General features: G+C 49.8%; 52 protein-coding genes (2 of these 52 only partly in view). 21 read left to right on the top strand and 31 right to left on the bottom strand.

Features of this window, described 5'->3' with window-relative positions:
* Together eat and FH974_RS22955 are read right to left on the bottom strand one after the other, a co-directional pair.
* A protein-coding gene (gene eat / locus FH974_RS22960) for an ethanolamine permease (RefSeq protein WP_047886119.1) crosses the window boundary here: on the bottom strand, positions 1-999 show its 5' portion. Its footprint begins 435 nt before the window's first position; the window shows 999 of its 1434 coding nt (coding positions 1-999); its start codon is at positions 997-999; the stop codon falls past the left edge of the window.
* A 171-nt stretch (positions 1000-1170) separates the two neighbouring features.
* On the bottom strand, positions 1171-2127 hold the full coding sequence (locus FH974_RS22955; protein ID WP_047886386.1) for a LysR family transcriptional regulator: 957 nt from the start codon (positions 2125-2127) through the stop codon (positions 1171-1173).
* A gap of 352 nt (positions 2128-2479) precedes the next feature.
* Here FH974_RS22955 and FH974_RS22950 point away from each other — a divergent pair, with 352 nt between their 5' ends.
* Complete coding sequence (locus FH974_RS22950) at positions 2480-4642, top strand: DUF6351 family protein (protein WP_047886118.1); 2163 nt, start codon at positions 2480-2482, stop codon at positions 4640-4642.
* Between the two features lie 149 nt (positions 4643-4791).
* The gene (locus FH974_RS22945) at positions 4792-5217 is read left to right on the top strand and encodes an organic hydroperoxide resistance protein (RefSeq protein ID WP_047886117.1); all 426 of its coding nucleotides are present in this window, start codon (positions 4792-4794) and stop codon (positions 5215-5217) included.
* A gap of 110 nt (positions 5218-5327) precedes the next feature.
* On the opposite strand, the gene FH974_RS22940 is transcribed toward FH974_RS22945, so the two are convergent.
* Entirely contained in the window at positions 5328-6581 is a 1254-nt protein-coding gene (locus tag FH974_RS22940) for a YeeE/YedE family protein (RefSeq protein WP_047886116.1), read from the bottom strand.
* A 552-nt stretch (positions 6582-7133) separates the two neighbouring features.
* Positions 7134-8015: a LysR family transcriptional regulator gene (locus FH974_RS22935; protein WP_047886115.1), complete on the bottom strand. Its 882-nt coding sequence runs from the start codon at positions 8013-8015 to the stop codon at positions 7134-7136.
* A gap of 101 nt (positions 8016-8116) precedes the next feature.
* Between FH974_RS22935 and FH974_RS22930 the strand changes: the two genes are divergently transcribed.
* The gene (locus FH974_RS22930) at positions 8117-9130 is read left to right on the top strand and encodes an NADH:flavin oxidoreductase (protein WP_047886114.1); all 1014 of its coding nucleotides are present in this window, start codon (positions 8117-8119) and stop codon (positions 9128-9130) included.
* 98 nt (positions 9131-9228) lie between these two features.
* Here FH974_RS22930 and FH974_RS22925 read toward each other — a convergent pair whose 3' ends face one another.
* Positions 9229-10011 carry a TerC family protein gene (locus FH974_RS22925; protein WP_047886113.1) on the bottom strand — a complete coding sequence of 261 codons (783 nt, stop codon included), beginning with the start codon at positions 10009-10011 and terminating at the stop codon, positions 9229-9231.
* A gap of 934 nt (positions 10012-10945) precedes the next feature.
* On the opposite strand from FH974_RS22925, the gene FH974_RS22920 reads away from it, so the two are divergent.
* Positions 10946-12505 (top strand): EAL domain-containing protein, encoded by a 1560-nt coding sequence (locus FH974_RS22920; protein WP_170108376.1) that lies wholly within the window; start codon positions 10946-10948, stop codon positions 12503-12505.
* Between the two features lie 40 nt (positions 12506-12545).
* Here the strand turns inward: FH974_RS22920 and FH974_RS22915 are convergent, their stop codons facing one another.
* The 5 genes from FH974_RS22915 to ugpB form a co-directional block, all read right to left on the bottom strand.
* Positions 12546-13421 carry an HAD family hydrolase gene (locus FH974_RS22915; RefSeq protein ID WP_047886112.1) on the bottom strand — a complete coding sequence of 292 codons (876 nt, stop codon included), beginning with the start codon at positions 13419-13421 and terminating at the stop codon, positions 12546-12548.
* The gene (locus FH974_RS22910) at positions 13414-14562 is read right to left on the bottom strand and encodes a sn-glycerol-3-phosphate import ATP-binding protein UgpC (RefSeq protein WP_047886111.1); all 1149 of its coding nucleotides are present in this window, start codon (positions 14560-14562) and stop codon (positions 13414-13416) included. Before FH974_RS22910 ends, FH974_RS22915 begins: the two co-directional genes overlap by 8 nt.
* Positions 14563-15411 carry a sn-glycerol-3-phosphate ABC transporter permease UgpE gene (gene ugpE, locus FH974_RS22905; protein ID WP_207103789.1) on the bottom strand — a complete coding sequence of 283 codons (849 nt, stop codon included), beginning with the start codon at positions 15409-15411 and terminating at the stop codon, positions 14563-14565.
* Positions 15411-16292 (bottom strand): sn-glycerol-3-phosphate ABC transporter permease UgpA, encoded by an 882-nt coding sequence (gene ugpA, locus FH974_RS22900; protein WP_207103788.1) that lies wholly within the window; start codon positions 16290-16292, stop codon positions 15411-15413. Before ugpA ends, ugpE begins: the two co-directional genes overlap by 1 nt.
* A gap of 242 nt (positions 16293-16534) precedes the next feature.
* Positions 16535-17839, bottom strand: coding sequence for a sn-glycerol-3-phosphate ABC transporter substrate-binding protein UgpB (gene ugpB, locus FH974_RS22895; protein ID WP_047886383.1), 1305 nt, complete (start codon positions 17837-17839; stop codon positions 16535-16537).
* A 183-nt stretch (positions 17840-18022) separates the two neighbouring features.
* On the opposite strand from ugpB, the gene FH974_RS26385 reads away from it, so the two are divergent.
* From FH974_RS26385 to FH974_RS22885, 3 genes are all read left to right on the top strand, one after another.
* On the top strand, positions 18023-18157 hold the full coding sequence (locus tag FH974_RS26385) for a hypothetical protein (RefSeq protein WP_273859842.1): 135 nt from the start codon (positions 18023-18025) through the stop codon (positions 18155-18157).
* 16 nt (positions 18158-18173) lie between these two features.
* Positions 18174-19010, top strand: coding sequence for a DeoR/GlpR family DNA-binding transcription regulator (locus FH974_RS22890; RefSeq protein ID WP_047886109.1), 837 nt, complete (start codon positions 18174-18176; stop codon positions 19008-19010).
* A gap of 322 nt (positions 19011-19332) precedes the next feature.
* Complete coding sequence (locus FH974_RS22885) at positions 19333-19806, top strand: peroxiredoxin (protein WP_047886108.1); 474 nt, start codon at positions 19333-19335, stop codon at positions 19804-19806.
* Between the two features lie 140 nt (positions 19807-19946).
* On the opposite strand, the gene FH974_RS22880 is transcribed toward FH974_RS22885, so the two are convergent.
* Positions 19947-20909, bottom strand: a complete 963-nt coding sequence (locus FH974_RS22880) for a LysR family transcriptional regulator (protein ID WP_047886107.1) — start codon at positions 20907-20909, stop codon at positions 19947-19949.
* A gap of 230 nt (positions 20910-21139) precedes the next feature.
* Between FH974_RS22880 and FH974_RS22875 the strand changes: the two genes are divergently transcribed.
* On the top strand, positions 21140-22240 hold the full coding sequence (locus tag FH974_RS22875) for an alkene reductase (RefSeq protein ID WP_047886106.1): 1101 nt from the start codon (positions 21140-21142) through the stop codon (positions 22238-22240).
* A gap of 124 nt (positions 22241-22364) precedes the next feature.
* On the opposite strand, the gene FH974_RS26485 is transcribed toward FH974_RS22875, so the two are convergent.
* From FH974_RS26485 to FH974_RS22860, 3 genes are all read right to left on the bottom strand, one after another.
* The gene (locus FH974_RS26485; RefSeq protein ID WP_047886105.1) at positions 22365-22616 is read right to left on the bottom strand and encodes a DUF2474 domain-containing protein; all 252 of its coding nucleotides are present in this window, start codon (positions 22614-22616) and stop codon (positions 22365-22367) included.
* Between the two features lie 181 nt (positions 22617-22797).
* On the bottom strand, positions 22798-23805 hold the full coding sequence (gene cydB / locus FH974_RS22865) for a cytochrome d ubiquinol oxidase subunit II (RefSeq protein ID WP_047886104.1): 1008 nt from the start codon (positions 23803-23805) through the stop codon (positions 22798-22800).
* A 29-nt stretch (positions 23806-23834) separates the two neighbouring features.
* Positions 23835-25235, bottom strand: coding sequence for a cytochrome ubiquinol oxidase subunit I (locus FH974_RS22860; RefSeq protein ID WP_047886103.1), 1401 nt, complete (start codon positions 25233-25235; stop codon positions 23835-23837).
* Positions 25236-25497: 262 nt separating this feature from the next.
* Here FH974_RS22860 and FH974_RS22855 point away from each other — a divergent pair, with 262 nt between their 5' ends.
* Complete coding sequence (locus FH974_RS22855) at positions 25498-26910, top strand: aminotransferase-like domain-containing protein (protein WP_047886102.1); 1413 nt, start codon at positions 25498-25500, stop codon at positions 26908-26910.
* Between the two features lie 54 nt (positions 26911-26964).
* Here FH974_RS22855 and FH974_RS22850 read toward each other — a convergent pair whose 3' ends face one another.
* The 3 genes from FH974_RS22850 to FH974_RS22840 form a co-directional block, all read right to left on the bottom strand.
* Complete coding sequence (locus FH974_RS22850; protein ID WP_047886101.1) at positions 26965-27516, bottom strand: hypothetical protein; 552 nt, start codon at positions 27514-27516, stop codon at positions 26965-26967.
* Between the two features lie 154 nt (positions 27517-27670).
* Positions 27671-28144: a hypothetical protein gene (locus FH974_RS22845; RefSeq protein WP_047886100.1), complete on the bottom strand. Its 474-nt coding sequence runs from the start codon at positions 28142-28144 to the stop codon at positions 27671-27673.
* A 17-nt stretch (positions 28145-28161) separates the two neighbouring features.
* Entirely contained in the window at positions 28162-31776 is a 3615-nt protein-coding gene (locus FH974_RS22840; RefSeq protein WP_047886099.1) for a VWA domain-containing protein, read from the bottom strand.
* Positions 31777-32249: 473 nt separating this feature from the next.
* Between FH974_RS22840 and FH974_RS22835 the strand changes: the two genes are divergently transcribed.
* Complete coding sequence (locus FH974_RS22835; RefSeq protein WP_047886098.1) at positions 32250-33152, top strand: GNAT family N-acetyltransferase; 903 nt, start codon at positions 32250-32252, stop codon at positions 33150-33152.
* A gap of 103 nt (positions 33153-33255) precedes the next feature.
* On the opposite strand, the gene FH974_RS22830 is transcribed toward FH974_RS22835, so the two are convergent.
* From FH974_RS22830 to FH974_RS22800, 7 genes are read right to left on the bottom strand one after another with little or no spacing between them, the layout of a single operon-like run.
* On the bottom strand, positions 33256-33609 hold the full coding sequence (locus tag FH974_RS22830) for a RidA family protein (protein WP_047886097.1): 354 nt from the start codon (positions 33607-33609) through the stop codon (positions 33256-33258).
* Positions 33566-35029, bottom strand: coding sequence for an NAD(P)/FAD-dependent oxidoreductase (locus tag FH974_RS22825; RefSeq protein WP_047886096.1), 1464 nt, complete (start codon positions 35027-35029; stop codon positions 33566-33568). Before FH974_RS22825 ends, FH974_RS22830 begins: the two co-directional genes overlap by 44 nt.
* A gap of 17 nt (positions 35030-35046) precedes the next feature.
* A complete protein-coding gene (locus FH974_RS22820; RefSeq protein ID WP_047886095.1) occupies positions 35047-35346 on the bottom strand; it encodes a (2Fe-2S)-binding protein in 300 nt (99 codons plus the stop codon).
* The gene (locus FH974_RS22815; RefSeq protein WP_207103787.1) at positions 35315-36427 is read right to left on the bottom strand and encodes an NAD(P)/FAD-dependent oxidoreductase; all 1113 of its coding nucleotides are present in this window, start codon (positions 36425-36427) and stop codon (positions 35315-35317) included. Before FH974_RS22815 ends, FH974_RS22820 begins: the two co-directional genes overlap by 32 nt.
* A 58-nt stretch (positions 36428-36485) precedes the next feature.
* Positions 36486-37511 carry a TRAP transporter substrate-binding protein DctP gene (gene dctP / locus FH974_RS22810; RefSeq protein ID WP_107193886.1) on the bottom strand — a complete coding sequence of 342 codons (1026 nt, stop codon included), beginning with the start codon at positions 37509-37511 and terminating at the stop codon, positions 36486-36488.
* Positions 37512-37528: 17 nt separating this feature from the next.
* Positions 37529-38827: a TRAP transporter large permease gene (locus FH974_RS22805; RefSeq protein ID WP_047886093.1), complete on the bottom strand. Its 1299-nt coding sequence runs from the start codon at positions 38825-38827 to the stop codon at positions 37529-37531.
* Between the two features lie 2 nt (positions 38828-38829).
* Positions 38830-39312, bottom strand: coding sequence for a TRAP transporter small permease (locus FH974_RS22800; RefSeq protein WP_047886092.1), 483 nt, complete (start codon positions 39310-39312; stop codon positions 38830-38832).
* 114 nt (positions 39313-39426) lie between these two features.
* Between FH974_RS22800 and FH974_RS22795 the strand changes: the two genes are divergently transcribed.
* Entirely contained in the window at positions 39427-40368 is a 942-nt protein-coding gene (locus FH974_RS22795; protein ID WP_047886091.1) for a LysR family transcriptional regulator, read from the top strand.
* A gap of 88 nt (positions 40369-40456) precedes the next feature.
* Here FH974_RS22795 and FH974_RS22790 read toward each other — a convergent pair whose 3' ends face one another.
* Positions 40457-40948 carry a MarR family winged helix-turn-helix transcriptional regulator gene (locus FH974_RS22790; RefSeq protein ID WP_047886090.1) on the bottom strand — a complete coding sequence of 164 codons (492 nt, stop codon included), beginning with the start codon at positions 40946-40948 and terminating at the stop codon, positions 40457-40459.
* A gap of 356 nt (positions 40949-41304) precedes the next feature.
* Here FH974_RS22790 and FH974_RS22785 point away from each other — a divergent pair, with 356 nt between their 5' ends.
* The 5 genes from FH974_RS22785 (at position 41305) to FH974_RS22765 (ending at position 46338) form a co-directional block, all read left to right on the top strand.
* Positions 41305-41817 carry a DMT family transporter gene (locus FH974_RS22785; protein ID WP_047886089.1) on the top strand — a complete coding sequence of 171 codons (513 nt, stop codon included), beginning with the start codon at positions 41305-41307 and terminating at the stop codon, positions 41815-41817.
* A 5-nt stretch (positions 41818-41822) separates the two neighbouring features.
* Positions 41823-42251 carry a DMT family transporter gene (locus FH974_RS22780; protein WP_047886088.1) on the top strand — a complete coding sequence of 143 codons (429 nt, stop codon included), beginning with the start codon at positions 41823-41825 and terminating at the stop codon, positions 42249-42251.
* A gap of 219 nt (positions 42252-42470) precedes the next feature.
* A complete protein-coding gene (locus FH974_RS22775) occupies positions 42471-42908 on the top strand; it encodes a VOC family protein (RefSeq protein ID WP_207104255.1) in 438 nt (145 codons plus the stop codon).
* A 574-nt stretch (positions 42909-43482) separates the two neighbouring features.
* Positions 43483-44421, top strand: coding sequence for a TAXI family TRAP transporter solute-binding subunit (locus tag FH974_RS22770; RefSeq protein WP_047886087.1), 939 nt, complete (start codon positions 43483-43485; stop codon positions 44419-44421).
* A 15-nt stretch (positions 44422-44436) separates the two neighbouring features.
* On the top strand, positions 44437-46338 hold the full coding sequence (locus FH974_RS22765) for a TRAP transporter permease (protein ID WP_047886086.1): 1902 nt from the start codon (positions 44437-44439) through the stop codon (positions 46336-46338).
* 95 nt (positions 46339-46433) lie between these two features.
* On the opposite strand, the gene FH974_RS22760 is transcribed toward FH974_RS22765, so the two are convergent.
* The gene (locus FH974_RS22760; protein WP_047886085.1) at positions 46434-47339 is read right to left on the bottom strand and encodes a LysR family transcriptional regulator; all 906 of its coding nucleotides are present in this window, start codon (positions 47337-47339) and stop codon (positions 46434-46436) included.
* 295 nt (positions 47340-47634) lie between these two features.
* Here FH974_RS22760 and leuE point away from each other — a divergent pair, with 295 nt between their 5' ends.
* Positions 47635-48276: a leucine efflux protein LeuE gene (gene leuE / locus FH974_RS22755; RefSeq protein ID WP_047886084.1), complete on the top strand. Its 642-nt coding sequence runs from the start codon at positions 47635-47637 to the stop codon at positions 48274-48276.
* Between the two features lie 327 nt (positions 48277-48603).
* Positions 48604-49701 carry a YdcF family protein gene (locus FH974_RS22750; protein ID WP_047886083.1) on the top strand — a complete coding sequence of 366 codons (1098 nt, stop codon included), beginning with the start codon at positions 48604-48606 and terminating at the stop codon, positions 49699-49701.
* 168 nt (positions 49702-49869) lie between these two features.
* Here the strand turns inward: FH974_RS22750 and FH974_RS22745 are convergent, their stop codons facing one another.
* The 3 genes from FH974_RS22745 to FH974_RS22735 form a co-directional block, all read right to left on the bottom strand.
* Positions 49870-51165: an alpha/beta fold hydrolase gene (locus FH974_RS22745; RefSeq protein WP_207103786.1), complete on the bottom strand. Its 1296-nt coding sequence runs from the start codon at positions 51163-51165 to the stop codon at positions 49870-49872.
* 59 nt (positions 51166-51224) lie between these two features.
* Complete coding sequence (locus FH974_RS22740) at positions 51225-52862, bottom strand: hypothetical protein (RefSeq protein WP_207103785.1); 1638 nt, start codon at positions 52860-52862, stop codon at positions 51225-51227.
* A 259-nt stretch (positions 52863-53121) separates the two neighbouring features.
* Complete coding sequence (locus FH974_RS22735) at positions 53122-54045, bottom strand: M14 family metallopeptidase (RefSeq protein WP_047886080.1); 924 nt, start codon at positions 54043-54045, stop codon at positions 53122-53124.
* 258 nt (positions 54046-54303) lie between these two features.
* Between FH974_RS22735 and FH974_RS22730 the strand changes: the two genes are divergently transcribed.
* On the top strand, positions 54304-54708 hold the full coding sequence (locus tag FH974_RS22730; protein WP_047886079.1) for an NUDIX hydrolase: 405 nt from the start codon (positions 54304-54306) through the stop codon (positions 54706-54708).
* A gap of 7 nt (positions 54709-54715) precedes the next feature.
* On the opposite strand, the gene FH974_RS22725 is transcribed toward FH974_RS22730, so the two are convergent.
* Positions 54716-55318, bottom strand: a complete 603-nt coding sequence (locus FH974_RS22725) for a GNAT family N-acetyltransferase (protein WP_047886078.1) — start codon at positions 55316-55318, stop codon at positions 54716-54718.
* Positions 55319-55497: 179 nt separating this feature from the next.
* Positions 55498-55932 carry a MarR family winged helix-turn-helix transcriptional regulator gene (locus FH974_RS22720; RefSeq protein WP_047886077.1) on the bottom strand — a complete coding sequence of 145 codons (435 nt, stop codon included), beginning with the start codon at positions 55930-55932 and terminating at the stop codon, positions 55498-55500.
* A gap of 483 nt (positions 55933-56415) precedes the next feature.
* Here FH974_RS22720 and FH974_RS22715 point away from each other — a divergent pair, with 483 nt between their 5' ends.
* Both FH974_RS22715 and FH974_RS22710 read left to right on the top strand, forming a co-directional pair.
* Positions 56416-57234 carry a siderophore-interacting protein gene (locus FH974_RS22715; RefSeq protein WP_053061887.1) on the top strand — a complete coding sequence of 273 codons (819 nt, stop codon included), beginning with the start codon at positions 56416-56418 and terminating at the stop codon, positions 57232-57234.
* A gap of 265 nt (positions 57235-57499) precedes the next feature.
* On the top strand, positions 57500-57671 hold the 5' end (the start) of the coding sequence (locus FH974_RS22710; protein ID WP_047886076.1) for an NAD-dependent succinate-semialdehyde dehydrogenase. Its footprint extends 1277 nt past the window's final position; 172 of the gene's 1449 nt are visible here — the first part of the coding sequence; its start codon is at positions 57500-57502; the stop codon falls past the right edge of the window.

Below are 57671 nucleotides of genomic sequence, written 5' to 3'. Positions count from 1 at the left end.
GCCAGCGCGAGACAAGGCAAACACCTGGCGGGAATAGGCGTAAATAATGGAGAAGAAACTGGCAATTAAACCAAACAGGCCGACGATGTTGACGAACTTGGCGGCCAGTGAATCGGTGCCGTGAACAGCCAGCAGAGCCCCAACCAAAGGTGCGCTGTGTGATTTCATGGCTTCAGCACCGGCACCACCCGGTACCAGGAACAAGACCAGCGCAGCGAACACCAGCAGTACCAGCATGGAGGCGATAATACCGCGTGGCATGTCTTTCGCCGGGTTGGTCGCTTCTTCTGCGGCAAGGGGAACCCCTTCGACCGCCAGGAATAGCCACATGGCAAATGGCAATGCCGCCCAGATGCCGACATAGCCTTCCGGCAGGAAGCTGCTCGCCCCTGCTGCTTCCGGGTTTGCTGCGATAGTGAAAAGGTTATTAACATCAAAATGAGGCAGCATACCCACAGCAAAAACAATCACTGCAACGACAGCAAGCGCGGTGATCACCATCATAATGCGCAAGGCTTCTCCGGCTCCCCAGAGGTGGATGCCGACGAACACGCAGTAGAAAGCGGCATAAACGACAGGGCCGTCGATACCAATTAGCTCGTTAACGTACCCACCGATGAAAATCGCGATAGCCGCAGGGGCGATGGCATATTCCAGCAAGATCGCGGTGCCGGTCAGAAAGCCGCCCAGCGGACCTAAAGCGCGGCGGGCGAAGCTGTAACCACCACCGGCCGTCGGAATGGAGGAGGACAGTTCGGCCAGGCTCAGTACCAGGCAGATGTACATCAGGCCCATGATCAGGGTCGCAATGAACATGCCCCCGAAGCCGGCTTGTTCAAGGCCAAAGTTCCACCCGGCGAAGTCTCCGGAGATCACATATGACACGCCCAGGCTGGCTAATAAAATCCAGCCTGCGACCCCTTTCTTCAGTTGACGCTTACTCAGGTAATCGTCAGAAACGGCATTACTCTTGACTGCTTGATGGTTGCTGTCAGACATAACATTTCCTTATGAACGGGTTGATAAAGTCATTCGTACTTTTTGTTACATGTTATTAACATAGTGGCGATTTTTATCAGTCCGCAACAAGAATCAGTTCCGCTAACAGTAGAGTATAAGTTTCTCTAATAGTACGGCGTGGACGGCTTCTCCCACGCAAACTTGTTGGGTTTAGCCGACGTGTAAGTCTTTTTCGAGCCAGGGCAGTTCACGCAGCACATTCGGCAGGAATTTGTCATGCATAACTTGGCGACTGTCAGCGGCCAGAATCTGTGGCAGATTACCCAGCTCGTTATGACGGCTGACCAGAGTCAGATTTCGTTGTAAGGGTTCATCTGAGGGCAAAGGCAGGCAGGTGAGTTGATCGCGGAATAAGCCGCTCTGAAACAGGCAGAGCGGGGTAGTGATAGTCCAGCCCAGACCGGCAGCGACACTAGAAAGGAGTGCGAAGGTATTGTCCAGCTGCATGCGGATTGGTGCCGACACGCCTTGCCTGCGCAGGTACCGTTCGATGGTTGTTCCAATCAGGGAATCACTGGTGTAACGGACAAAGTCGAGTTCACGGATCAGTTGCTGGAAAGAGGCAAACCGGCGGGTTTCTCGGCGGGGGATAACCAGAATAAAGGGTTCCCGTAAAATCCGGTGGCGGCTGAGAAATTCGTTATCCTCCAGCGCATCATCAGAAATAATGATATCGACATTCCGGGACAATAAGGCCTGAGCGTGCATGTGAGAGCGTCCGGTGCTGATTGTCCAGCTTTCGGTGTGGCGCTTAATCACATCCACCAACGGGGCGCCCAGCGAGGTGGCCAGCGAATCGACCATAGCGATCCGAAGCAGATGCAATTTCTGAAAGTCACCTTTGGACATTACATGGTGGGTTTTTTCTGCCTGAGAGAGTAAATGGCAGGATTGATCATAAAAGTAGCGACCGGCTACGGTTAGCTCAATCGGGCGCACGGTGCGATCCAGCAATTCGACATTCAGGTTGCTCTCTAAAGTCGAGATAGTTTGTGATACGGAAGACTGAGTCAGCCGTAGCTGGTTGGCAGCCAGGGTCATGTTGCCGGTCTGGGCGGTGGTGACAAAAACCTCAAGGGCGCGAAGATCAAATCCGAATATTTTCAATGTTTCCTTCCTGTGGATGTAACGGTTCATTCCCTGAACCTGACTTAACGAGTGTGCTCACTGCCTTGCATCCTGCAAACAACCGGCACATATCAAAAATAAGAGTAATGCCAATATCTCCGGGCTGCAATTGATGATCTATTCAATAAACTCTTTCCGTTCATAGGGTTAGTTTCTGGCATCTTGCCTGACTGAATAACTGGACGTTATAAATCGTCGAATTGTTATTTCCTCCTGATAAAAAACCAGTTCTCTCTGTTTATTCAGTCATATCTGCGTGCTCAAGTCTTAGGAATATGAATGCCCAGTTTCGCTACACTCTTTGATAAGGTGTCGAAATAGGCATGTTCTTATGAAGAGAATCATTATTGTACTGGCTTGTCTGTTAGCCGCGATCATTGTTGTTGGGCAAATGTCCGGACAAGACAACCTGATTGCCCGGCAGGTGAAAGCCATCGCTACGCCGGAAAAAAGCTATCTGCTTGATGTGAAACACCATATCAGTGAAACGCCAAGACCGGCCGAAACCTATCCATTCCCTATTAAAATCGGTGAGGTTGGCCCTGTTACGTCGCTGTATTCCGGGCCCAATCAGTACCCCTTTTTCTGCATGACGCTGGACTCCGGGATGGGACAGCCGCTGGTGGATAATCAGAAAGGGCTGGGTGTCCCGGTGTATGACAGTCAGGATGGCACTAAGCTGGTGGGCTACTCGAAAGATTGTGCGGCCAAAACTCAGCTGCTTTACTTTCTGGTTGATGCGGATAACGACATTCAACCCATGACGGAAGAAGAGCTCAGACAAGCGCCGATCGCCGATGATGCGTTGTTGGTACGGGTAGAGCAGGGCACTATCAATCGCTATGTCTACGCAATTGCAATGCCGATTTCACCGGAAGAAATTGGTGTGCAGAATGGTGCGTCATTGTGGAATAACCGGCTGATTTATCACTTCGAAGGGGGCTCGGGAATCGGTTTCCGGCAGGGGCGAATTAAGTTTCACCGTCTGGTGAACAAAGAGCTGGAGCAATTAAGAAAAGGGTACGCGGTTGTCAGCTCAAGCGGTAATAAAACCAGTTATGGCTATAACATGCTGCTGGCAGAAGATACGGCCAGACGGGTTAAAACCCAGTTCGTCACTCTGTTTGGCGAGCCATTGTATACCGTCGGTATTGGTGGGTCGGGAGGCGGACTGGCGCAGTACCTCATCGGGCAGAACAGCCAGGGTATTCTTGACGGTCTGATTCCGCTGTATTCGTACCCGGATATGGTCAGCGTTTCAATTTATGCGCTGGATTGCGATCTGCTGAATAACTATTTCACGTTCCGATCCTATAACAAAGATCACTGGCAGGACTGGCATCAGCGCCAGAATATTGAGGGGCTGCGGGCTATCAGCGGAGCCGAGCAGAAATATGGCTGGCTGTTGCCGGTCAATCAGCTGGCGCGCGGGGAATTACCAGAGTTTCCGAAAGGGAACAATGAGTGTATTAACGGTTATCTCGGGTTGAGCAGCTATATTCACAATCCGCGACAAGGTTTTATCAAGCCTTTCTTTCACCACTCTGTGGTCGGCAAGGTCAACTGGAGCTACTGGCAGGACATGGTGAACGTGTATGGCCAGGATGAGCACGGTTTCGGGCAAACCACCTGGGATAACGTTGGCGTGCAGTACGGGCTACAGGCGCTGCTCAGTCACCAGATTTCGCTGGATGATTTTATTGATCTCAACAAGCGGATCGGAGCCTGGAAAGCGCCTTCCCAGATGGAGCCGGAGCGCATGCTCAGCCTTGGCTCCAGTATTCCGCCTCTCTGGCTGTCAATCTGGGGAAACCAGAACATCACGAAGCTTGACGGGGCGCTGGCTAAACGTCAGGCGGGGTCTTTGGTCGCTATGAACAAAGCGTATGAATATGGTCAGGTATTTATTGGCCGCATTAATCTGCCGATTCTGGATGTCCGGCATTATCTGGAAGATGAACTCAATATGCATCATACATCCGCTTCGTTTGTCAGCCGGCTGCGTATACTCAACGACCAGAAAACCTATCGTAATCATGTGATCTGGATTGCCGATAAACATTACAACCCGACAGAAAAAGCGTATGAGGTGATGGATCAATGGCTGACGAATATGCATAAGTTGCCGGAGAATCTGCCTTATGAAGACAGGGTCAGTATCGCCCGGCCCAATGTTGCCCAGGATACCTGTTTTGATCAGGAGGGGAACATCATGGCTGCCGGAAACGGCGTCTTTGATGGGGAATGGAATCAGAAGGAAAAAGGAAGCTGCACACAACATTATCCTATGTACAGCAACAGCCGGATAAAGGCCGGTGCGCCGTGGGAAGGAAGCATTTTTAAGTGTTATACCATTCCGGTTGACGTTGCGGCAGCGCAGGGGATGTACGGCGACTGGGATGTTTCGGCAAAAATGGATGAACTGCAACAAATCTTCCCAGACGGCGTGTGTGATTACCGACTTGGCGACATGGGCAGGCCAAAGGCGTTGTAACCGGCCAGTCATGCAGTCATGGCGTTATGCAGTCACGCAGTCATGCAAGGGAAGCGGGAAAATTGACCAGGAAATGGTTGCAGTGAGATTGTTGCCTATACTTGGAACCAGTTATCCCCGTTGGTTTCTTCGATCAAGGAGTGTGAAGCATGTCATTGGATAAAGTTCTGTACACCGCACAAGCGTCAGTCACTGGTGGCCGTGATGGCCATGCGACGTCCGCTGATAACAAGATTGATCTGCATTTATCCACCCCGAAGGAGTTGGGGGGCGCGGGTGGTGAGGGCACCAATCCTGAGCAGTTATTTGCGGCAGGTTACGCCGCCTGTTTTACCGGTGCGCTGAAGCTGGTAGCGGCTAATCAGAAAGTCAGTCTGCCAGCATCCACCTCCATTGAAGGGTTAGTGGGAATCGGCCCGATCCCTCAGGGGTTCTGTATTGAGGTGGAATTACGGGTCAATGTCCCCGGTATGGATAAAGCGTTGGTGCGGGAGTTGGTCGATAAGGCGCACATCGTTTGCCCATACTCAAATGCAACACGCAACAATGTCGATGTGCGTCTAACCGTGGTGTAGAAGCACCGATGGCGCTGTGCCAGAAAGCGATCATCATCATTGACGGATAAAGGCAGTTTTCACTGCCTTTTTCTTCTTTCTCGTCTTACTGCATTTTGCTGTTTCGCCAGTTATCGGATGACCACTCGGTGAAACGTGTTCCCCAGAATACCGCCAAGAATCAAAAACGGCAGGTACACCCAGCCAGAGAGTGAGAAGTTCGCGATCGGTGTAAACAAAGCACCGACATTACAGCCGTTGGCAAGGCGAGTGCCCAGTCCCATCAGTAGACCGCCCAGCGCGAACAGGGCAAATTGTTTCGCAGAATGGTTGAGCTGGAACGAGAAAGAGAAATTGCCCAGAAACAGCACCGCGATTAAAGTGCCCAGCATAATGGCCAGGTTCTGAACAGAAATACTGTGGCTGAAAAAAGGCGTGGTAAACATCTCAGCTGGGCGGTGGGTAAAGTCGGCGATTGTCTCTGCGCTCACTCCCAGTGCCATCAAGCCTTTACCAAACCAGATTCCAAAGGGGGTAGAGGCTCCCCAACCGGCCCCGGTCGAAACCATCATGATGCCGAAGATCAGCGCAATCACCAGTGCTGCGGTTTTCATTTCCCAGATGTTGCCGAACCAGCGGCGATATGTCTCTGCGCTAAACAGCGAAAAATGCTGGGGTTTATCGTTGTTGGCCAGGTTTTGGCGGGCAATTTCGCCGTCAACACCCAGGAAGGTACCGTTAGCATGGCGGTAGTTCTGGTACATTTTCGCTAAGTAACCAACGACAGAGGCCAGAACAATGGTGGTTATCACTGACATGAAGTAGCCGTTTAACGGTCCCCAGGTGAACAGATCCGGCATATATACCCCTTTCCCGGCAAAGCTAGGTGTCGAGATGGCCGTTGTGGTGATCCACGACTGAGTCGCTTGCAACGGAAAGCCCAGAAACACCCCGGCAGCGAAAAAGATCAGGGTGGTTAACGCCCTTGGCACATCGCTCACCATCTCAACCATCACACCGGTTGCACAGCAGCTCGAGAAGCTCATACCGGCACCAAACATGACGCCACCCAGCATCAGCCCCAGGTTGATAGGGTTCACCCATAAATCGTAATCCGCGACGTTTGCATTGAACAACAAACCGGCATTGATAATTGCAGTGACGACGAACATGAACATCAGGGTTTGCAGGAGTTGTGTCGAGCCACGTCGGTAAGCGCGGTTCACACTGCCGGCAAAGCCAATGGAACCTTTGGTTAACGCAAATCCAAGACTCAGACCGAACAACAGACGTAAAAACAGCGATGTATTTTCAAGGAAAACCGCGCCAAGGGTGAGCGAACTGAGGGTGATGAGACTGGCAAGCAGTGCCTGTTTTTTGTTCATAGTGATAACCAAAAATAACTAAAGCGATTAACGAGCGGGTACGCTAGTGAGTAGGTGTGAGTGAAGGAGAGGATTATTCTCTTTGTTTAGGTATAAATCCAGCTATTGATATAACCATTTATTATATGACCATGCATAGCGTTATATTGCTGGCGTGACACTCTTAACGGTTATTGCAAATAGGCTTTTTGATGGCTTGGGTTGAGGGAAGGATCCGTTGAGTGGCCTAAGTCTCACCACTATTCTGAATACGCATGTTTTATGATCTGGTACACGCCTTCTAGTTCTAAATGGGTATTGCATGTGGTGGCATAGGAAAGATACTCTTTTTACCGTTAACGTTATGAAAAAATAGATAAATATTGTTTAGTCAATCAATGCGATTGAGCTGGCCTTTTTCAAAGGCCGTGATTTAAAACAGCACTCAGCAACATGCCGTGTTCTACCTGACCTAACCTAGCCTTTGCTCGATGTATCACTGGAAGACAATATGAGCAGCCCCTGCAAAGGGGTTTCTTTTTAGTACAGACAGGTTATATCCATGCTGCCTTCTTAATCCTCTTCCTGAAAGAGCTGGTGAATCCAGTGATACTGCACATTCTTCTGGCGGCACAACCAAATTGACTGTACGCAAGCGTACGGACAGCCTCGGGTCGTAATAATCGGGAGTTGTTCATGCTCCGCTAAATATTGCGGCATATATGCTAACCAGGGTTGAGTGTTCACCAGGGCGATCAGCGTCGATATATCATCCACTCTTGCGGTAATTTTGCGCTTAAATTCTGAATCAAACCACCCGTCTTCACTGCTGTTTTCGACAGTATGTCCGTACACCGGATGGGAAGGAACAATAAACGGATGGGTTAAGACTGTTTGGATATCAATCGGCTGAGAGTGAGTGGCAACATGAATGGCGAGAGGGTGATGTTTGCTGGCAACAATCACAAAGGGGACGTCACAGATTTTCTCGCTGTAGATGGAGGGTAGCACAACAGATTGGCCCGCCAGTGTTGTTGTCAGGGCAATGTCCACCTGATGTTTCAGTAAGGGTGACAGATCGGGCGCAATTTTTATGTCGAGGCTGTGATCGGCCTGATGTGTGCTTAACCGGTTTACCACTGTCGGCAGATAATGGGCGAGCACTCCCGCCGGCCCAGATACTCTGACGTGACAGCGCCTCGGGTTACCCAGTTCAAATTCGATTTTTTCATGGATTCCCAGTAGCTCGACAGCGCGTTCACGCAGTAACTTTCCGGCTGGGGTAAGTTGCCAGCCATGACCTGTGCGGTCAAACAGTTCATGTTGATAATAGTCTTCGATTCTTTTAATGGCTTTTGACAGTGTCCCCGGTTGCATGGAAAGCCGAACTGCGGCATTTCGTAAGCTGGCTTCTTTCGCGACTTCGACAAACAGGTGCAAGTCTTCAATTTTCATAATGATTCCAAAGTGGAAACACTTGTTGGTTTTGTGTTTCTTAATTGTAGTCAAAGGTCAATATACAATAAAAACCCAAAGACACAATCAGGGCAGCAGAAGTGAACCGATTTACGCCGTTAACAGTGTCAGGTAAGCACCTGAAAAACAGACTTGTCGTGCCTCCTATGGCATCGCAAACCGCCAATGTGGAAGGGTTGGCAACCGAGCAGACGCTTCGCCATTATGCGAATCTGGCCAAGGCAAATCCTGGCTTGTTGATGGTGGAATACTCGTTTGTGGACCTCTCAGGCCGCAGTGAAACCAATCAGCTTGGCGCACACAGTGATGCCTGCCTGCCAGGGCTGAGTGAGATTGCCAATGTTATTAAACAGCAGGGTACGCTGGTGGGGTTGCAGTTAACCCACTGTGGCGGGAAAGCACCCAGAGTCATTTGCAGCGATCTGATGGGGCCATCCGGCATCACAGTGCCTGCGTATGATCGGGTGCTGGAAAAGCCGAGAGCGATGACTCGTGAAGATGTGGAGCTGTGGAAAACGCGATTCATTGAGGCCGCAATACGTGCAGAAAAAGCGGGGTTTGATTTTGTCGAAATCCACTGTGCGCATGGTTACGGTCTGAATCAGTTTCTTTCGCCGATTACCAATCAACGTGAGGATGAGTACGGTGGTGACCAGCGCAATCGCTCCCGATTAATGGTGGAAATCATTCAGGGAATCACACAACACACTAACCTGACAATCATGGCGCGTATTCCGGGTCAGGATCTATACCCAGAAGGGCTCACCCCAAACCAGATGCTGGAAACTTGCCGTTATTTCATTGAAGCCGGGCTCGATGTACTGGATGTGTCTTCAGGTATTGGCGGCTGGAACCGACCTAAACAACGTCGAGGACAGGGGTATCTGGTTGAAGAGTCAGCATACATCAAAGCGGCTGACTTGGGAGTGCCTGTGATTGGTGTGGGTGGTATCGAAGAGGGCGATTTCATTGATCACGCGATTGAACAACAATGGCTCGACTTAGCCGCCGTCGGGCGGGCGATTCTTCATGACCCTGAAGGTTTTGCCTGGCAGCAAATGAAGCAACCTAGTCGGGAGCTTGAGCCGTCATAAAGCTGTGCTGCTGACGTCATCAGTGAATTGACGAAGTTTATACCCATTAAAAAAGGTCTGGTTTCAAACCAGACCTTTCTCTTATGCCCCGTGTCCGCTTACGATTGATTAAGCAAGCGGTTCTGGCTGATTTCTGGCAAAACAACGTGCTGGCTCATTGCTTTAGCATGTTGCAGCTGTTTTTTTCTCAGCTGGATATGACACAGTTCCATCACCATACCAAACGCCATGGCAAAGTAGACATAGCCTTTGTTGATATGAAGATTAAAGCCTTCCGCCATTAACAAGCCACCCAGCAATACCAGGAACATCAGTGCCAGTGTTTTAAACCCAGGGTACTCGTTGACAACCTTATTCACCTTTTCAACGATCAAGACCATTACTATCGCGGAGGAAACAATGGCTGCCACCATGATAGGAACTTCTTTGGTCAGACCGACGGCGGTAATCACCGAGTCCATCGAGAACACTGCATCAATGGCGAGGATCTGGAGCAGAACCACCACGATACCGGTTCGCGCATGAGTTGAATGGTGAGTTTCGACTTGTGTCAGCCATGACCACAGCTCTTTACCACTTTTTGCCAGCAGGAAAGCACCACCACCAATCATGATTAAAGCACGACCGGTTAGTGAGAGATCACCGACTGTCAGGAGTGGTTGAGTTAACGACATGACCCAGCTGATCGAAAAGACCAGACCAATTCGTGCCGCCACGGCCAGGGCAATACCCAGGTTACGTGCCATCTTTCGTTGATGGAGTGGCAAACGCTCACACAAAACGGAAATAAAAACAACGTTATCTACGCCGAGCACAAGTTCAAGAGCAAATAAAGTTGCGAACACCACCCAGGTTTCGGGTTGCATGAAGAGTTCTAACATGTTGTTGCCTCCAGGAAAGTGGAAGCAGGGGAGTAACACGATCGACTAAGGGGATCGTCCATGGAGTTTTAATACCTCTGTTGCTTAGGAAGCATGAGTAAATCACCACACCGAATTTTTAGCAAGAGAAATAATTGTGTCAAATTGTAACCGTAATAATCGTAGGAAAGACAAATCTCAGACTCCAGATTGCATTGAAAACTATTTATTTGTTAACCAGATCAGTAAATAACAATAAGCTGGACAATAGAGCCTCAATAACTCATGGCACTGAATAGCAGATGAAAAATCTCATAGCCAATAAGAAAACAGATAGCTAATGGAAAAACAGTACACGGTTAATAGATTGTGAACTGAAAATAACAGTAAACAGGTAGTTGAGCTTGATCATTTTGTTATATTTCAGAATTTTCCGTATATGTGAATGCCATTTCGAAATGAGCCTGAGCGGGCGGTGAAAGCAAGTTTATCTATCCCCCAATGAAATATTCGGGTGGCAGCGGATCGCAATAACTCGAGGGTATCCATTGGAATCAGAGTGATGCAGAAGTGATAACGTTGAGATGTACATCTGCATATATCAAATTAAAAGCAACATTTATTATATATCCCTCTGATCTAATAGAGTTGTTTAAAGTGGCTAATGTAAAACACGTAATGCTAATTGTGGCTGTTTTGGGGAGTGAAAGATATTTAGCAATTAAATGCCACTGTTAATCGGTGTTCATATTCGGCGTAAGTTTCTTTTCGTTTCATTTAAAACAATGAACCTCGACGTATTCCAATTTGGTATATGTGGTTATGATTCGAACCTCTATCACTATTTCTATTACAAATGAAAACGCTTTGTCAGCCGCTGATTAAAAACAGATGTGCACGTGTAGGCTGTGCACTGCTTATCGGGTTACTGTGTTTCTCGCTGGGTATTTTTCAATTGCTTCGACAGGCTGAAAGAGTTGTTCGGCAGCAAGTGCATGTCGATCTGTCACTTGCTACCTACGTGTTTGATAAAACTATCGCCAATGCTGAATTTGCCGCGGAAAGCGCGGCACCTCTTCTAGGAGCAGAATGTAGTCGGGCACTTCCGATATTGCGAAACCTGGTTGCCACGGTGCCTGATGTCAGAACGATCAATCTGGTTACAGACGGCCAGCAGATGTGTAGTTCATTGTATGAAGGGGGAGATACGGCACTCGCGACTGGCACCAATAATACTGTCGAAGTCACTAGCGCTCAGTTTACTGAGCACACACTGCAATTATTACCTGTGAATTCAGGCATTCCTAACGCATCTGTTCTGGGTTACCGTCATCGCTTGACCGAAGGTGAAGTGCTGATTGGCATAAGCATTTATTACATTGAAAACATACTTCGCTATACCAGCAGCCGGGATATTCTGATGAGCTTTGAAGTGGGTGGACAATGGCTGACTGAGTCAGGCGAGATTACTCGGGGGGGCGCGATTCAAGCATCAGATACACTGGCGTCTGAAACGTACGAGTACAAGGTAAATGCTTACATCCCTGATAATTATATTCTTGGTTATGCTCTGGGGAATTACCGCCTCAGTGCCTTTTGGTATCTGGTGGTGAGCGCGGTTTTTTCTTTCCTGGCTTATTGGCGTCTGAGCCAGTCGACCTCTCCGGTGGCTGAACTTCGCAGGGGGTTGGAGAAAAAGGAGTTTGTTCCTTTTTTACAGCCCATCTTTTCACCGCAAGGGACATTGATTGGCGGCGAGGTGCTGGCGCGCTGGAACCACCCGGAACTCGGAGCAATCAGGCCGGATAACTTTATTCCATTGGCGGAAGAAACCGGGTTAGTTAAGCCCATGACCCTGCAGCTGATGGATCAGGTTGAACGTGATTTTCTTGGCCTTGGCGAGCTGCTGCCATCAGGATTTCATATTGGCTTTAATATCTGTGCAGCCCATTGTGAAGATATGTCGTTTGTGCGGCGCTGTGAGCAATTTCTGAGCACATTCGCTGAGCGGCAGATTGAATTGGTTATTGAACTGACCGAACGTTCGGTTATTCAGGATGAAAAGCAAGCCAAGTTGTTTTTTCAGGCGCTCTCGGATTGCGATGTCAAAATTGCGGTCGATGATTTTGGCACCGGTTATTCCAGTCTGACAACACTGAAAAATTACCATGTCGATTTTCTGAAAGTGGATAAGAGCTTTGTCTCGTTGATTGGCAGTAACGCGATTACCCGGCATATTGTCGAGAATGTGCTGGACTTGGCATTGCGGATGAACCTGAAAGTGGTGGCTGAAGGTGTCGAAACGCAGGAACAGGCGGATTACCTTAGCCGAAAAGGGGTGGATTATCTGCAAGGCTTCCTGCTTGGAGCGCCAGTCAGTATCGATGAGTTCATTCGGCGTTATATCCTCTCTCAGGATACAGATATAGCCTCAACACAGACTGCCCAAATCCAAACCCGATTTAACTATGCAGAACAAAAAAGGCGGCCCGCCAGCATAAACTCCCTTTCATAGGTATTGGGCTGAGGCCGCCTTGTGCATAGACTTAGCGCTCTCATTTATCCGAGTTTTGCCGAGCCTGAAGCAAATAGTCGGCAAACTCGGCGAACCCTAATCCTCCGGGTTGGCGAGTGATATACGTCGGTTTGTGCGTCAGGTTGGGCAATGACTGACGAATATTGGCGACGCCTATGGTCAGTGGCAGCCATTCAAACATGGCTTCATCATTGAGTGAATCGCCGAGATAAACGAGCGGTGTGCTATTCGCTTTTAGAGGCGGCTGCGCCGCCGATAAGTCAGCCGATAAGCGATCTGATACAGTACTCGGCAATGCCACCGATAATGTCCCCAACAAGGCTTCGCTGCTTACCCGTTTACTGTGTTCGCCCACCCAGGCATTGATATGAATGGAGCTTTGGGTGGCATGCACGGTTTGGCCATTAACCCGCATCGCATGGATATTTTTCAGTATGTCAGCACAAATTGCCGGGTCGACCGCAGGCCGATCCTGACCGATATTCACAGCCACGTCGCAGAATCGCAGTGGCTGATCCGCTGCCAGTTCGATGTCCGGATACTGGTTCAGTAATTCCTGAATCTGCCTTTTTAGCGCATTCTGATTGGCTTGCATAATAGCCTGTGAGGAGGCAAAACGGGTGATGAACTGCCCGTCACGCTTAGACATCCAGAAAGCACCATTTTCGCCGATCACCGTATGAACAGGCCAAAGTTTGGCGATATGATCACACCATCCGGCACAGGCTCCGGTCACCGCAACGACATGGATACCAGCCTGCTGCAGTTGTTCAAGCGCTATCAGTGTTTGGGAAGGCAGGCGTCCTTCCCAGGTCAGTGTATCGTCGACGTCAGTGAATACCCACTTTATGTGCCGTGCTGTGTCGGACGGTAATGCCGTTAGCGGTTCAGGCATTCATCACCTCTTTGATGTCAGAGCAGGCCGGATCCCAGTGGATGCGTTGCTCAGTGTGTTTATCGAATACGTGCAGGTGTTTATGTGCAACCCCAACGCCAAACTTATCACCAATAACGACTTTTGTATGGCCTTCCACTCGCATAACCAGTTTTTGCGGGGTGTGGTCTGATTGATTTATCAGAGCAGGATTCTGGTTTCCGCTGTCAGTCACCTGGCAATAAAGGAGCAGGTCAGCACCAAGCGACTCAATCAACTCGACATCAACATGGAACCAAGGATGTTGCGGATTCATAACCAGGTGTTCAGGGCGCAGGCCGAGAGTCACGGCTCCTTGCGGTAGGGCACCTGTATCGATTGGCAAAATGGCACTGTCAGACAGCCGGATTCCTTGTGAGGTGATTTCCGCGTCAAGGATATTCATGGAGGGAGAGCCGATGAAAGTGGCCACAAACACTGATGCTGGATTATCGTAAAGGTCCAGTGGTGTGCCGACCTGCTCAACGTTCCCTTTGTTGAGTACCACCAATTTGTCGGCAAGGGTCATGGCTTCAACCTGATCGTGAGTGACATAGACCGACGTTGTTCCCAGACGACGTTGCAGCTTTTTGATTTCAAGGCGCATCTGTACCCGCAGCTTGGCATCAAGGTTGGATAAAGGCTCATCGAACAGGAACACCTTCGGCTCGCGGACAATGGCCCGACCCATGGCGACACGCTGACGTTGGCCGCCAGACAATTGCTTCGGTTTGCGATCCAACAGGTGAGACAGCTCCAGCATAGTCGCCGCCTCGGTGACCAGCCGCTTGATTTCCGCTTTGGGTGTTTTACGGTTTTTCAGGCCATAAGCCATGTTGTCGTACACCGACATGTGCGGATAAAGCGCATAGTTTTGAAAGACCATGGCGATGTCACGTTCGCCCGGTTCCAGATGGTTGACTTCCCGGCTGTCGATTTTCAGGCTGCCGTTGGTGATTTCCTCCAGCCCGGCAATCATCCGGAGCAGGGTGGATTTCCCGCAGCCGCTCGGGCCGACCAGCACGACCATCTCGCCGTCAGCGATAGTCAGGTTGAGTTGTTTGATCGCCTGATAGCCGTTCGGGTAACTTTTTGCGATGTCTGTGAGGGTTAACGTTGCCATTTATTTCTCCGAATCCACTAAACCTTTGACAAATGCCTTTTGCATCACGATGACCACAATGACCGGGGGCAGCATCGCAATCAGGGTCGTTGCCATAATCTTGTTCCATTCAATCACACCATCGACGACGCCTAGCATCTGTTTGATTCCCATGACGACGGTGTAGTAGTCGCTATCGGTGGTGATCAGCAGTGGCCAGAGATACTGGTTCCAGCCGTAAATGAAGGTGATCACAAACAGCGCGGCTATATTGGTGCGCGACAGCGGCAACAGAATGTCAAAAAAGAACTTAATGGGACCGGCGCCATCGATACGTGCCGCTTCGACCAGTTCGGCAGGCACAGTAAGGAAAAACTGACGGAACAGGAAAGTGGCGGTTGCACTGGCAATTAACGGGATGGTCAGGCCGTAAAACGAGTTCAGCATGTTGAGGTTAGCGATCACTTCAAAGGTTGGCATGATTCGTACCTCAACCGGCAGCATCAGCGTGAAGAAGATCATCCAGAATGCCAGCATACGACCGGGAAAGCGGAAAAATACCACAGCATATGCCGATAAAATGGAGATGCTCAGTTTGCCGACGGTAATGCAGAGTGCCATGATCAGGGAATTAACCAGCATCAGCGTAATAGGCAGTTCACTGTTGTTAAATGCACTTTCGTTGCGAAACAACTCACCAAAGACAGAAAAGCCCAGATCCCCGAACCAGAGGGGGGTGCCGGTAGCAAAAGCCGTGTTTTCGTGGGTGGTCGCCACCAGAGCCAGCCAAACCGGTAAGGCGATACTGACAATGCCAAGTATCAGTAACAGATGGCAGAAAAATGTAAACAGGGGTCTTCGCTCTACCATCAGTACGCTACCTTCTTCTCAACATATTTAAACTGGAACACAGTCAGCACGCCAACCAGTGCCATCAGGATGACCGATTGCGCCGCTGACGAGCCCAGATCCAAACCAATGAAGCCGTCGTTGTACACCTTGTACACCAGAGTGGAGGTGCTGTTACCCGGTCCGCCCTGCGTCATCCCGTGAATGATTGGGAAAGTATCGAAAAAGGCATAGACAAAGTTAACGACAAGCAGGAAAAAGCTGGTCGGGGAAATCAACGGAAAGCTGATAGTCCAGAAGCGCTTTAGCGGGCCACTGCCGTCAATCGCAGCGGCCTCAAGCAGGGATTTAGGCACTGATTGCAGCGCGGCAAGAAAGAACAGGAAGTTATAGCTGACCTGTTTCCAGGTCGCGGTGATGATCACCATCCACATGGCGTGAGTGCCGTTCAGGGTCGGATTCCAGTCGATACCTATAGCCTCAAGCATGGCGGTAATGATTCCGATGGTCGGATCAAACAGGAACAGCCACAGTGAGCTGGCAACCACGGGAGCAACCGCATAGGGCCAGATCAGAAAAGTACGATAGAGCATGGCTCCACGCACGATTTGCTCCGCAACGGCAGACAGGATCAGCGCAGCAACAAGGGCCAGCACCGCAACACTGATACTGAACTGAAGCGTGGTGAGCAGAGAGCCGAGATAATAGCTGTCGCTGAACAGCTTGATAAAATTCTCCAAGCCGACAAATTCGCGGCTCATCCCAAAGGCATCTTCTAATTGTGAAGATTGAAACACCGCTTGCCCGGCTGGCCAGATAAAGAACACCACAGTAATGATGAGCTGAGGCGTAATAAGCGCAACGGGCAGCCATTTGTGTTTAAAAATGACTTGTGAAGACATAACGGATACCAAAAAAGGTAAAATCAAAAACGTATGACCAGCTTTAGCTTCAGCCTTAGTCTTAGCTTCAGACGCAAGGGGCAGGGGCTGGTAAGAAGTGTTCCGGTGGCTGCTGGTCACTTGTTCATACAGCCAGCGGTTAGTAAAGCTGCCGATTCATAAAGCCAGCAGTCTTAGTCAGGCATCTGGAAACATTGCTGACCGCGATTGCAGCCAGCAATGTATCAGAGCCCGGGATTCACTTACTGGGTACGTTCGAAGCGACGAAGTTGCTCATCGCCCCGGCGGACGGCGTTGTTGAGTGCAGTTTTTGCCGATTGCTTGCCCGCCCAGACGGCTTCCAACTCTTCGTTGATAATGTCACGGGTTTGCAGGAAGTTACCGAAACGTAGCCCTTTTGAGTTGGCTGTCGGTGCAGAAGACGTCATCTGCAAGACCGCGGTGTCAGTCCCCGGGTTCGACTGATAAAAGCCTTGTTTCTGAGTCAGCTCATAAGCCTGTTTAGTGATAGGCAGGTAACCGGAGAACTGGTGCCAATCGGCCTGAACTTCAGGGCTCGACAGGTAAGAGAAAAACTTGGCAACGCCTTTATATTCGTCTTTCGTATGGCCCTGCAGTACCCACAGCGAAGCCCCGCCGATGATGGTATTTTGAGGTTTGTCGATAACGGTATCGTCGTAAGGTAACTGTGCAACGCCAACGTTGATGCCTTTCATGTTTTCTTTAATACCCGCCAGACCCGCTGATGAGCCCATGGTCATTGCACATTCTTGCGTGTAGAACAGTGGCATACCGTCCGACTGACGACCACCGTATTTAAAGATACCTTCTTTCGACCATTCTCCAATCTGGGCGATATGCTTGATGAATGGCTCAGAGTTGAAGGTAAACTCGGTGTCATTGCCTTTGAAGCCGTTGTTATTAGTGGCCAGTGGCAGGTTGTTGCGGGCTCCAAAGTTTTCAATCTGAGTCCAGGACTGCCAGGTGGTGGTAAAGCCACATTTCGCACCGGATTCAATCAGTTTGCGAGAAATGGCATCCATCTCTTTCCAGGTTGCCGGTGGCTGAGTGATACCGGCTTTCTGGAACATATCTTTGTTGTAATACAGTACCGGTGTTGAGCTGTTAAACGGCATCGACAGCATCTTGCCGTCATTGGTGGTGTAGTATCCGGTCACCGCAGCCAGGTAGTTATCCGGAGTGAAAGGTTCTTTGGTGTCTTCCATCAGCTGATAAACCGGGTAAATCGCTTTTTCGGCACCCATCATGGTGGCAGTACCTACTTCAAACACCTGGACAATAGCTGGTTGTTCTTTAGCGCGAAATGCGGCGATTGCACTGGTCATGGTCTCGGCGTAGCTGCCTTTGTAGACTGGCTTTATCACATAGTCAGACTGGCTGGCATTAAAGTCGGCTGCGATTGCATTGACTTTCTGCCCTAGCGCGCCGCCCATGGCGTGCCACCATTCAACTTCTGTTTTGGCCTGAACACTGGCGCTGGCCAGCGCAGCGGTGACCGCCAGTCCCACGAGGTGCTTCATAGACATTTTTTTCCCCGACATTGTGTATTCCCTTAACGTTTAGACGCTGATGAAAAGTGTGGAATGCGCTTCGTTCCTGAACCGGGCTGACGTACAGCCAGTCGTTTGAAAACAGGCGGGCAGAAGCACATTCCTGAAAATGTTCATATGAAACCTAAAGAACTCTGATGACGCTTCAATGACAGTAAAATGAACATATATGAACGTGTTATCGGTTCGTTTGATGCAATCCTGCTGTCACAAAACTCTGTCAGCCTGCCAGTCATTTTCTTCTGCATGCGATCGCTTCAGGCCATTCATCCTGAACGCATGGGGAGTGGGTAAGGACACAAGACACGAGATGGAACCATTGAATATTCGCCAACAGCACATTGTTGAGCTGCTGAATCAACAGGAATATTGCTCGATTGACGATCTGGCCTCAGCGTTTAGTGTGACGACGCAAACCATTCGGCGGGATATCAATGCGCTGTGCGATTTGGGGATGGCAAGGCGGCACCATGGAGGGGTTGGTTTGCCGGGTTCCCTGAGCAACCGCAGTTACGTGACCCGACAAGTAACGCATCAGGCGGAGAAGCAACGTATCGCTCAAGCGGTTGTGCGGGAAATTCCGGATGGCAGTACAATCTTTCTGGGGATTGGCACCACAATCGCGGCCATTGCTGAACATTTGGGGCATTTACAAAGTTTGCGGGTGATCACTAATAATTTTGAAGCCGCACAAATTCTGACCCGGTTTCCCCAGATCGAAACCTGGATGCCCGGCGGACGAATACGGTGCAATGACCGGGATATTGTCGGAGATACGGTCGCGTCGTTTTTCGGCCAGTTTTATGCCGATATCGGTATCATCGGTTGCGCCGCAGTGAGCCACATTTCGGCGTCAAAGTTGCTGGCCCCTGACCCGGCTAAAGCTTCAGGCTCAGAGACAGTTTTAGGCACAGCCAAATGTTTATGCACCGATAATTTGCCAGCGGGTGATGTCGAAATAGCTTCAGTCAGCACGGCGTTTGCTATGGAGTATGAGCTTCGAGAGGCAAAGGTTAGCCAGGCGATTCTATCGGGCTCACAGCAAACATGGCTGGTGGCCAACAGAACAAAATGGCAGCGTAAAGCAAACGCGATCATTGCACCACTGCACAGCTTTGATCGGGTTTTCAGTGGTGACCAGGATTAAGCGTCATCAACAAGATATGAAGAGCGGAATTTAAGATCAGGTAAAAGAATGACTGAAAACTGCATCAGAAATGCTGTGACAACTTGCCTTTGAAAAACTTATTGAGAGATATCAATGAGGGTGAAAAAGAGCCTGATAACGGGGTAATTTCGCCATCACGGGGCGATTTTTCTCTATCTTCACTGATTCGGTTATCTGAGAAGATGTGCAGAAAGCTTACACATGGTGTCGGGTTCGAATAAAAACCGTAATGTCTCTCAGTGTTTATCGTGTTAATTAAAGACTAGACTGTAGAAATGCTTATCCAATGAAGGAAATAACAATGATCGAGCAAGGCCAAAAACTACCGGCAGCGACCCTGAGCCAACTGACCAAAGACGGTATGGTCAACCACGAAGTTACCGAGCTGTTTGCCGGTAAGAAAGTGGTACTGTTTGCTGTACCAGGTGCATTCACACCAACGTGTTCAGAAGCGCATCTGCCGGGTTATGTCGTACTGGCTGACCAGCTTAAGGATAAAGGCGTGGATCTGATTGCCTGTGTTTCTGTCAACGATGCATTTGTGATGAAAGCATGGGGCGAAGCACAAAATGCCTCTGAAATCATGATGCTGGCTGACGGCGATGCCAGCTTCACCAAAGCTCTGGGCCTGGAGATGGATACTGAGTCATTTGGTGGTGTCCGTTCGCAGCGCTATGCGATGGTGATTGAAGACGGTGTGGTGACGCTGCTGAACGTTGAAGCGCCAAAAGAATTTGAAGCGAGCAAAGCAGAAACTATTCTGGCGAGCCTGTAATTCAGTATTTGCTTTTAAGCACCATTACGAAAAACGGAAGCCAAGGCTTCCGTTTTTTTATGTGCGCAATGCCTTCAACGCGTTTTTCGACTCGCTTAACGGTAAGCCCGACGACATTATTCCCAGCAAAGGAGTGAGCCTTATTGAGAGCGCTCTGCCGGAGAATATGACTGCAGCCATGACTCAAAAAACTCAGTGAATGCGCGTACTTGTCGGGGCTGAAATTTTCGGCTTGGAAAAATTGCCTGCAAGCCTATGCTGTCTGAATCTGTTTTTTCTAAATCTATTTTTTCTGAATCAATGTAGCTAAACCCTTTCACCTGGCCTTCGAACAGCAATTGCAGATTACCGACATTGATATCAGCCTGAACATCCACGAGTGATTTCAGTGCAATGCCACATCCTGCCAGCGCCCAAGCCCGGATCAATCCGCCATCACCGGAAACCATTGCCGGTGTCACTTTGAGTGACAACAATTGGTTATTATGACGGAAATACCATTCGTTAAGTAGCTCGCCGTGGCGCTCCATCACCAGACAGCGGTGTTCAAGGAGATCGTTAGGATGGATGGGCATACCATAGGCACGCAAATAGGCTGGTGACGCACACAGTACCCGTCGGTTGTCTGCCAGTGGTTTAGCAATCAGGTTACTGTCAGGCAGGTTGCCGTAGCGGATTGCCATATCTAACCCATCTTCCACCAGCTTTACCACCCCGTCAGTGAGATAGAGATGGGGAATCACCTGCGGGTGTTGAGCAACAAACGCGGCCAGTGCCGGTGCCACATATTGCAGTCCGAAATCTGAAGGGGCAGAGATCCGCAGTGTGCCGGATAATACCGCCTCTGTTTCTGACAGGCTGGCTTCTGTCGCGGCCACTTCATCCAAGACGCGCAGGCAGCCCTGATAAAAACGTTCTCCGGCATGGGTGAGGGTGATACTGCGTGTATTGCGATTGAGCAAGCGCGTCTGATAGCGCTGTTCAAGCCGGTTTATTCGGGCGGTCATACTGGCCGGGGACAAGCCGAGTTGCCGTCCGGCGGCGGCTAATCCGTTCGCTTTAACCACCTGTACAAACAGGGTCATGTCGTCGACTTTGCTCATGGGGTTTTTCTCATAAGATCGTTATCATCTGACTGTTTTTTCAGTGATTTTCTGAGAATGGCTCTTGCTGGTCATTTTCAACGAAGGGCATTCAATTTAAACAAAGCGTGTTCAGCTTTAACGAATACTATTTAGATTTTGTGAATAGTGTTTTCATATCTTAGGGTATTATCAAATTTAACTGAATAGATAGACTGAATCAAAGACCCATCAGTTATTCAGGAAAGGTTATGACCTACAACACGTTATTTACTCAACAGGCTCTTGGCTCCACAACCACGGCAAATCGTATTGTAATGGCTCCGATGACTCGGTCTCGCACTGCGCAACCGGGCGATATTCCGACGCCGATGATGGCGCAGTATTACGCGCAGCGTGCCAGTGCCGGATTCATTGTGACGGAAGCCACGCAAATTACACCGCAGGGGAAAGGGTACTCATTCACGCCGGGAATTTATTCGCAAGCGCAGATCGTCGGCTGGCGTCTGGTTACTGACGCGGTGCATCAGGCAGGTGGTAAGATTTTCCTTCAGCTCTGGCATGTGGGCAGAATGTCGCATCCGTCGTTTCATCCGGATGGTAAGCCAGTGGCACCCTCGGCGATTGCGCCTGATGCGCAGGTCTGGGTTGTCGGTGATGATGGTGTGGGTCGGATGCTGGACTGTCCGGTTCCCCGGGCGTTGGAAAAAGAAGAGATTGAAGACATTATCGAAGACTATCGTCAGGCGGCAATTAACGCCATGGAGGCGGGATTTGACGGGGTGGAGATTCATGGTGCCAATGGCTATTTGATCGATCAGTTTCTGCGTCGCACCTCGAATCATCGTACTGATGAATACGGAGGTTCGATGGAAAACAGGATTCGCTTTGCGGTTGAGGTCGCTCAAGCTATCAGTGAGGCTATCGGAGCTGATAGGGTTGGTATTCGCCTGGCGCCTTATATCACGCAGCGTGGGATGAACGACAGTGAAGCCACAGATACCATTTTACTGGCTGCGGAGTCATTTAATCAGTTAGGGCTGGCGTATATTCATCTGGCAGAAGCCGACTGGGAAGATGCACCGGTAGTGCCTGAAACGTTTCGGTATGCACTGCGAGAACTGTTTGAGGGTGCAATTGTGGTGGCTGGCAACTACAGCAAAGCCGCAGGGGAAGCGTTGCTTGAAAAGGGGCTGATAGACTTTGTGGCGTTTGGCCGCAAGTTCATCGCCAACCCGGATTTGCCTTACCGCCTTGAGCATAATCTGACACTGAGTGAGATCAGTGACGCCGGTACCTTGTTTGGTGGCAATGAACAAGGTTACACCGATTATCCGGTTTATCAGGACTGACGATCAACATTGATAGTTCACGGCTTTTGCGAGCATCAGCGCAGCGCTACACTTACGCCGAAAAAACGACTCAGGCTTTGAGGAGACTCAAAGCCTGAGTCGTGACTGATATAGGGTGAGCGTATTACGACTGAAAACCTGCGGCGTTCATCAGGTAACGAAACCCCATTGACACCATGCCCAGTGCAGTGACACTACATACCCAAATCAATACCAGCCACGCTGTTTGCCGGATTACCGGATGCCTGACCTTTTGGAGGCGACTGGCATTGGCCGTTCTTAGGGCCTTGGTCTCGAAAGTGGCAGCGGCAGTGGGTTGGCCTGTCCCGGTTATGTCTGGCAATTCTTGGTGCATGCGGGCATCGATTTTGCTCATATTATCTCTCCGTTATGAAAGAGAACCTTGTTGAGTGCCGTTCTGTCGTTGCCTTTCAGCAAGCGGAAGCGAACGGCCCTCAATCCTTATCTGTTCATATTCTTCGGTTGAAGATGATCTTAACGTTCAAACTCGTCAATTTCCCGAATCCTGAATGCGAGTTCAAAAGTCTCTCTCGGCATCAGTGATAGGCTTCGCCGGCTTTTACTTTGCCGCTGAACACGTGATAGGTCCAGAAGGTATATCCCAGGATAAATGGAATAATGAACAGCGCCCCAACCAGCATAAAGCCCAGACTTTCCGGAGGTGCCGCCGCTTCCCAGATACTGATTTCCGGTGGAATGATGTTTGGCCATAAGCTGATGCCAAGCCCGCTAAAGCCCAGAAAGGTGAGTAGCAGTGCCATAACAAATGGGCTGGTTTGCCCTTGTTGTTGTATGGCGGTATGAATCCGCCACAGGCAATAACCGGTCAGCAACGGTACGGGTGCGAGGAAAAACAGGTTTGGCATACTGAACCAACGCTCGGCAATCGATGGATAGGCCAACGGTGTCCACAAGCTCACAACGATCATGGCAATAAGAAATGCGATCAGTAAATATCGTGTTGCCTGATACATCTGCTGTTGAAGTGCTGACTCGGTTTTCATGATCAGCCACGTCGAGCCCAATAGCGCGTAGGTCACCACCAGGCCCAGCCCGCAGAATAACGGGAAGGGAGCCAGCCAGTCGAAACCACCACCAGCAAAGGTTCTGCCTGCAACAGGGAAGCCTTCAATGACCGCACCGACCGCGATGCCCTGACAGAAAGTGGCGACAATGGAACCGATAATAAAGGCTTTATCCCAGAAAGCCTGATGTTCCGGTAACGCCTTAAAGCGAAACTCGAACGCAACACCACGAAAAATCAGGGCAATCAGCATGATGGTCAGTGGAATGGTCAGCGCATCAATGATGACGGCATAAGCCAGTGGGAAAGCGCCAAACAGCGCCGCGCCACCCAACACCAGCCAGGTTTCGTTACCGTCCCAAACCGGGGCGACGGTGTTGACCATCAGATCGCGTTCGTCACGGTTTTTTACTAATGGCATCAGTATCCCGATACCTAAGTCAAAGCCATCCATTGTGATATACATCAGGGTGGCGAAAATGATGATGCCGAACCAAATCACGGCAAGTTCAATTCCCATCGTTGTGCTCCTTTAGTGATCCCGAGCGGCTAAAGCCGACCTGACAGGGACAGCGGTTCATGTGTCGTGTTTGGTTTTGCGTTTGTGCCAGTATCAGACAGGCTGGTGTCAGGATCGTCAGGGCCTTGTTTGATCTGATTGATCATGTAGAAATACCCGACCCCGAACACTAGGGAATAGACCACAAAGAAAGTGAGCAGGCTGATACTCATGTGCAAATCACCATGGGCGGACACCGCATGTTGTGTTCTGAGCAGGCCATGAACGACCCAGGGCTGGCGGCCTACCTCGGTGGTTACCCATCCGGCCAGAATCGCAATGAGTCCGGCTGGTCCCATCATCAGGACAAAACGGTGGAAGCGGGGACTGCAGTAGAGGGTGCCCTTTTTCCGTAACCACAGGCTGATGCCTCCTTGCAGCATCATCAGTAGGCCAAGGGCAACCATGATGCGGAACGACCAGAAGACGATGGGGGAGTTCGGTCGATCCTCCGGTGCAAACTCTTTCAGTGCCGGAACCTGCTGTTCGAGGCTGTGCGTCAGGATCAAACTGGCAAGGTAGGGGATCTCGATTTTGTAATCGGTTTGTTCTGTTTTCATGTTCGGCATGCCAAACAGGATCAGTGGGGTAGGTTCACCATTACTGTTGTCCCAGTGCCCTTCAATGGCCGCGATTTTGGCAGGCTGGTATTGCAGGGTATTCAGACCGTGCAAATCACCGACAAATGCCTGAATAGGCGCCGTCAATAACAGCATCCACAATGACATCGAAAACATCCGTTTGATTGCAGAGGAGCGGTTACCTTTGAGCAAGTGCCAGGCGGCAGACGCACCGACAAACAGTGCGCTGCTCAGGAAGGCCGCAATTACCATGTGCGCCAGACGGTATGGGAAAGATGGGTTGAAAATCACCGCCAGCCAGTCGACCGGAATGACCTGACCATTTTGAATCTCAAAGCCCTGTGGAGTGTGCATCCAGCTGTTTGACGCCAGAATCCAGAATGTGGAAATCAGCGTGCCCAGCGCCACCATGCAGGTGGCGAAGAAATGGAGTTTGTCGCCGACCCGATTCCAGCCAAACAGCATGACCCCGAGAAATCCGGCTTCAAGGAAAAAGGCTGTCAGTACCTCATAGGTCAGCAGAGGACCGGTGATACTGCCGGCAAATTCGGAAAATCCACTCCAGTTGGTGCCGAACTGGTAAGCCATGACCAGCCCGGACACAACACCCATTCCGAAATTAACCGCAAAAATTTTGGACCAAAAATGGTAAAGAGTTTTGTAATCCGGGTGGCGGGTTTTCAGCCATAACCCTTCAAGGACGGCCAGATAACTGGCGAGGCCAATGGTGATGGCTGGGAAAATAATGTGGAACGAAACCGTAAAGGCAAACTGGATTCGTGCCAACATGTAAGCATCTAAACCTAACATGTACTACCTGTGCTTAAAAATGGAAGGTGGTGGCATGGTAGGCGGTGGCACATTTCCCGCATAGATACAGAACAGGATTGTTAATCTATAACAGATTTTTCCATCATAGTGTTATAGTTGTTCTCAGGCTGAGTGAGTTCAAACCAGGGTAAGTAAAGCAAGTAAGGCCAGGTAAAGCAGATCAAAGCAAAGCAGGCAGGCGAGTACTTAGCCCAACCACAAAAGTTAGCCCCAGCAGGAAGAAATACGAACAGGTGCGGTTATGGCGAAATATGAACAACTGGTGCAACAGATCCAAAGGCAGATTCATACTGGTGTCTGGCAGGCCGGGGACAAACTTCCATCGCTGCGTAAACAGGCGGAACATGGCAATATGAGCCTGATGACCGTACTGCAGGCGTACCAGGTACTGGAAAGTCAGGGGTGGATCGTCTCGTATCCTCGCTCGGGCTACCGGGTCGCGCCTGAAATCAGGCCGGTTGCTGAAGTACAGGAAGCTGCTGCCGTGCTGTCGACTGAGTCGGTCGACGTGAACGATTTTATCTTCGATGTGCTGCAGGCTATCCGCAATCCGCGCATGGCTAGTTTTGGTCATGCCTACCTGGATCCGGCTCTGGCTCCCCGCCAGCAAGCCAATCGCTCACTGACGGCAGCGGTGCGCTCCATGCCGCTGACCAGCGTGGTCGACAACCTGCCACCTGGCAACGAGGAACTGCGACAGCTGATTGCCCAGCGTTATGCCGCGCAGGGAATGAATATCTCTCCGGATGAAATCGTGATTACCGCTGGAGGGCTAGAGGCACTGAATCTGAGTCTGCGTGCAGTGACCAGACCCGGTGACTGGGTGGTTGTTGAATCACCCACGTTTTACGGTGCGCTGCAAGCGCTTGAAAACCTTGGGCTGAAAGCTATCTCGGTGCGTACTCACCCGCAGGAAGGCATTGATCTGGGCTCCCTGGAGCGGGCACTGCAAACCCACTCTGCGAAAGCATGTTGGTTGATGACCAATCATCAAAACCCGTTGGGTTATACGTTGTCGCTTGAGAAAAAGCAGCAGTTGGCCGCGTTGCTGAAAAAGTATCAGGTACATCTGATTGAAGATGATGTATACAGCGAGCTGTATATCGGTGACAGTAAACCGTTGCCCGCCAAGGCTTTCGATGAACAGGGGCAATTCATGCATTGCTCTTCGTTTTCCAAAACGCTGGTGGAAGGGTTTCGTATCGGCTGGGTTGCCGCAGGAAAACAAGCGCTGAAAATTCAGAAATTGCAATTGATGAGCACTCTTGCCACCAGTGTGCCAATACAGCTGGCGCTGGCTCATTTTCTAACCACCCGCAACTACGGCAGTCACTTACGCCAACTACGCCGTACTCTCAGCCAGCGCAAGCAAGCAAACTATGTGTGTCTGAAAGCTCACTTGCCTGATACGGTGAAAATACACCGTTCAGACGGCGGTTACTTTTTATGGCTAGAACTGCCACCATCCATGGATGCGACAGAACTTTACCAGGCTGCACTGTCTGAAAATATCAGTATTGCGCCGGGCCGGATGTTTGCGACTGGCGAGCAGTTTAATCATTGTTTCCGATTCAACGCGTCATTTCCGCTAAACGATGCCCATGAGCAGGCGATCGTCCGGCTTGCAGAACTGATAAAAGCACAATTGGGTTAGTCACACTGGACTGGCACAACTGCAAAGCCGCAGGTGCCAGTGCTAACGGCCTCATTACTCAATGTTTGCCCCTGGCAGTGCGTGCAAGATCTGAAAAATGGCCGGATTGTCCGGACACCGGTAATGCCTGGCTCTTGGCGAGCTCATCACTGTCTCTTTGACCATATTCGTGGTTTCGAGCCAATGATGCTGATCATCGCTTAGGGAAAATTGATAGGTCACAATCCGCTCATTATTTTCAATATTCAGTCTCAGTTGATTGTGTCGCTCAGAGGGAAGACGAGTCACACTTTTACAGGTCGCCAGGAAGTGATCAAATGCTTCAAGTGCTTGATTGACCATATTAACCTGCTGCTGGCTCAAGGCATAGTAGTGGTGATTGATCTGGTAGCTTCTTAGTTCGGTGTCAATGACACGGCTCGACGCTGACGTATTTGACGCCGAAGAATTTGACGCTGATGGGCTTGATGTCAGCGGCGAGATCAGCTCAATCTGTGCTGGTAACAGTGTGTTGGTCAGTGTCATTACGTTGGGTCTGAACGTAAAATACAGGCTGACTGCAATAACTGAAAAACTGATCGCTATGATTACAAAGGTTTTTTTCATAAGTCACTTGTCATGTTTATCTTGTTTGGACTTTATTATTTTCGCTTATTTAGCTTGGCCCTTTTCACACGAATCTTCTACGCTAATGTGCGCTAAGAGAGCCTAAGCTCTCCTAGCGCAAGATGAAACGCTTTACTGTTTTTTACGTCATCAACTACTGAATAGACGTAGTGATCAGATTTCCTTGTGGGTCAAACAGTTGTATTGCACTGAGATGGATTTTACTCAGGTCATCAGCTGAAATTGTCATGATGCATCCAGAGGCTGGTTGTTCAATCGCTTCCAGATATCCACAACTCTTACTTGCTAAGGTTTGCTCATTCATCAGCAAGAACGTTGCTTCTGCGGCCCGTATTCCTTGCCCCTGAGTAATGGTCAACTGACCGTTCTGCTGGTTGAAAGTCACTGCAGGCTGACCCGAAACTGTTTCGTTGGGGTTATTCGGGCTGACAATCAACGCCATAGAAACAGTATTGTTCAACTGAGTCGGTCCCAGTGCTTTGCTCGCATATTGTTTTCCAACGCCACCGGTATCTGGCGTGCTGTTGTCATTATTGCTGTTGCTATTGTCATCGGAGTTACACGCCGAGAGCAGCAATGTAGCAAGAATTAGCAGACTTTTTCTCATTGTAGTATCCCCTTAAATTACATCGATTTTTTAACAATAGTCAGATCGAACAGATCAATTTTTCCATTCCGGTTAAAGTCACCAAGAATCAGCTTCGGATTTGCCTGAGTACTCTGACCATACATCTCAATTAAATGGTCATAGTCTAGGGTGTCGACTGTAGCGTCCTGGTTAACATCCCCGGCCAGGCCATTTCCAGGAATAAGCATCGATAGATAAACGTCAAAATCCGCTTTGTCTGAGCCGGTTGAGAAGTCTTTTAGAGGGTCCAGACCTAGCTGGTATTCTGTAGAGCTGTTCACACCGTCATTGTCATGATCTTTGTAACCATCGGTCGCGTCTTGAGGATCGAAGCCGTACTGATTTTCGATATGATCAGGGATCCCATCTTTGTCACTGTCGATCGTCGGCAAATAGGCAAATACCACTTTGTTGTCGGTGACCACTTCGTTGGTAAAGTTTTGCGTGAGTGTGATATCCAGGCTGTGTTTATCCAGCTCCGGATTGTTCTCATTCGAATAAACGAAGGTGTGTTGATAGCTCTCACCGTTTGCGTAGTCAGTACTGCTGTCTTGGGCTGAATGGCTGATGAAAGTCAGTGTATTCGCCACAATGCTTGGGGTTACCGCGTTGGCATTAGTGTCCCCGATGTTTTCCAAGGAGACAGTAACAGTAAACAGGGTATGCCCATTTTCAGGCTGGCTACTGACGTTGACTTTATCAATGGTGAACAGCCCTTCATTAGAGGTAAAGCCATCGGCTCTTAAACGAGCTTCTGCCACTTTAGCGGTCAAAATGGTGCTCTCTGTTTGCCAGTGAGTCAGTGCTTCTGACAGTTGAGCGGTCAGTGCTTTTTCCTGAGCCGAATCAGAGGTACCTAACTCCAGCAAGGTGGCAGCGATAGCCAGTTTATTACTGATCGCTTGTATTTTCAGATTAATGGCAGCAGTGAGTGCATCCGTGCGTAGTGCATCCCAGTTACCCGGTCTGCCATACTGCCTTTCCAGCTGATCGGCACTGATGATGTATGCCATCATGGCAGAAATATTTTGTTGGTCATTGTCGACCGCCGGCGTGAGGCTATTGATGTAGTAATCAAAGAATGCGTCTAGCTTGCCATCGCTCAGCAACTGATTAGCCTGAATGAAGTGTTCATCGAGTGTGGCACTGGTTACCGGGATCGATTTCGTTGTGAGCTGAGTGTTTAACTGCTCAAGTTTTTTGTCAGCAAAAGCGAACGATGTGCGGCTCATCGCACGGTAAGGGCTGATCGAAGAGTCTGCGCCGTCGGAAGTTCGCTCAATGACATTCTCAATCTGTGAATCCAGCACAAGGAAATGTGAAGACGCGACAGCAGAGTTAGTCGCGGAAACCGTGATATCACCCACCTTCAAACCTTTATCCAAGGCGCTGAGGGCTGTTTTCACGGTAGCCAAAGCAGGAATGGTATTTGCGATGCTGGCTGGCAGGATATCCAGCGTGCTGTCGATGGAACTGACAGCTCCACCAATAACGCCAATAATATCACTGAGTTTACTGGTATTCGCTAAGGTGGATTTGACGGCTTCCGCTTGCTTAAGCATCTGATTCAGCGACTGGTTAGCCTGATTGAGTCGGTAAGCCAGTGCGTCTGCCGTCAGGGATGTCGTGATGTTCGAGTGAACCCCGATTGATTTCTCAAACTTCGTGTCTGCACCATTGGCGTAGATAGGAATCAGTAAGTCGAGTGCGGCTTGCTGTGCCATGTTTTCAATCAGAGGTAAATTAGGATTGGTGGTTGCGACAGCCAGTAAGGTTTTCAGCTCCGTCACCAGGCCATGATGTTGTTCTTCAAGGTTCATTTTCACAACATCAAGTAGTAAGTTACTGAGATTTTTCGTGAGTTGTCCCAGACTGGATGCTGTAATCTCGAGTAACTCTTTGACCTGGCTATAAGTCCAGCGAATGATAGCCCAGTCTGCTGCGGCAGGATCCAGCTTGCCGGCCACAGTTCTGAGCTGCTCTTCAATTTTTGTGAAAGTAGAGTTGAGGTCAAGGAAGGTCATGACGATTTTCGCCAGGCTGCCACCGATAATCTTGACATCATTTTCAATGTACTGGTTCGATTTATGAACGGCTTGGGTTGCAATATCCATGCGTTTTAACCCTTCTTGCTGGGCATCGGAAGGGCCATCACCAAGCTCGTCGGAGGAATCCGGAATGGTTGAAATCCAGTTTAAAGCCGTATTGGCTTCAGCCTCAAATGGCGCATTGCTGATAAGCGTGGGTCCAAAAGCTTTTATTTGATTGAGTCGTTTACTCACGCTGGCTTTGATTTCAGCCACAGTTAACAGAGCCAGGTTGAATGAGAGTTCCTCAACGCTGATATCAATGTCACCACTGTCGTTGACTGTGGTTGTGACGGTCATTTCCTGCGGTGCGTAAAAACCGGTCAATCCAGCGGTGATTTGATAGGTCTGATCCCCGGTCAATTCAATATCCACAGTTCCGGTACCATCGCTGATGTAAGTGGTGCTGTTACCATCTTTGTCCGTCACGGTGACTTGAGCCGATGCAATTGCCCGAGGTTCCGGATCATTATTCATCACAACTAACGAAAATCGCCCTGTTTTCAGATCCGGGGTATAAGGAGCCTGATCGCGGATCAGAGGTTGACCATTAGGATGAACAATCATTTGGCGGGTCAGTCCATCGTGCAGACCAACAGGATCGGTAAAGCTGAATTGATAGCTGCTGCGAACGGCATCACCGAGTTGTGACAGCAGAACATCGCCATTGAAAGGCCAGTTCAGACTGGTGCCAAGAGAGAGATATTGTGACTCAGGGGATGAGTAGTAAACGGCTTGTTGCTGGGTTGAGAGGGCCGCCAGTGAAAATGTTGCCGTTGTATCACTGTCGCCGCCGTCACCCGCCACATGAGCCGGGGCATCGGTTATGAGCATGATTATTTGCTGCGCATCAGCCCGCCAGCTTAACTCTGAACCGGCTGAGATAATCGAGTCCAGCGGGTTTTCCGGCCAGTCTGAACCACCATGAGCGACAAGGGACGATACCCAGTTTTTAAATGCATCGGCATTGTTGGTAAAGCTGATTTTCTTGCGGTAAGGAACTTCATCACCAAACGAGAACCCGGCCAGTCGGTAATCAATATCGGCAGCGGCCAGTGCATCCACAAATTCACGGATATTGGCAATTACTGTATTAATTTCACCACTCATGGAACCCGTCGAATCGATGACAAAAGCAATGTCAGCTTTCGTCGAGGTGGAACCGATTTCGCTGACAAAAATGTCTAAAGGAGTCTGCCGCTCTGTCAGTGCTGGGTGAGTAATTGCCAATGCTAAGTCAGAGGAAGTTAGGCCTGATACATGTTCACCCTCACTGTCTCGTACACTGAAGAAGCCGCTTACTGTTGGGAAAGAGTGAGCATTGATCTCGGTGATCGTTACCTGACTTGGTGTAGCGATGCCTGCACTGCGGCTGACAGCGATACTTTTCGCTATGGGGGTCTGATTCATAGCTGCCAGATCTTTGGATACAGCTTCAAGGTAAGTTGGCGATAAGTATTCAACCTGAGCCATCGTTGCCGGAGCAATGAACAAGCTCAAGGGTAACAGGTAGGGGTGCTTCACGTTATCTTCCTCTGATATAGGTATGACTGAAAAATCAGAGAGGAAATATAGGTATCTTTTTATAAGCAGTTAACTGCATATTTGCGAAAAATTGCAATCAACAGGCGAGCAAGTAAAAAAACGCGCATTTGTTACATCGTTTCTCTTTTTATTGTGATATATGTCGGTCATAACTCTCTGTTATTGATGTGATCTATCAATAATTTGTGCTTAATGTTTGATTTGAAATGCAAAGGATTACATTGTTGCTCAATAGTATGCGTTTTAGGCACGATTATTGACTCTTCAGTGTGATCTTTATACCAACTTGAAATTTGAGCTTTGAGCAGTCGTTAAGTGGCGGAATAATGCCTGTCACTGAATCAATGTTGGCTGCCTTGGAACAAAAACCATACCCATTAAGTTGCTTATTGTGCCATCATGCGGTTCGCTGAAAGGTATAAATAGTATGTGAAGATTCTATTGGAGAAGGAATGACGGCTACAGATACCCATGGATGGTTTAATCACGCATTGACCTCATATTTTTGTTTCAACAATACACGCACCTTATCTACGAGCCGGCCCAGCCAGTTGACACTGGTACGAAAACCGGGAATGACGGCTTATATTGATTCGACCCGCCGCTACGATAATCACGTGGTTATTCATCAGAAATGCGCTGAATCAGATATTGAAGAGGTGCTTGGGTTGTATCCTGACCATCTTTCGCCTGAAATCAGTATTGAACCCGCGGCAACGGATTTTTCTCTTTCTCAATGCCTCATGAAACACCATTTTGTGCCAGCCTACTCGCATGAGTTTCTCGCAATGAGGGCAGAGAGTTACCAGGCTTCGCCAATAAAACAGGAAATCAGAGTTGAGCGGTGGGAGTGTGAAAAAGTGGATGATTTTCTGGCTTTATTGCAAACAGCCGGTGTGGAATGCAGCGAGACTGTCTGGGAAGAAAAACGGCGGTACTACTGTACTGAGCAATTTCGTTGCTTTGTCGCCTTTTATGATGACCAGCCCTGTGCCTGGGCAACGTCATACCTGGTCGATAATGGCATGAGTCGTTGTTCTCTAGTCAGTGATAAAGTGGATGATACTGTCATTATTGCGCGAGAGACAGGTGCTGAGGCTGCATCAGATATGGCTCCGAACACTCGGAAGGGGAGTGATCGCCGTGTCGCGATTTTCGCGAATGCGTATACGCAGGAAGCTTATCGGGGCAAGGGATGTCAAACCGCATTACTGCATGCTCGCATTCAGGATGCCAAAGCGGCTAAAATCACGCATTTACTCACCGATGTTATGCCGGACACCATTAGTAGTCGAAATTGTAAGGCTGCCGGATTCACGACTAAGACGATCCGTATCGTATGGGCCCGTTCTTAAAGTGGTAGGAAAAGTAAGAAAATAGGGCCATCTGGCCCTATTTGGGTGCTGTAAGAAAACGCCTTGGCGTTTAACCCTGCGATTCTGAACGCAAAAGGCGGTCTTATTTGATGACGGCGGCTGTAACCAGCAGTTCAACTTTCAGCTCAGGGCGTGCCAGTTTGGCTTCGCCACAAGCTCTAGCCGGCTGGTAGCCTTCTTCGAACCACTCATCCCACACTGCATTCATTTCGGCGAAGTCATTCATATCGGCCAGCCATACGGTTGTTTGCAGCACATGTTTGCGGTCAGAGCCGGCTTCAATCAGCAGCGCTTCAACCCGGCGTAGTGCTTCTGCAGTTTGCTCGGCAACACTGGTACCCGCAACACCTACCTGGCCACACAAGTAGACAGTGTCATTGTGGATCACGATCTTACTCATGCGCTGATTCGTGTGCTTTCGTTGAATAATTGTCATTATGTTGTTCCTTCACTTTTCTGTAGGGCTGAATATAAGATCTTTCTGATGGTGCCAGACTGGCTAATTCGCTAAGTTTCAGGGGCTTTATCGGATGGCGAATCCGGTAATATCCTACCTGAGCAGGCTCTTTACCGGTTTCTGCCGCCATGATTTCCGCCACTGTTGAGCCACAGTAGCGTCCCTGACAGGGGCCCATTCCGCAGCGGGTTAAGGCTTTGACCTGATTGATGCCGTTGCAGTGATTTCTGGCCATCTTACGAATGTCCCCGGCTGTCACTTCCTCACACCGACAGATAATTGTGCTGTCTTCTGGCGTCATTGCCTGTTGAGGAGGCGAATATAACGTATCCAGGAAAGGACGAATGGCCAGTTCTTTTCGAATTGCCAAAATAAGGCGCTGCGTTTCTTGCTGCCACCGTTCAGAAGGGAGGTAGCCTAGCGCATGCAAGGCGTCGATTGCAACCAAATGGCCTTGTTTTTCAGCCACTTTTGCCCCACCTATCCCACAGCCATCACCCGCAACGGCAATGCCCGCCAGGGAAGTATTCAAGGTTTCGTCGAGAGTCGGCTTCCAGCAGCGTTGCTGAGAATCCCACTCGTGGTCGATTCCCATAGAGCGGGTCAGTTGGACATTCGGAATGACGCCGATATGGCTCAGCACTGTTGATGTCGTTAGGGTATGTGCTTTGCCCTTGATGTTAAATGTCAGTTGTTCCAGCTGCTCACCGCCGCCAGCCCGGATATCGGTCGCTTGCGTATAATGCGGTATCTCGGCTTGTTTGATCTGCTTAAGGAGTTTAAGACCTTTCACGATATACTGGTGACCAAACAACGCGTTGGCCAGATAGCGGCTGGCCTTCAGATAGCTGGTCGGCAATTGAGTATCGACAATGGCCGCGGGGGTGGCACCGGCATTAATCAACTGCCCTGCAAGCAAATACAGCAACGGTCCGGTACCGACCAATACGGCATTTTTAGGGGCGATTCCTGACGTTTTGAGCAGAATCTGGCTGGCTCCGGCTGTCATCACCCCGGGTAGTGTCCAGCCGGGGAATGCAAAGCTGCGTTCGATTGCCCCGGTAGCGATAATAATTCGCTTGGCGTGGAGCTTTTCACTTTTTCCCCGACGGCTCCAGTACACCGTTCTGTTCGGATCAACGCGCCAGATAGTCGCCTCATTGATGTAGTCCAGTTGTACTTCACTGAATGCTTGTAGCAGCGTGCTGCCATGCAGATAGTCCGGCCCCAGAACATTTCCCATCGGGTGTCCTTGGGTTGAAATCGCCCGGTAAATCTGCCCGCCCGGACGGGGCTGCTCATCCAGCAACACTACGCTGGCACCTGCTTTCGCGCACTCCGTTGCGGCGACCATGCCGGCCGGGCCTGCGCCAATAATACAAACATCGACATTACGCATAATTTTTCCCTTTTGGCCTAGTACCGCTGGCGTTTTACCTGAATGCCGGGCTCAACCAGACGCATACATCCCTGAACGTTTTGCTCGCCATCCACCTCAACACGGCATTCAAAGCAGCTCCCCATCATGCAGAAGGGGGCTCTGGCTGACTGGGTTGCCGGTGTGGTGCGGGTTGAGCGTATCCCTGCGACCAGCAACGCCGCAGCAATGGTATCGCCCTTGTTCGCTCGAATTTCCTCGCCTTCCCAGTAAAAAACTACCTTAGAAGAGGAGTTGGAGGCACCATCAAGCCTCACAAAGCTGGAATCGTTTTTCACTGAATAGCTCCAGGTCAGGGTGGCTGGCTTCATTTTCCAGCCACTGTGGTAAGAGGTAACTGTGGGCTGCGGCGAGGGTAATGCCACTGTGGCAGCTCACCAGGTAAGCACCGGGATGGGATGTTGACTGCTCATAAATCGGCAGCCCATCCGGAGAAATAATCCTTAACGCCCCCCAGCTGCGGATCAGCTTGGTTTGGGCCAGAAACGGATAAATGGCGATCGCACGCTCCGCGATGGCGGCCGTGATATCCAGAGTGTCTTCCTCGTCGAAGCCGACGTTCTCTTTGGAGTCCCCAATCTGAATCCCACCTTCGTCAACCTGCCTGATCAGTCCTGACGCCCGTTTGAGCCGTGGCGGCAGTTTTTCGGTGATCAGAACCTGGCCTTTTTGCGGGGTAACCGGTGCCTGAAAGCCAAGTTGCGGGCCAAGCGTGGCTGCCCCTAAACCTGCGCAGAGCACCAGTTTGTCACTCAGGTATTCGCGACCGTCAGTGAGCTGCGCCACGTAACGGCCATCGGCATTCTGTGTGATGTGCTCCACCTGCACCTTGGTGATGAGCCTGCCGCCTAATGTCAGGATCGTCTGGGTATAAGCACGCAGGAGTTTGAGCGGATTTACGTGGCCGTCTTCTGCACCAAAAATGGCACCAATGACGTCTGGACCGATTTCCGGCTCCTCTTGAATCAACCGCCCACGATCCCACACTTCGTAAGGATGGTCGGACCCAAGGGCCGCGCGGATGTTCTCGTACTGGGCGGCGCGCGCCAGCATTTCAGCTTCACTGAAGTGGAAGTCGTAACCGCCGTTCTGTACCAGCTTGACGTCGATACCGCTGATGTCTGCCAGCTCGGCAGCCAGATTTTTCCACATGCCGACCGAGCGACGGGTCCAGGCGGCATAATGTGGCGCATCCAGCCCTTTGCAGGAGAGCCACACCAGGCCAAAATTGCCGCGGGAAGCCCGGTGATCGCTGTCGCCTCCGTCCAGAACGGTGACCTGATGACCGGCTTTCAGCAAGCCAAAAGCCACCGCACAGCCCACGATACCGCCGCCGATAATGGTATATTCCGGTTTCATGAAATATCTCTTATGTCTGAGTGTTGCGGAGGAGAGGCCCTCCGCAACCAGGGAGGGATTAGTTCAGGGCTTTATCAACGATGGCCTGACTCCACTCGGCACCGATATCGTTCAGGATCTCAGGCCAGACGGTACGACGTACTTTGTCTGACGTCTGAGCAAGCTGTTGTGGTGTCACCTGAATGATTTGCGCGCCGTTATCTGCCAGTTTTTTCTCATTAGCGATTTGATCTTGCTCCGCCTGCTGCCAGCGACGCTGCTCGAAATTGGCCGCGGCTGCTTTCAGTGCCGCCTGCTCTTTGTCAGACAGATCATGGAATCGCTCGCTGTTGATCATCAGATACCAGATTTCAAAGTGGGTGTTGAGCGGAATATAGGTCTTCGTGACATCGCGGAATGATGCGTAATACCCTTCCGCACCGGAGCCAATTACGCCATCCACTACACCGGTCTGAACCGCGGTAAAGGCTTCCGAAAAGGGGAGTGGCGAGCCGATGTAGCCGACATTGTCAGCCAGCAGCTGAAAGCTCTTGATTGGCGGAACGCGTAGTTTAATGCCTTTGCTGACATCCGGCTGGCCCGGTTCGACGGCATCACGGTTGAGTGAGATACCACCAAAATAGACCGGGTAGGCAGCCAGCAGAGTGATGTCCTGATGGGTAAACAGCTCTTCCATCGCTTCACGAACCGGCGCACCATTGCCATAAATTTTCTGTGCTTCTTCCCAGTTGGTGGCCAGATATGGCAGTAAACCCAGCTGCATGCGACGGTCTGTTGCTGTGGATGCCGGTTGAACAGCCATGTCGATTGCCCCGACCGAAATGCGCTCCTGCACCAGGGTGTAATCACCCAGCGCGTTGGCCGCATAGATGCGCAGTTTCACGTCGCCGTCAGTGGTGGTGTTAATTTCTTCGCCCATGCGTTTGATGTCGTTATCGATGACGGTCCCTTGCGGACGGACATGGCTGATTTTTAATGTGGCAGCCGTTGCCGGTAGGACGCTCAGCGTAGCAGCAGCCAGCAGCAGAGCCTGGGCGGTCTTCTTCAGTTTCATGTTGTGAGTAAACTTGCCTGTCAATTTCATAATCAATTTCCTTATTATCAGTAGCCAAACAGGGTTGGCAGGAAGAGTGATAAGTCAGACCAGAAGGAAGTCAGGACCACCACTGGTAAGTAGCCGAATAGAATCAGCATCATTGCCGGGCCAACCACTTCGGCGAATTTCACATTACCGATGCGGGCACCAAGGTACAGAATCGAAGCATAAGGCGGTGTCACGCCGCCCATCGCGGTATTAACACCCATGATGGCTGCGAACTGAATCGGGCTGATGCCAATCGCAGTCATCAGCGGAAGCAGCAGAGGCGCAATCAAAATGATGGCGGTGATGTCATTGACGACCATGCCGACCAAAAACAGCAGGATGTTAATGAAAATCAGCAGCAGTGCTTTGTTTTCTGTGATACCGAAGATGGTATCAACCAGCTCCTGAGGCACATTTTCCACAACAAACATCTGGCTCAGGATCAGGCTGAACAGAATCATGAACATGATGGAACCGACTGCCGTGGCCGATTCTTTGCCCGATGCCAGCAGCGATTTCCAGTTCAGCCCTTTGTAGATCATGAAACCGACGGGTACCGCGTAAATTACTGCCACGGCCGCGGCTTCTGTTGGTGTCATGATCCCGCCGTAAATACCACCCAGAATGATGACCGGCATCAGCAACGCCGGGATAGCGTGAACCGTGCGCGATGATGCTTCTTTAAGCATGTCGCCGAAAGGTAGCTTCTCTTCCAGAACCAGCGGGAACTTGCGCGCCATCAGGAGGTTGATCACCGCAAAGTTGAACGTCACCAGCAGGCCCGGTCCCAGCGTGGCCAGAAAGCAGGCCAGGATGGACGTATCGGTAACCCAGCCGTACACAATCATGGTGACGCTGGGAGGGATCAGCAGGCCAAGAATCGACGAGTTCGCGATTAGCGCAGTCGCATAAGCGCGAGGGTAGCCGCGTTTTTCCATCTCAGGAATCAGCAGCGGGCCGATCGCGGCAACCCCGGTCAGGCCACTGCCGGAAATGGCACCGATGATGGCACAGCTGACTGAGGCGACAATACCCAGACCGCCTCGGATGTGCCCGACAAACACATTTACAAACCGTAACAAACTGGCCGCGATACCACTTTGACTCATGATCGTACCAGCCAGCACGAATAACGGGATAGCCAGTAGGATAGGGTTGGTAAGCTGGCCGGTTCCCCACATCATGTTGCCTTTCATCGAGATATCGCCGAAATAGGTCATGATCATCAGGGCGCCGCCGAAGCAGAACGGCAATGGAACGCCAATAGTGAGCAGGAGTACCAGTGCTCCTACTGCAAACAGTGCAACTTCAACCATTGTTATGCTTTCTCCACGGAATAGTGAGGGGACGTCAACTGACGAACCAGTCTGATAATGTGAAGCCCGATAAAGCCGGAAATCAGCAGTAGGCCAAGAAACAACGAGCACTCATGGAAAAACGTTGGGATATAAAGGGTCGGGCTTTCCTTCCACACTCGCAGGGCATATTTGAAATAATCCCACGCCCAGTAAGTGAGCCAGAGAGAAATCACAAAGCTGATCACTTCGCCGATCAGAGCCAGAATGGTGTGGCCTCGCTCGGTTTTGATAAAGATCTCCAGCACATTGGCTCGGATCTGGGTATCTTCCCGCGAGGCATTCACGGCCCCCAGCATGTAAAGCCACAGGGTGGGGATGATGATGGTTTCTTCCAGTCCCATGATTGGCACTTCGAAGATGTATCGGGTTACCACCTGAACGAACTGAGAGAGGGCTACAATGCCCATTAGTCCGGTTAGCAGGTATCTGAACAATCGCTCCACAGCACATTTCCTTATTGTTGCTTTTGTGAATACGTTGTTAATTTAATGCTGACAACCAATAGAAACAAATTTAAAATTTCTCTGATTCCATAATTTTTTCTTATAGGGTGAGGTATGGATACCAATTTGTCCGTTAAGCAATTGGAAACATTCAGAACTGTCATGCGCTCGGGGTCTGTGTCGGTCGCCGCTCGCGCATTGTGCCGGACGCAGCCTGCTGTCAGCGCCATGTTGGTGAGTCTGGAGAATGAGCTGGGTTTTAAGCTATTCGAGCGTAACAAGGGGCGGCTGATTCCCAAACCGGAAGCCTATTTCCTGCTGGAAGAGACCGAAGCGATTCTGGAACGCCTGACGCGCGCATCGCAGTTGATGGCAGAGGTGAAAAATCTGTCGCGGGGAAGCCTGCGGGTTGCTTGTATGCCGGCAGCATCACTGTATTTCATGCCGCATGTGATTGCTGATTTCGTCAAAGACCGGCCTCATGTCAATGTCTCCATGATGATGCGAAGCTCGATGATCGTGCACGATTGGGTCGCTTCGCAGCAGTATGATATCGGTTATGCGGAAATGCCGAAGGAGCGGGATTCCATCAATGTTGAGCCTATTCGGCTCAAAGGGGTGTGCGCGATACACAAAAATGATCCGCTGGCGCAGAAAAAGGTCATCACACCCAAAGATCTCGATAATGTGCCGCTGGCGACGCTTTTCTCTCAGCATCCGACCAGCGAACTGGTGCGCTTCTTGTTTGATGAAAACGGGGCTCGTTACTATCCCCGTTTTGAACTACAGAATTACATCTCAGGGTTTGAGTTTGTGGAACACCAGTTATGTTGTTCCATTTGTGATCCGATGAGTGCTGCCAGTTATACCATCAGCAAATCTGGTCATGGAGATGTGGTGTTCAGGCCTTTTATTCCGGAGGTTATTTTCGAGCATGCGATCATTACACCGTCGCACAAGCCCTTGTCCCGCCTTGCGCAAGCGTTTGTGGAAAATATCCATGCCGGACTGGAAAAGTTTATTGAGCCCACGCATCGTTTTTCAAGTCGAGCTTAAGCAAGCCGAGTCAGAGGAAATATGCAGGCAGTGGGCTATCTCTCGGACAAACAAAAACGGAGCTCTCAGCTCCGTTTCTTCAGTAAATTTATAACCCGTTTTCGTTGCTCAACAACCAGCGGCGCATCAGGTCTGCCAGCTGATCTTGCTCTTCTTTGCTCAATGGCTTAAGCAACGCATGCTCATTGGCGACGTGCGCTTCGACCGCTTTATTGATCACATCCATCCCTTCATCTGTCAGGGTGATGGTACAACTGCGACGATCCTGATCGCTGGCCTGACGATGGATGAGACCTCGCTGAACCAGATGTTCAATGCGGGTACTCATGGCTCCCGAAGACAGCATTAATGTCTGGTACAAATCGGTAGGGGTCAGCGGAACCTGGCTTCTTCTTAGGGTCGCCAGAATATCAAACTCAATTGAATTCAGGTTGTGTTGTTTGAAAACCGCTATCAGCTGCTTTTCTATCAGGCGCTGCATGCGGCTCATGCGACCAATGATGCCCATTGGTGAACAATCGAGATCCGGACGACAGGCCTGCCACTGCTGTAGCACTCTATCTACATGATCGTTATTCAATTTATCGTCTCACACAGTAATTACTCATTAGAAAGATACTTAATTGATGAGCTAAACGCCAGCACCGCTTTCGATGTTGAGAGGTTGCGCCACGCAGGTGGTCAAATGGTTATCAGCCCTCACGCCTTTTTGCTCTCAACACCCCATTTTTATTATCAGCACCATTATTTCTCTCAAGAAAAAGTACTTTTCTAAAAAGATACTTGATGAATTTAAGACTGAAACCTAACATGCAGATATCTTTTTTGAAAGATACATCTAATTGGAGATACTTACTGTAAGGGTATCTTCGGAAGTGGTGTCATAGGTAGATGATTGGTTTAAAGGTGTTTTTACATGAAGCGTGCGGAAAAAGTATGGAACAGATAAATCAGGCAGCCGATACCAAACTGGCGAAATCAGTCGGCACAATCGCCTTAGCGCTGATCGGAGGGGGATTGCTGACGTTGATGATAGAAACCAACAGCCAACTCGCGCAAACCAGCAGCCCGATGTTTGCATCTTGGGTGGCACATGGCGTCGGTGCTGCCGTTGCGCTTGTGATGATGTGGTTGGTACTGCAGCGCAGCAAAACGCCGCGACAGAGTGAAGAAAACCAAGCCCATACATCGCAAACGGCTAAAGTACCGATTTGGTTTTACCTCGGCGGTATTCCGGGGGCGTTTACGGTCATATTGGCGGCAACCGCTATCAATGGGGGACTGACGTTATCAGCGACAATTTCTCTGGGTTTGGTTGGGCAGATTGTGTTTGGTATGGTCGCCGATCACTTTGGATTACTCAGAACGCGGCAAAGACAAATTAGCGGGTCGGATTTACTGATTGTGGCCCTTGTTTTGCTGGGCAGTATCTTGATTTTATTTGGGTGACAGACATGTTAAGTCTTGTGGTTATTGCATTATTGAACGGCATCCTGATTGGTACCGCACGTACTATTAATGGTCAGCTGAGTGTATCAACAGGCGCTTTTAAAGCCTCACTCTGGAATCATGTGATCGGATTCAGTGTCCTGACTGTTTTTCTGACAGTGCTGGCCGGATGGCAGTGGGCGCAGTGGACAGTGGCTGATTTGCCTCCGCATGCTTTTTTAGGTGGCGTATTTGGCGCGTTGTTTGTGGCTGTGAGTAGCTATATTTTCCCTAAATTGGGCGCGATGAATGCCGCGATTCTGGTTATTGGCGGACAAATGATTTCAGCGGTGATGCTGGACTGGGTTTCAGCTCAACAGATGCCGGGCGGTATGAAAATCGCTGGGGTAGTGCTTGTGTTAGCTGGTATTTATCTGACACGGAAAAAGTCATAGCCGCAAAAAACATCAGCTTATCAGAGGTTTTTGAGCTGGCTGCACACGAGCAGGCGTTAGGTCAATCAAAACGAGAAAGAGGAAAACAAGCAAGAGCCCAAATAGGGTTTTACACTGTAAAGACGCTTCTAAGGCTAATTTTATGGGGCGCTTTATCGCTCACTTTGAGAGCACTTTTTACGCAGCTGCCAGGAGTCGATGATGGAATCAAGCATTAGGATGGAGCCAAGGATCAGTATCGTCACGCTGGGAGTGGAGGATCTGGAGCGATCCTACCGTTTCTACCATGATGGTTTAGGTTTTCCGACATCTGGCCAGCCAGAGAAAGGCATTATATTTTTTCAGACGGGGGGCGTTTGTCTGGCGCTCTACCCCTTCGATAAACTGGCTGAGGATGTTTCGGAAAATCTGGTGTTACAGCACCCTGCAGGCAGTTTTAGTGGCGTGACTCTCGCACACAATACTCGCAGCAGAGAAGAGGTTGATGCTGTTCTGGAGCAAGTAAAACAAGCTGGCGGTGCAATCATCAAGTCGGCTCAGGACGTATTTTGGGGTGGCTACAGTGGTTATTTTTCTGATCCCGATGGTCATATTTGGGAAGTCGCTTACGCCGATTTCTGGCAGTTTCATGAAGACGGCAGGTTGGTGATTGAGTAACGCAGGGGGAATAGCTTAGGGAATACTTTCACTTCCCACTTAGTCATGACGAGACGGACTTTTAAACGGGAAAGTCTCGCTTTGTTTTTTGCTTTTTTGCTTTTGTCAGTCGATTAAACATTTTCCGTATTGTTATTCATTCCGCTTTTTTCCTCGATATATTTTTATCCCCGAACAGTATTTTTCCACAAAGACTATTTCCCTCTTTATTTTCCCTGATTTTTTCATACACGACACATTTTCTCCGCTGGATCTATATATGACTGAGGTTTGCGCTGAGTTATTAATAACCAATCGCTGATGGTGCTCAGGGGGGCGACAAGTTGTGAAAATGTTTACCTGGTATAAAGGTGAGTGGTGTGAATTCGGTATTTTCTTGCATGCCATTTTGAGCCGGATTATCCACAAAATCGATTTTTATTATCTGTTTAGCGTATTGAAAGAGGCGTTTTGCAGATTTTATTGCACCGAGTTTATTAAGAGGGTTCTCAAAAGCCATGATGATAGATTGCACGTTGGTTAATAATGTGTAAAGAATTTGGGGTTTGATGCAGATCAATAACGTGAGGATAGAATGAAAAAAACAATAAAAACGCTGGTGGCACTGGGCCTGTGTGGCGTAATGAACATGGCTCATGCTGAAAATTTCACGATTGGAACCGGTAGCCAGAGCGGTACGTATTACCCTTATGGTGGCCTACTGGCAAAACTGTGGAGTGAAAATCTGCCGGATTTTAATATGCGGGTAGAGGTCACGGCTGCTTCAGTGGAAAACACCATTAAAGTGGTGCAGGACAAGCAACTGGTGGGCTTCGCCATGGGAGATGTCGTTATTCAGGCCCAGAACGGTGAAAAGCCATTTCCGAGAAAACTGGACGTCGCGGTTTTAACAGCCCTGTACCCGAATGTGGTTCAGTTTGTTGTTCCGGCAGATTCGGACATTCATACCCTTGCCGATCTGAAAGGGAAAAAAGTTTCTCTGGGCGCACCGGGTTCGGGCACCCGAGTGAGCGCAAGAAGCATTTTGGCGGCGTTGGGAGTTGATGAATCCAGTATGACGGTGCAGTCACTGAACTTTTCTGCGACCACAGAAGCGCTTGCGAATGGCCAGATTGATGCGGGTGTTTTTGTCGGCAGTTCCGGTTTAGGAGCGATCACGGAATTGGCGTTAACCCGGGATATCCGAATTCTGAATTTCACGGATCAGGATATGGCCACCATTTCCAAATCCCTGCCTGCTTATCAGTCCGTAACGATTCAACCGGGTGTGTATAACGGGGTCGGCGAGTTTACAGCTCCTGCGGTGTGGAACGTGCTGGTGGTGAATCAGCGTATGGATGATAAGTTGGCCTATGACATGACTAAAGTTATCTTTGAAAACTCAAAAGCGCTCAACAACGCCCTGAGTGTTGCCAAATTCACCACAGTCGAAAATATGAATCAGTTAAGCCAGGTTCCATTGCATCCCGGCTCGAAGAAATATTTTCAAGAGCAGTTGCAGCACAACGAATAAAAGGCAGAGCAGGGAATGAGTAAGAGTAGAAACTGGAATGTTCTGGTGACTGAGCGGCTAATTGGGTTAGCCGCCGTCGCTGCCGTGGCATTGTCGGCTTTCCAAATCTGGCAGGGTGTAACTGCTACACTGGCGGCACCGATATTTCGCCCAATTCATATCAGTTGGGTGCTGGTTTTGATTTTTCTGGTTAAACCGGCTTTTCATCAACGGCACCACACGGGCCTGTATCTGTCTGGTCGACTGGCGGATTTGGCCTGTATTGTGCTGACCATCTGGGCGACCTGGCATATTAGTGTGTTTGATTATGACGACATGAGCTTTTTGCTGGATGGTTTATCGTCCAGTGACAAAGTGGCCGGAGTCATTATCCTGCTTGCCCTGCTGGAAGCGACCCGGCGTACAGTTGGTGCGGTCATGTCCTGCCTGGCAATCTTGTTCATTCTGTATGCGCTATTTGGTTCCTTGCTGCCGGACGCCATTGCCAGTAAAAGCTTCAGCATTGAAGAGATGATTCGTTTTCATATCTTTTCCACGAATGGTGTTTACGGTGCACCGCTCGGTATTGCTGCCGGCGTAGTGTTCACGTTTGTATTGTTTGGGGCATTTTTACAGGTATCGGGCGCGGGTCAGTTTTTTATTGATTGTGCCTTTGCTCTGGCCGGTAAATACCGGGGTGGTCCCGCCAAAGCCAGCGTGCTGGCTTCCGCTGCACTGGGATCAATTTCCGGTTCTGCCATTGCCAATACGGTGACAACCGGTTCGCTTACCATCCCGATGATGAAAAAGCTGGGATACAAGCCAGAGCAGGCCGCCGGTATTGAAGCCGCCGCCTCAACGGGCGGGCAGATTATGCCGCCTGTGATGGGCGCCGGGGCATTTGTGATGGCCCAGTTTACCGGTATCGCTTACTCGGACATTTTGCTGGTTTCCATCGTACCGGCAGCCCTGTATTTCTTGTCATCTTTGCTCTACATCCACCTGATGGCGTGTAAGCTTGGGCTGCAGGGCATGACACAGACCGAAAAGATCAAAACGGTACTGGTGCGTGGCTGGCACTTCCTGGCACCGCTGATTTTTATCACTATTTTGCTGATGATGAGCTACTCGCCTGTGTTAGTGGGGATTGCCGGATGTGCGTCGATCCTGGCTGCAGCGATGGTACGTAAATCCACCCGAGTCACGCTTCCGCTGATCCTCCAGGGGATGAAGGAAGGGGCGCTGATGGCTTTGCCGATTTCGGTAGCCTGTGCCTGTGCGGGGATTATTGTTGGTGTGATTGGCCAGACGGGGATTGGTCTGCAGTTTACCCAGTTCTTACTGGCGATGTCCGGTAACCAACTGTGGTCTGTGATGGGGCTTATCGCGCTGGCGGCGTTGATTCTGGGGATGGGACTTCCTGTGACGGCGGCCTATATCGTGCTGTCAGTGATGGCTGTCCCGGCGCTGATGGACTTGGGTGTGAGTTTGCTTGCCGCACATATGATTGTGTTCTGGTTGTCTCAGACATCCAATATCACGCCGCCTATTGCCCTTGCCGCTTTTGCTGGTGCGGGTATCGCTAATGCTTCCCCGATGAAATCAGCCGTGCAAGCCATGAAACTGGCGCAGGGATTCTTTTTGATTCCGGTGATGATGGCACACGGGCATCTTGTCTGGTTCAACGATTTTTCCACAGGAGCCTTTGTTCTTTCGGTGGTTTATACACTGGGGTTGATCGTTGCGTTTGCCGGGAGTATTGAGGGACGCCTGTTCAATCCGCTGTCATGGTTGTCGCGCGGCATTCTGTTTGTTTGTGCATTAGCCTTAGCATTTCTCGATTACGACCTGGTCAACATCGTGGCCTGCGTGGGCATTGCGGTTCTGACGCTACTCAATCAGATTCTGCCACGTCGTCAGGCTTTGAAAGTGAGTTAGGGGTAAGCGGTCACGTTGAATGGCGGTGTGTGCCTAAATGTGTAATGAGAGCGCCCCGGACAGGTAATGCTGCGGGGCATTTTTAATGGTGAGGGTTATGCCCTGATTGCCGCAGGACGAGAAGGGTGTTTGTGATACCACTCTTCCATGAATGCCATAAAGGTACGGGCGGCCTGCGATAAATAATGGCTACTTTTCCAGCCGATACCAAACTCGACTTTGATGGCGGGATTGAAGGGGACACAGACTAACGGGTCGTTGTCACTGATGATCAGATTCAGGCAAGTGCTGATTCCAACAGAGTTTCTGACCAGATCTTTGGCAAGTTCAATCAGGTTGGTTTCAAAGCGAAGGTCAGGCTTAACATGATATTTGCGACAGTAACGGCTGACGGCTTCACGCAGAAAATATCCTTCCCGGAACAATATCAGTGGCTGCTGGCAGAATTGCCCCAGCGTAATACTCGAGAGTTGGGCAAACGGGTGGTCTTCGTTCACACAGGCCATAATCTCTTCTGGACACAGTGCGACATACCTGAGTTGTTCTACGGGTTTGTCGGTCCGGACAAACGCAAGATCCAGTTCACCGTCCAGCAGCATCGTTTCGAGCGTGGCGGTACCATGCTCTTGCACATGAATGCGAATGTTGGGGTATTTCTGACTAAAGGCAGACAAAGCTGCCGGCAGGAAATAAGAGCCCAGCATTGCCGAAACGCCAAAATGGATTTCTCCGCGTTCCAACCCTTTCAGTTCTTCAATTTCCAACTCTGCCTGTTCAACATCTTCCAGAATTCGACGGGCATGAAACAGCAAACGACGACCATCGGAGGTTAACTGAACCTGCCGTTTGTTTCGGTTGATCAGTTTCAGGCCGGTCTCTTTCTCCAGTTTTTGCATGCTGACACTGAGTGCCGACTGAGCAATATCCAGTTGAGCCGCCGTTTTGGTGAAGTTACCGTTTTTTACCAGGGCAACAAAGTACTGCAGGCGCTTAATATCCATTTGTTTGAATGCTAACCACAAATGAGAATAGAGATACCAATCTAACTTTTTTAAAACGGGTTGCAACAGCAATTCAATATTATGAAGTCCGAAAGAGTGAAGACCGGAATATGATCACAGTTTCAGTGTGATGCTCGGCATAGCAACGATCACGAGATTCGAAAAAGCGCTCAAGCAAGCTTGACTGGCTTGCCCATCAAGAAAGAATACCTTGTCCATATAATGGATAGACTTTAAGCAGCATTTGCGATACAAATCCGTTATCGGATTGTTTGTTTTTTGTGGGTGAGGGAGCATGTTAGAAGCGTTTGGCGTTATCAATATTTGGACTTATTTAGCGGGATTGACCATGATTATTCTCGCCCCCGGCCCAAACTCTTTGTATGTGTTGAAATCGAGCTCAACGTATGGCGTAAAATCCGGTTATAAGGCGGCTTCGGCTGTGCTTGTTGGTGATGCAATACTGATTCTTCTTTCTTATCTTGGCATTGCCTCGCTGATTCAGGCATCACCCGTTCTTTTCACCGTTATTCGTTATTTGGGTGCCGCATACCTGCTGTATTTGGGAATCAAATTAATCCATCACTATTGGTTTAACCGAAATGTTGCGCAACAAGGGGAAGCGCTGCCGGTAAAACGGGAAAATGTGTTTGGTAAAGCACTGACATTGAGTTTGACCAATCCCAAGGCGATTCTTTTCTATGTGTCGTTTTTTATTCAGTTCATTGACTACACCTATGAACACACGTGGATTTCTTACCTTATCCTTGCGGCTATTTTACAAGTTTTCAGCATTGTTTATCTGAGCTTTTTGATTTTCCTCGGTTCATCACTGACTCAGGTGTTTCGTAATAATCAGTCGTTGTCGAAACTGGGTAATAGCCTGCTGGGACTGTTGTTTGTCGGATTTGCTGCACGTTTGGCGAGTTTAAGCTAGCGGTTCTGATTCGCTTAAACCGGCAGCCTGTTCTGCTCAACCTTATAAATTAAAAAATCTAACGGCCCTGGTGGCCGTTTTTTATTGCAAGGTATGGTGTGAAGGTCGTTAAAAAGGAGGTTGACCGTTATTTCTCATCGTTAATTTACTGTTGTTCTACGATGTGTCTGCACTCTTATTTTGTGATGAAAATTGATATTTTTAATAATTAATGGGTGGCGATACGGTGGCATTTGCTCTTTGTCACAGTTTTTTTCGTTTTCTAAATATAGACTGCAAAAAAACAAGAGACATAAGTCGTATTTTTCTCCCCCGTAGGATTTCTTCATGAAAAAGAACATTATCGCCCTGGCCCTTGGTAGTGTCATCGCATTAAGCGCCGCCCCAGTTGTACTGGCAGAGAATTCTTCAGCCGTTCAAGCTACTGTTGAGCATGCCCAGTTTGTAACGAAACGGCAGGTTGTTGATCAGTTACTGGAAGACGCGGTAACGGCGTTTAAATCTCCGGCGCGGATTTCTCATGCGGGTTTTACCGCAAAAATGCCAAGTAACATGGAAATAGTCACAGACCGTTTGTTGGAGGCATATGCCTTAGAGCCGTACCGCACCGACCTGTTGATCTCAGCGGCAAATGCTCAGATCTATAACAAAAATGTCGACAGAGCGATTGAGTTGTTTGAACAAGCACTGACGGTTGCGCCGGATGATGTTGATTTACATGCGTACTTAGCGGTATGGCAGCGATACAAAGGCAACGATGCAGCAACGAAAGCGCACATGAAAACGTTGACCAAACTGAATGCTGGCAGAGCAGCGGACATTGAGCGTATTTTTTCAACGGTTGACCGCATTCTGGATACACCGCTTAAAGAGAAGGCTGAAAGTGGCGTACTTAAAGATAAAGGTGCCATTGTGACTTTAGGCTATGCGCTGAACCCTGACGGTTCAATGCATCAAATTCTGATTGAACGTCTGGAAACGACTTTAGCGATGGCAAAAGCTAACCCGGACGCGCTGATTGTGCTGACGGGCGGGGTACCGAAAAATCATAAAACCGAAGGTAAGTTGATGGCAGATTGGCTGATTGCTAAAGGCGTTAGCAAAGACCGTCTAATCGAGGAAAACTACGCCACCAGCACAGTGGATAATGCCCTGTTTAGCAGCTATGCACTGGCACGGCATGGTATTAAGCACGCAACTATCATCAGCTCAGCCAGCCATGTGCGTCGTGGCCAGGCGCTGTTTGAGATCGCAAGCTGGCAAACGGGCCCTCAGGGAATCACATTTGATACCGTTGCTTATCCGGACAAGCCGCTGAAAGAGTTGGCGAAAGCCAGTGACAGTGAATTGTTGGGCATCTACCGAGATGCGCTTCGTACCTACGGTATGTGGAGTTATCGTTCTTACCCGCTGGAGTCACGTTGATCGAAACGGGCTACAGCCGGTGAAAGATCTATTGAAGAACTTATAATAAAGAAAAGGCCACGTTGGTGGCCTTTTTCATGTCACTGAACCGTTCGAAATCGAGTCCTAAGCTGAATCAGGTCAGTGATCATATCGAACAGATATGGGCATTTTTCAGCCTGGCGATGCTTACTCGCGCGGCAGATTCGCGATAGCGTTACCCATTTCAATCAGCTTGTTCAGAATGGTTTCACCGTCCTGGCGCAGGCCGTTGTGCTCATACTCGTTGGTGATCCAAGCTTTGCTGTTTGGAATGCCGCGCAGGGTTTCCAGCGAGTAATCCATCTCTACATACATATCTTCAGCGTAGACCGCACAGGTGACAGGGACGGTATTCTCTGCCAGAGCCTCAATATCATATAGAGCCGGCCAGTCTTGCTTAGTGGCCAGAATAGCGGCGGCATCTTTAAGCGGTGTCAGGCAGGCAAACTGATCAAACATCCACGGAAAGACCATCTCACCGGTAAACAGGAAAGGTTTGCCTGACGCGTAATGGAACTGCGGATAGCTGTCCCGGACACGGTGTGCAGACCAGTTTGAGGCGCTCTGCTGACAATATATGGACTCATGCAAAATCGCGTAAATCGGATTGGTCTGATACGACTGCTCTGCCAGCATAGCATTGAGGAAGCTATAGCTGAGTGTCTCTTGCCCGCTTGCTGTGACAAACGCGTCTTCCAGCAGGTAGTACATGGGCAGATTGGCGTGGCTGCGGCCAAGGTTAATGCCAATCATCTGGAACTGCTCAACAGTAAATCGCTGGCCGTTAGGAAGTCGAACATCATTATTTAGCAGAAAATCGGCAATTTTTCGGCACTGCTCCTGTGCCTGTGGGAACTGGGCGAAGAAGGCATTGTTTTTATCCAGAACACGTTGGTAGGTTGCCTGATACACATCATCAGCATGGCGGCTCAGAGACGGCACGCCACCGGTCAGGTACGCGCGGCTCAGGCTGTGCGGATAAAATGACAGATAGGTCAGTGAACAGAATCCGCCAAAACTTTGTCCCAGAATCGCCCACTGTTTCACGCCCAGCGATTCACGGATTGCTTCTGCGTCGCGCACAATATTGTCAGCACGAAAATGCGACAAATACTCAGCCTGATCTGGTGCAGACAGATGGGCCAGGGTTTGGTGGCTGATGACCCTACTGTTGCCGGTACCTCGTTGATCTAACAGCAGCACCCGGTATTCCTGCAGGGCACGTTTCAGCCAGCCTGATCGGCTGTCAGGACGTGGAGACGGAAAACCCGGACCACCTTGCAAATACACCAGCCATGGTAAATCCGCATCCTGCCGCGCTAAATCAACCACCTCGCGTGCAAAGACTGAGATACGGCGGCCTTGTGGCTGATTGTAATCGAGTGGAAGCTCAAAAGTGTGCTGGCGATAGAGTAAATCACCATCAATGAAGGAAGTTTGCACGCGTTTCTCCTTTTACTTGTGAAAACAACAGGCTGATTGTGTGTTGAATGACGGCTATCCTACCGCAACCCGGTCTGAAAAGCAGTAGGATTTCCATGGCGGTAGGAAAGCAGCGATTCAAACATCCGGGCGTCATCAAAGTGGCGCATCCCGATGAAAGCCGTAGCATGGTGACCCCATTGGCGCATCATGCCGGGAGAGGGAATACCAAACGGCCATAAATAGCTTTTTTCCAGTCGTTCGCTGGCCAGCAGCCAGCCATTTTCATCAAACAAGCTTTTATGAGAGCCTGTTTGAATCAGAGAGTCCGGAACGGGCAAATTGCGTAGCTGATGATAGGCAAGGGGGGCTAGGTGGACTGGAGCGGGTGCCGAAAGGTGCTCGACGTCTGGGTTAGTCTGCCGGTACTGCCAGTCTACATGTTTGATCATGTGCTCACTATGTGACAGTGTCACTGATAAGTGCTGCGTATCTTTAGGTAATGTCTCGGAGAGCAGCACCGAACGCCTGATAGGAACTTCTGTACCGGGTTGAGTCTCAACAAAGGTGAGAGCGTCGTTAAGGTTAAAGACCATATGGTAACAGCCGCAATGGTGAATGCTGTCTAGCACTAAGGGTTCCCCCTGTTGATTAAGTGTCAGCCTGAGCAGTATTGCGTCAAATGGTCCGGCGTAAGGATCCACCGGGCGTCGGGGGGTACGACGAGGAAACCAGAGGCTGTAATGCAGTTGTAGGAGAATCTGCTGGTGGAAACGGGTGTAACTGTGTCCCAGGTAAACCGCAGGTCGGTTGGTGGCGACTTCGGGTTGCGGGGTAGTGAAATAGCCAACGGTGCCGGGGCGATCATCATCCGACAGGGTGTCGATACGAATGTCCGGCGCATAATAGTGGGTCAAGCGCTGAATTTGTTGCTGACTAAGTTGCGGCCAGTTCAGGGAGGACGTGGTCTGGGCCTCGGCAAACCATTGTTGGATGGTCGCATGATTCAAGCGGTTATCATTGTCATCAAGTAGTTGATAGATGATGACTTTTTCTTCCCCCGGAGGTCTGTTTGAGGCGGGGGAGTGGTCTGTCTCCCTAGCGTAAGCCGTATCGAAACCGGCTTTGATACGGGCCTGCTCTTTGAGGATGCTGGAATGGGCGAATCGGGCCGCCACCGGATAAACCCCAAGAATACGCAGCCAGGGCTCGTAATCTGAGGGGATGGGAGGTGCGGATGAGCGAATGTGATCCCAAAATTCGTCCTTTTTCGATGCGCGTAATGATAAGTTTATCGCCGCTTGGGTAAGCGAATCAGCGCAGCTATCTAGTTGGTTGAGATCAAAGGTGTGCTTAGCCTTTGCGGTAAAGAGATTCGTGAATGAATGATTCGCGACCAGATTACGGAACTCCGCATGTCGTTGTTCTTTCGAGAGCCGTGCGGTATAGGTCAGCCACTGTTCTTTGTCTTTTTGCGTTTTGACGTCCAGTAATACGGACTGGCTGAAGCGATCGAAAGCCAGAAATGGGATGGCGTCAGTCGTCACCACTTGGGCATCCTGCACCTTTTGGCGCCGTACTTCGCGTTTGAAATCGCTCAGCAAGTGATGACAGCTGACCAGCTTGGGTTCGCCAAGGTCGCTAAGCCGTTCAACCGGAGACTGGGTCGCACAGGCAAGCAGGCTAAACAGCAAAATGGCAGAAATCAGCGAGCGCATGGTTTGTCATCCGGTCTGTGTTGTTCTCTGGTTTGTCGTGGCAACGCGGTCAGGTGATAACAAGGTCTATTTGCAGATAAATCTTAGAACAAGATGAGTGACTGCAAGTTCGCAGCTTCGTGACATTACGGGTTTATTGTACGGGTTTATTGGACAGCAGCAAAACGGCTCAGCAGATAATGCTAAATCAGAGTATCTTCAATCCGATCATCATGCCGACAATCAAGATTAAAACTGAGCCGTCAGGTTATACCGCGAGTTACTTCATTTGCGCGATGACGTAGTTCAGGCCGCCGACAATGGCTGCAACCTGAGCATCATTACACTCTTGCGGTGTGACTTTCTCACTGTCCGGATACACCTCGGTTGTGGTGCCGTACGTGCAGTCAGACAGACCGTTACAGAGACTCAGTGCTTTCAGCGGGTAGTTAATCACCCCTTCCTGGACCACAGGGCTGCCAATAATGTTGCCGTCCTGATCTGGCGGTGCGATATGCGTAACCTGACGCACCGAGTCAATGATGGCTTGCTGGAAGTCAGGCTGCGGGTTTTCAGTATCACCTACAGTATAAAAACCGTCTGGCACGCTGTCTTCAATGTATGCTTTACCATCACGGGCAGCCAGTGCAGGGCGGAATTCTTCTTCATCGGTATCTGTGGTTTCGTGCAGATCGATGTGAACAAGAATCTCGGTCCCCAGCTCTTTCACCATCTTCATCAATGATGCAGATTCTTCTGCCGGGCTGTCTTCGTAGAACGAACGGTTGGGATCAATGGCTTTCGGGTTCCAGCGATTGATGGTCTCGTAGCCCCAAGGACTGACACAAGGCGCTACAACAATGTTGAAATGCTGGGTGTAGTTCTCGGCTTCTTGAGCCAGAAACTGCAGGGCACCGTGTACACCGCTGGTTTCATACCCGTGAACACCGCCAGTCACTAAAACCGTCGGTTTGCTTTCATCCCATTGACGGGTTTTAAGGGCAAACAGCGGATATTTTTCCGGGTTGTAACTGAGGGCGCCATATTGGAAAAGATCGAAACGCTTTTCCAGCGCATGAATTTTGCTTACGACTTCTTCCTGATATGAGCGTTTGATGGTGACCTGCTCAAACCATTGTTGTTTTTCCTTGTCGCCCCATGGCTGCCCTGGTGTGCCGATAGGGTATGAATGCGAACTTTTCATTATTGGCCTTATCTTGTGTGGGTTGATCCTTTGAGCACAGGATAATTGACTAAGATATCGGAAGCAAACTTTACCCATAGCCGTAACAGTCTGCGATCTTTCGTTTAACACTGACCGGTATCCGATTGTCGCGATTGTGGAATCTTTTTTGACTCTGCCCGTTACACTCATTATTTTGTGAGGAAAACTCAGACATGATTCAGCTGAAACATCACTGATTTCATACTGATATCTTATCCCGAACAAGGAGTGTAGCTATTGAACGTTCATGAATGTGTGTCTTTTCTGCTGATTGATCAGCAGCAGGTTTTGCTGGAAACCCGCTCGATGGAGAAAGCTTGTGATCCGGGATTGATTTGTATTCCCGGCGGCCATATGGAAAGCGGGGAGAAGCAACTCGACACTCTGTTTCGAGAACTGGAAGAAGAGTTGGCGGTGAAGCCGGAATCGTACCGGTATTTGTGTTCGCTGTACCACCCGACATCAGAACTTCAACTGATTCACTACTACGTTGTTGATGCCTGGTCGGGCGACATGAAGGCACTGGAAGCGGATGAAGTGAACTGGTATGCCATAGACAACGCGCCTGTCAGTATTGATGCTGACAGAATCGCGCTGTCTGAGTATCAGCGACTTGCTGCAACCTTTAGCCAGAGGAAATAGCCTGTACTCAGCGGTGAGAAGACAGTTTGTGCGTCAGGTGGTTACGAACGCCTGGCCATTCTTGATCGATGATGGAAAAGATAACCGTATCGCGATAGGAACCGTCTTTCATTTTCTGGTGATTACGCAGTACACCGTCTTGCTTGGCACCTAAACGGGCAATCGCGGTTCGGGACTGCTGATTATGCCAGTGTGTGCAAAAGACAACGGAGATTGCCTCAAGCTGCTCAAAAGCGTGTTTCAGCAGTAACAATTTACATTCAGTATTGACAGAAGAACGTTGGAAACGCTTTGCATACCAGGTGTAGCCGATCTCGACCCGGTGATTGATTAAATCGGCATTGCAGAAACGGGTCGAACCAATGATCTGATTTGTCGACTTTTCAATCACGACGAAGGGCAGGGCCACGCCGTTTTGTTTGTCTGTAAGCGCTTTATCTATGTACTGGTTGACCGACACTTGATTCGGTACGCTGGTGTACCATAACGTCCACAACTCGCCATCAGAGGCGGCCGAGACAAGTGCATCGGCATGCTCAGGTTGCAGTGGTATCAGTTTGACTGTCTCGGACTCAAGTTCGATGTCCTGAAGCCATTTGTTGTCTCTCATCTGTGTATCATCCCTCAGGCAGCATGCACCGAATATTCGCTCATGCTGTCAGGTATTCAAAAACGGCGTGACGAAAATACTGCCCAGTATACTCGATTCCTTCCTGTTGTGTGAGTGTATGTGCATATGTGGCGCTAGAGACAACCGGACGTGTAACCTACGCCTGCACGCCTGCTGAATTATCCGTCGTCTCGCTGCAAGTTCTCAACCATTCGCGCAGATATTCGCTTGAAAGCGTCGATGTCTTGCGTACTCAGCCCTTCGCACATTTGTTTATCCAATTGTTTTTCGGCGAGGTGGATCTTGTTCATCAGCGCATGTCCATCATCGGTAAACGTCAGAATCTGGCTGCGTTTGTCGGCTGGATTCGGGTGCTTCTCAATCAGTGACATAGTGATCAGTTCTTTGACTAGCCGGGCAATTTGCCCTTTGTCTCGATGCATGATGCTGACTATGTGGTTGGCCGTACAGTCTGGTATCGTGGCAATGATCCTGAGGCACTGGGCATGCATGCCGTTCAAACCTAAGGCTTTTGCATTTATTGCCTGGCGGATATTCAGTCGATATCCACGGGAGAGGGCCATGACGACATCAGGCAGGGACTGATTGCTCATAGGGGCTCCTGAGTAATGTGAACACATAATATGGTTGACAATATCAACCAAAAGTCAATATAGTTGATTTTATCAACCAAGTGCCGACGGGACAACAGTCTTCCAGGGCGATTTGTCAGAAATGGATGCCTGATGGGGGCGTTCTCTGTGAATGATGACAAAGGTGACTGAATTCATACTGCCCGTTTCCGTGTTGTTTAAACCACTAAATTGCTTTCTCCACCCAAAAGCATACTGCGAATTTTATAGACAGGTCTTTACAGCAGCGACGTTCATCAGAGCGGATATATCAGAGCTTGTGACTAAGAGCTTGTTTATAAGATCTCACATACAAGAGCTCATATATAAGAGCTCATACATAAGAGCTCATATATAAGAGCTTAGCGGTTCCAGAGGGTAGGTTTGCTGAACATAGTGGGGGCAGCTTAAGCGCAACATGACACAGCATACTCAGAATGCTCGACAGGTTCCTCAGGAGAGAAAATGAAGCAAGCTACGTATACATCACAAGTTTCTGATTCAGGACAACCCGCCGCCACTCCGCGCCGCCCTCGTGCACGACTGGCCGAAGTGGTTAACGTGGAATCATTGTCTCCCCACTTGCAGCGCATCACGGTGGCGGGCGAGGCATTGCACACGCTCCCGGCCGGTGAAGAAGGCGGGTATGTGAAAGTGATTTTACCTGATCCCGGTTGTGATGAACTGGAGCTGGATCTTGGCCGTACACCGCGTCCGACCATGCGCTCTTACACGATTCAGGCGTTTGATCCTGAAACCACTGAGTTGGTGCTCGATTTTGTCGTTAACCGCCATCAGGGACCGGCAACGAACTGGGCCAAGACGGCAAAGCCGGGAGATAAAGTCGGCATTGCCGGACCGGGACCGAAAAAGCTGGATATCTGGGACGCGCCTCGCTACGTGTTACTGGGTGATCTTACCTCCCTGAATGCAGTGGCTGCTTACAGTCAGCGTATTTCGCCGTTAGCAAGCATTGATGCCGTGATCATCGTGCCGCATGAAGAAGACAAGGTGGCATTAGAAGTGTCGGCGAATACCCGGTTACATTGGGTATTGGAAAACCAGGAAAATGTACTTGTGGAGACGGTAAGAGGTTTCCGGGAATCTTTAACAACCGACACGGTTGTGTTCATGGGGCTCGAAGCGCGAGAAATACGACCGCTACGGAATCTGTTTCAGGACGAGATTGGTGTTCCCCGGCATCAGATGTTTGCGGTGGGTTACTGGAAACGCGGTGTGGATGCCGATCGGTTTGGTATGGAAAAACAGGCTAATCCGTTATAACCGAGCAGAGCAACATTCAATGACAAGATTTGACTGAAAGAACGGCAGAGGTGAGCTGCCAAAGAGGATGTGTACGGGATTGTATGGAATGGTATGTGGCTGGGTAAATCGTCGGCGTTATTGTTTGTAAATTGCTTAAGGTTGAACCAATTTTTGTAACCGTGGTTCGGTTTACATAATCCCTGAGAATAATCCGGTTCAAACTCCGAGAAATTCCTTTTATGCTTGTCGTATAACGATTTTTCAAACCATGAAGGTATATATCGTGAAACTCAATGATACCAGCTTGCTAAAACAAGCCTGCCTGGTGGCAGGCAACTGGGTGACGGCTCTGGATGAAGCCACTATGCCAGTGATTAACCCGTCAACCGGCAAGGTCATAGCCCACGTTCCGGTGCTGGGCAAGGATGAAACCCTGTCGGCCATTCATGCTGCTG

Source organism: Photobacterium ganghwense, assembly GCF_017329545.1.
GTDB lineage: Bacteria > Pseudomonadota > Gammaproteobacteria > Enterobacterales > Vibrionaceae > Photobacterium > Photobacterium ganghwense.
This window is presented reverse-complemented; position numbering and strand designations above follow the sequence as displayed.

Bases quoted from the DNA above. Each gene is read 5' to 3' on its own strand.
- FH974_RS22950 (WP_047886118.1), top strand. From the start codon at position 2,480: ATGAAGAGAATCATTATTGTACTGGCTTGTCTGTTAGCCGCGATCATT.
- FH974_RS22945 (WP_047886117.1), top strand. From the start codon at position 4,792: ATGTCATTGGATAAAGTTCTGTACACCGCACAAGCGTCAGTCACTGGT.
- FH974_RS22940 (WP_047886116.1), bottom strand. From the start codon at position 6,581: ATGAACAAAAAACAGGCACTGCTTGCCAGTCTCATCACCCTCAGTTCG.
- FH974_RS22935 (WP_047886115.1), bottom strand. From the start codon at position 8,015: ATGAAAATTGAAGACTTGCACCTGTTTGTCGAAGTCGCGAAAGAAGCC.
- FH974_RS22925 (WP_047886113.1), bottom strand. From the start codon at position 10,011: ATGTTAGAACTCTTCATGCAACCCGAAACCTGGGTGGTGTTCGCAACT.
- FH974_RS22915 (WP_047886112.1), bottom strand. From the start codon at position 13,421: ATGCCTGAACCGCTAACGGCATTACCGTCCGACACAGCACGGCACATA.
- FH974_RS22910 (WP_047886111.1), bottom strand. From the start codon at position 14,562: ATGGCAACGTTAACCCTCACAGACATCGCAAAAAGTTACCCGAACGGC.
- ugpE (WP_207103789.1), bottom strand. From the start codon at position 15,411: ATGGTAGAGCGAAGACCCCTGTTTACATTTTTCTGCCATCTGTTACTG.
- ugpA (WP_207103788.1), bottom strand. From the start codon at position 16,292: ATGTCTTCACAAGTCATTTTTAAACACAAATGGCTGCCCGTTGCGCTT.
- ugpB (WP_047886383.1), bottom strand. From the start codon at position 17,839: ATGTCTATGAAGCACCTCGTGGGACTGGCGGTCACCGCTGCGCTGGCC.
- FH974_RS26385 (WP_273859842.1), top strand. From the start codon at position 18,023: ATGAACATATATGAACGTGTTATCGGTTCGTTTGATGCAATCCTGCTG.
- FH974_RS22890 (WP_047886109.1), top strand. From the start codon at position 18,174: ATGGAACCATTGAATATTCGCCAACAGCACATTGTTGAGCTGCTGAAT.
- FH974_RS22885 (WP_047886108.1), top strand. From the start codon at position 19,333: ATGATCGAGCAAGGCCAAAAACTACCGGCAGCGACCCTGAGCCAACTG.
- FH974_RS22880 (WP_047886107.1), bottom strand. From the start codon at position 20,909: ATGAGCAAAGTCGACGACATGACCCTGTTTGTACAGGTGGTTAAAGCG.
- FH974_RS22875 (WP_047886106.1), top strand. From the start codon at position 21,140: ATGACCTACAACACGTTATTTACTCAACAGGCTCTTGGCTCCACAACC.
- FH974_RS26485 (WP_047886105.1), bottom strand. From the start codon at position 22,616: ATGAGCAAAATCGATGCCCGCATGCACCAAGAATTGCCAGACATAACC.
- cydB (WP_047886104.1), bottom strand. From the start codon at position 23,805: ATGGGAATTGAACTTGCCGTGATTTGGTTCGGCATCATCATTTTCGCC.
- FH974_RS22860 (WP_047886103.1), bottom strand. From the start codon at position 25,235: ATGTTAGGTTTAGATGCTTACATGTTGGCACGAATCCAGTTTGCCTTT.
- FH974_RS22855 (WP_047886102.1), top strand. From the start codon at position 25,498: ATGGCGAAATATGAACAACTGGTGCAACAGATCCAAAGGCAGATTCAT.
- FH974_RS22850 (WP_047886101.1), bottom strand. From the start codon at position 27,516: ATGAAAAAAACCTTTGTAATCATAGCGATCAGTTTTTCAGTTATTGCA.
- FH974_RS22845 (WP_047886100.1), bottom strand. From the start codon at position 28,144: ATGAGAAAAAGTCTGCTAATTCTTGCTACATTGCTGCTCTCGGCGTGT.
- FH974_RS22835 (WP_047886098.1), top strand. From the start codon at position 32,250: ATGACGGCTACAGATACCCATGGATGGTTTAATCACGCATTGACCTCA.
- FH974_RS22830 (WP_047886097.1), bottom strand. From the start codon at position 33,609: ATGACAATTATTCAACGAAAGCACACGAATCAGCGCATGAGTAAGATC.
- FH974_RS22825 (WP_047886096.1), bottom strand. From the start codon at position 35,029: ATGCGTAATGTCGATGTTTGTATTATTGGCGCAGGCCCGGCCGGCATG.
- FH974_RS22815 (WP_207103787.1), bottom strand. From the start codon at position 36,427: ATGAAACCGGAATATACCATTATCGGCGGCGGTATCGTGGGCTGTGCG.
- dctP (WP_107193886.1), bottom strand. From the start codon at position 37,511: ATGAAATTGACAGGCAAGTTTACTCACAACATGAAACTGAAGAAGACC.
- FH974_RS22805 (WP_047886093.1), bottom strand. From the start codon at position 38,827: ATGGTTGAAGTTGCACTGTTTGCAGTAGGAGCACTGGTACTCCTGCTC.
- FH974_RS22795 (WP_047886091.1), top strand. From the start codon at position 39,427: ATGGATACCAATTTGTCCGTTAAGCAATTGGAAACATTCAGAACTGTC.
- FH974_RS22785 (WP_047886089.1), top strand. From the start codon at position 41,305: ATGGAACAGATAAATCAGGCAGCCGATACCAAACTGGCGAAATCAGTC.
- FH974_RS22780 (WP_047886088.1), top strand. From the start codon at position 41,823: ATGTTAAGTCTTGTGGTTATTGCATTATTGAACGGCATCCTGATTGGT.
- FH974_RS22775 (WP_207104255.1), top strand. From the start codon at position 42,471: ATGGAGCCAAGGATCAGTATCGTCACGCTGGGAGTGGAGGATCTGGAG.
- FH974_RS22770 (WP_047886087.1), top strand. From the start codon at position 43,483: ATGAAAAAAACAATAAAAACGCTGGTGGCACTGGGCCTGTGTGGCGTA.
- FH974_RS22765 (WP_047886086.1), top strand. From the start codon at position 44,437: ATGAGTAAGAGTAGAAACTGGAATGTTCTGGTGACTGAGCGGCTAATT.
- FH974_RS22760 (WP_047886085.1), bottom strand. From the start codon at position 47,339: ATGGATATTAAGCGCCTGCAGTACTTTGTTGCCCTGGTAAAAAACGGT.
- leuE (WP_047886084.1), top strand. From the start codon at position 47,635: ATGTTAGAAGCGTTTGGCGTTATCAATATTTGGACTTATTTAGCGGGA.
- FH974_RS22750 (WP_047886083.1), top strand. From the start codon at position 48,604: ATGAAAAAGAACATTATCGCCCTGGCCCTTGGTAGTGTCATCGCATTA.
- FH974_RS22740 (WP_207103785.1), bottom strand. From the start codon at position 52,862: ATGCGCTCGCTGATTTCTGCCATTTTGCTGTTTAGCCTGCTTGCCTGT.
- FH974_RS22735 (WP_047886080.1), bottom strand. From the start codon at position 54,045: ATGAAAAGTTCGCATTCATACCCTATCGGCACACCAGGGCAGCCATGG.
- FH974_RS22725 (WP_047886078.1), bottom strand. From the start codon at position 55,318: ATGAGAGACAACAAATGGCTTCAGGACATCGAACTTGAGTCCGAGACA.
- FH974_RS22720 (WP_047886077.1), bottom strand. From the start codon at position 55,932: ATGAGCAATCAGTCCCTGCCTGATGTCGTCATGGCCCTCTCCCGTGGA.
- FH974_RS22715 (WP_053061887.1), top strand. From the start codon at position 56,416: ATGAAGCAAGCTACGTATACATCACAAGTTTCTGATTCAGGACAACCC.